This window comes from Desulfobaculum xiamenense (genome assembly GCF_011927665.1).
Lineage (GTDB): Bacteria > Desulfobacterota > Desulfovibrionia > Desulfovibrionales > Desulfovibrionaceae > Desulfobaculum > Desulfobaculum xiamenense.
In genome coordinates this window covers 402,587-460,257 of record NZ_JAATJA010000002.1, presented here as the reverse complement: position 1 = coordinate 460,257, position 57,671 = coordinate 402,587, and the positions used below count along the sequence as shown (strand labels likewise).

The following is a 57,671-nucleotide window of genomic DNA, read 5'->3' as shown; positions in this document are numbered from 1 at the left end:
TTGCGGGCCAGCTCCGCGATGTTGGAATTCGCCACCATGGACAGCGCCAGCACCACGGCCGGACGTCCGTTGTAAAGCACGGGAGCCTTGGGCGGATCGACGTATCCGCGCCGCACCTCGCACAGGTCGCCAAGGTACACGGTACCGCCGCCGGACACGGGAATGGGCACGCCCCGGATGTCGTCCAGCGTGTCGAAACTGCCCGTGGGCTGGATGATGATCTTCATGCCCGACGCGGCCACGCTGCCGCCGGGCAGGATGACGTTTCGCCGTTGCAATTCGGAGATGAGGACCGCAGGCTGCATGCCGATGCGGTTCAGCCGCACGGGGTCGAATTCCAGCCAGATGCGCTCGTCCTGAATGCCGTAGAGGTCAACCTTGGCCACCAGCGGCACGTTGACCAGTTGGTCGCGCATTTCGCGGGCCATCCAACGAAATTCGCGGGGGCTGAATCCGTCGCCGGTCAGGGCGAGGGTGATGACGGCCACCCGACCGAAATCGTCGTTGACCATCGGCCCCTGCGTGCCCTGCGGCAGACTCGGGGCGAGGTCGTCCATCTTGTTGCGCAAATCGGCCCAAATGGGGGCGAGGTCGAAATACGCGTCGCCCACCTCGGGCATGATGATGCCCATACCAGTCATGGACATGGACTCGATGTTTTCCACCTCGGGGATGGTCTTGATGGCTTCCTCGATGGGCTGCACGAGGAGCTTCTCCACGCGCTCGGGCGGCAGCCCCGGAAAACGCACCACGACCTGCGCCTTGCGGATGGTGATCTCCGGATCCTCCTGCCGGGCCTGATCGAAATACACGCCAACTCCCGCCAGCACGAGCACGACGAGCAGAAAGATGGTCATCCGCGACCGTTCGATGGTAAGGCGAACCACGGAACCCATGGCCTAGTTCTCCTTCTCCGGCTGCGTGCCGCGCGTGACGAAGTCGATCTCCTCGCGCGGGGTTTCCGGCACCCAGCGCCGGGCCTCCATGCCGTCCTTGAGGAAGCTCGCCCCGGCCACCACAACCTCCTCGCCCTGCGTCAGACCGGACGACACGGCGAGCAGATTGCCCTGCATACCCTGCACCTCCACCAGCCGCAGGCTCACCTTTCCGGCCTCGGCGTCGAAGATATAGATGGGCGCGCGCCCGCCGGTTCCGCCCTCGGAGGACAGACGCGGCAGATCGGTCATGGCCAGCGCGGACACGGGGACGAGAAACACGGGCTGCCCGCCCGCACCCTGCATGCGGAAGCTCACCGAAGCCGCCATGCCGACGAGAATGCCCGCCGAACGCGTCTCGCCCTCGTCGAGGGTCACATAGACGGGGAAGGCGTTCCCGGCCTCGGTCACCGCACCGATCTCGGAAATGGTTCCCTTCAGCCCCACGCCCGGCAGCGTCGGGAAGGACACGGTGGCCTCGCCGCCCACGTGCAGTTCACGCACAACACCCTCGGGCACCAGCGCCCTGCCCTTCAGACCGGACAGGCCCACCAGTTCGAAAACGACATCGCCGGGATTGACCTCGGCGTAGCGCTCGACACTACGCGCGGAGATGCGGCCGGAAAACGGCGCGACGATGCTCGTGCGCCGCCGATCCTCGCGGGCATTTTCAAGCTGCGTGCGGGCGAGATCCAGCGAACTCTCGGCCCCGATGCGCGCGTCGCGCACCTTGTCGAGTTCCGCCTTGGGCACGATGCCCTGCCCGTAGAGGGTCTGGAGCCTGCGATACTGCTCCGTGGCCTGCAACAGTGACGACTGGGCCGAGCGCACCTGCGCGCTGGCTGAACGCACGGCATTGTCGAAGGGCACGGGATCAAGGGCGGCAAGCACCTTCCCGGCCTCGACAGAATCGCCGATCTCGGCATTCACCTCGGCCACGGTCCCCTTCATGGGAAAGGCGAGACGGGTGGATTCACCGGCTTCGACCACGGCGGAAAACGTGCGCGACACATTCCACCCCTGCCCAGCAACGACCTGCGTCTTCACGGCAGGAATGCGCGACACGGCAGGCGCTGGCGGCTCGGAACAGCCAGCGAGAAGCAGGCTGACAAAAACGGCCGCAAACATGCGCACCATCATGGAATACTTCGTCTTTTTCAACACTGACATCATCATTGTCGAACAATCTCCTCTTGTACGCTAGACACAACGACGCTCGAATTCAACAGCCCGTTCCCATTTCAGCGTTACAAAACAAGCAGAGTATACAAATTCTGCGTCACATCAACTCAGGCGGATCACTGCTCATTATCGATCAAAAAAATCAATCTGAATCATCTTTGGTGACAAATCAATTCATGGAACCTGCAGATCACAACAACCATAACGCCCAAAACAAGGAGCCTGCCCCCAATGTCCCCAAAATAAACATCGGAAAACATGTATCCCAAACAGACCGGCATACTTGATTTATTGGACAGTATTTTAGTAAGCAGAAGCGCTTAACGCCCACTAATCCCCCCACGAGGCCGATAATGCGCATTCATCATCTCGCACTCGCCATTCTCCTTGTCGGGTTCTCTTACGGCTGCCAACCGAAAGGCCCCGACGTACAGCCGCACATTGCCAACACGCCACGCGTCGCGACTGCCCCCACAACACCGATTCGAAAACTTCAAGTCGACACGCTCCCGCTGACAGCGCAACGAGAATGGCAAGACCGTGTCAACCGTCTGGAGCGACTCGTTGCCATGCTAAAAATCGGGAACAAACCGGAAGTCAGCAGCTTTCAGGTTGAGCCTGGCGTAATCGACGGCATCAATCATGCGACACCCGTAATCCGGATTCGATTCGACAGCGCTGTCTTTTTCGCATTCGACTCTGACAAACCACGCAAGGATTGCGAAGGAATACTGGAGCTCATGTCGGAGATGATGAAGCGTGACATGCCAGACACTCAACTCCTGCTCCTTGGGCATACCGACAGCAGGGGGACACAAGGATACAACATGGCGCTTTCACTGCGCAGGGCAACGAACGTCATGAAGGCCCTCCTCACGCGAGGGGTCCGCACCCGTCAAATGTCCACGGTAGCAATTGGCGAAATGCAACCCGTCGCGTCAAACAAGACCACCGAGGGACGCGCTAGGAATCGGCGAGTCGAATTTCTCCTCTCCTCAAGCTTGCAGGCCAACCTTAACGTCGTCAGCGAGGTGGACTTCTGTGCCACCTGCATCGAAGAGCAAGATCATGGCTCAGTCACCATACGCGAGAAATCTACGTCCATCGCGGAGGACGAATCTCGAAAAGGGATAAACGACCTCCAAGTAATGCAGCTCACGGATGAGCACAGGATCGCACCCCTAGAGGGAACACTGGAAACAGCTAAACACAAAAGCGTCCAAACATATCTTACCAACCATAAAAGCATCGAAGTATATTAATCAGGAGAATACGCATGAGCGAAATCGAAAGCGATTCCGAAATGAATGAAATCCGCACACACTTCGATCAGTGCATCGCATGGAACATTCCAGATACTAGCGAAGCCGAAGCAGAGGTCAAACAGGCAGCCCAGAGGGAAGCTCTTCGTAGCGAAATACTGTGCGACAACCAAGGAATGACGAGAAGCATGGAAGCTGTATGCACTGGCTTCGCACTTGATGCTCTACGCTCGTTCCAGCGAGCATATAGTGATTTCATATCATCAATTACTCCACATATGAGCAAAATCGAAGAATACTGCAATCTCGAAAACAAATATCGCGATGTGGATGAGCTCGTTGATCAAAAAAAAAGAGATGAGGATAGCGTACTAAACAACACTGCCGGGTATAGTGGAGCGAAACAGGAAGCCCAGGACGCCGAAAAGCGCTACAAAAGCCTGCGCCAGGCCGAAGGCAACCGCCAGCCAACCGTACGATCGCTTTGGATGTATGGAATACTCCTGCTCGTGGTTGCCTCCGGCGAAATCATGATCAACTACCGCTTCCTCGTCGATTTCATGAATATTCCCGCTTTCGCCTTCGCGGCCAGCGCCGCCGTGGGTGGGGTTGTAGCATGGGCATCTCACGAACATGGCAAGACGCTCAAGCAATACAACTACTACTTCGGCAGCCACCGCACTGGAGAGCAGAAGCGAACTCTTGGATGGCAATTCATTGTTGCGTCCGTATTTCTCGTCATAGCTTTCGTCTCCATCTACTTCGTTCGCTATATCGCCGTTGCAAACATGATGGCCGTACGACTCGCGGCAACGGGCACCAATATCCTTGGAGGTCAGGCTACAGGTTTAGGCATGGCTCCATATGCTTCAGCGTTGACAAGCCTTGGCTTCAATGCCGCAGTATGGGGAATCAGCGTTTGGGTCGCCACACTCTTCCATGACAAAAACCCAGAGTATGAAGACGCCGCCCGATACAAGATCAAAGCAGATCACGCGCTAAACAGAATTACAAAAACAAGAGACTCCAATGTAAAGGCGCACGAGGCAAGCCGAAGCGTTGAAAGAGAGCGTGTCCGAAACGAGATGAAGGCAATCAAAGAAGACCTGGGAACCCATTTGGATCTCTATCTTCGCATTCAGGAAAGAAAAGGCAAGGTCACAAACGACATCGCCAACGAGACGAATCGCCTCCTTATCGTATACAAACGCCACCTTGCTGATTTCGCAAATAAGAACCAGGCCACATTCTACGACGACAGCAACCACCCTATGACCAGAGTCGAATTCGAAAGACTGACCCCCCGCCTCAACGGGGACCAGGTGACACAACTGATCCGCTGGTAGGAGACATGACTATGTGGAAACTCATCACGCATCTGTCGCTGATCATGTTCTTGCTCATGGGCGCACCAATCAACGCGCATGCCTTGCTCGGCTCTGGGATTCCAGACCTTGGAGCGTTCAAAGGGCAAAACAGCGTGCGCCAAACGTTGGTCTACATAGATACAACTATGATGATAGACGGAGACGTCACGTGGGCAAAGCGCATCGACTCCAAACTTGCTGGCTCACTCATGCCCGGAGAAAAGCTCGTCATTCTCGGCCTAGATCCCTCGAAGTGCATGGTCGAGGAAGTCTGGACAGGATACTGGCCCGATTATCCCCCTGACGAAATTACACGGCTGAAGGAAGGGCGCGGTCTGATGAACACACTCTTCTCCGAAGACCCGCTTGAGCAGTTGCCAGAACAACAACAGTTCTTCCGCAACCAGGTCGGCGCCGCGCTAGGCAAAATCTACGAGCAAGGCAAGACCGAGGCACTGCGGGACAAGCACAAGAGCGTCATGAGCTCCCTCGCAGCGGACGAAGACCGCATGTATGAGCCGGGCATGGCCACACGAGTCATCCTCTACTCAGGAATGGGCGACCCGGAAGCCAGTTCTGCCCTTTCCCTCGATCTTGGGAATGCCGTCTTTTATGTTTTTGGCGTCAAGGATCAAGTCAGAAACAAGGCAACATGGGAAGAACTGTTCCTGCACGACAATGGCCTCCTCGTTGCTTTTGGCAGCGATCTTGAAATCGCCTCTGGTGCCCCTGTATTCGTTAAGCGCTACGATCTCGAATTCGCAACGACCAAAAACGAATTCATGGGAGAAATGGTACTCATGGCTACACCTGATGGAAAACTTCAGGACAGCTATGCAACCCTGCGCAGCGTGGAGGAGCCCAGGATGTCCGTGCTGAAAGGAATTTGTAAAATCAATGGCAGCACCATCAAGATTCACGCTAAAACCGCAAGCGGCCTAGCGACAAAGGAAGCCGATGAGTTGTTCGAACTTGCCGGTCCGATTCATGGAAACCTCACAGGACGCATCGGCCACCCTGGATACAAGATACAGAACACAAACCAATTTGCCGTATTCAAACTTACTGCAGTTGCAAAATAAAGGCATACCCGTTCAATGAAAAAAATTATATTAACAATTGCCTTGTCATTGCTTATCGCTTCCGGCTGCAACAGAACGCAAATGGGGCAAAGCGTTGGCGCATTGGTTGGTGGTACGGCAGGATACCTACTGGGCGGTGACAACGCGGGAAAGGCCATTGGAACCGTGATCGGCGCCGGCGCAGGGTATCTGGTCGGATCGTGGCTCGGCGAACTCCTTTCGGACGAAGAAAAGGAAGACATGGGCCGCAAGTTGAATCAGGATATGCAGTCAGCCGACGCCGACGCAAAAGGGGATACCGATTGGCAGAGCGAAAAGACCCCGGACAGAAAGGCCAATCTCTCATACACCCAGGAAAGCCCCCTCAGGGATCACAAGACACCAGAATCCGCCATTGATCAGAATGAACTCGCGGCCAAGGCGGACTGCATGTGTCGAGAGGTGGAAATCACTATTGAAGAGGGCACAGAAAAGATCGGGAGCCAACGCCAACTTTGGTGCCGCACGCCTGCAGGCGACTACGAACCAGTAGGAGAACCATACGGGGCATTGACCGCGGGCAATTAACGACCGACCAGAACAACAAATCTTTCCTCTCCCCCGCAATGACACGCAACAGAACATGGGGAATGGTGGGTGCGATCATTGAAACTTCATGCGTTCATGCCACGATCTCAAGACTGAACATGTCAAGACACGAAGCAACGCCCCAAAACGCAAAAAGGGCTTCAAGCATCTGCTTGAAGCCCTTGTACTGTCGTTGCGGGGTTGAGCGGGGAAGAATCGAACGCCCAACGTCTTACATGCCATTCAAGGCACGTGATTCGTTTGCTTTAGAATTATCAAGGGAAATATACAACAGGCTCAAAGCCCTACTCATACAAAACAGTCACAGCCGAAGACACTCTCTTCGCCTTCTCCACAGCGCTCTCAACGTCGTCTGCAAGGGCCAAGGCGACGCCAAGGCGACGGACTCCAGCGCATTCGCCTTTTCCAAAAATCAGAATCTTCGTATCTGCCTCACGAAGCGCGACATCAACGCCTTCAAAAGCGGGCTTTTCCGATGTGCCATGAGACAGGATCACACTCGACGCAGCGGCTCCGTATTGACGAATGCCCGGAATCGGCAGGCCCAAAATGGCGCGTACATGCAGGGCGAATTCGCTTAAATCCTGAGAGATGACCGTCACCAAGCCTGTGTCGTGAGGGCGAGGGGAAACTTCACTGAAGAGGACATCATCACCTTTGACGAAAAGTTCAACCCCAAAAATGCCGCGCCCACCCAAGGCATCAGTGATCTTGCGCGCATATTCCTGTGCTTTCGCAAGGGCCGCCGCGCTCATGGGTTGCGGCTGCCAGGATTCGCGGTAATCCCCATTTTCCTGCCGATGCCCAATCGGCTGGCAGAACGTTGTTCCATCAATGTGGCGCACGGTTAACAGGGTAATTTCATAGTCGAAAGGCACAAACTTTTCGATGATGATACGCCCTTCACCAGTGCGACCGCCAGACTGAGAATACTCCCACGCCTTTTGGATGTCGGCCTCACTCTTCACAACGGATTGCCCTTTTCCAGAAGAGCTCATGACGGGCTTGATCACGCAGGGGATACCGATTTCAGCCACGGCAGCCCGGCATTCTTCTGCTGTATCTGCGAAGCGGTACGGCGAGGTGGGCAGGCCAACCGTCTCCGCAGCAAGACGCCGAATGCCTTCACGATCCATTGTCAGCTTCGTCGCATTGGCAGTAGGGACGACATTGAATCCCTCCTTTTCAAGCTCGACCAACGTGGACGTCGCGATAGCCTCGATCTCGGGCACAATATAGTCTGGCTTCTCTTGTGTGATAACCCGGCGAAGCGCATCGCCATCCAACATGGACATGGTATACGAGCGATGCGCCACCTGCATGGCGGGGGTGTCGTCGTAGCGATCAACAACGACGACCTCAATGCCAAGACGCTGCGCCTCAATCACAACTTCCTTGCCAAGCTCGCCACCGCCAAGAAGCATCATTTTCTTTGCAGATGCCGTTTTGGCTGTTCCTAATATTGTCATATCAAGTCCCCTTGGATGAATTGAGATCATGCCCTACACGGGGAATCCCCATGCCAAACTTCTCCCAAAATTGAAAGGGTTTCTCTTTCGATTTCAGGCTGAAAAAAGCAGGACCGCGCTATCGAGCCACGAAGCGTCATGTTCAAGATGGACAGTGTATCGCAAAACCTCGCCGTGCACATCCGCCATCCACCTGATTTCATACGCATATTTTTCCATATGCAACGAAAAAAGGCTTAGAAGGAAAACCTTCTAAGCCTTTATGATCTTTTGTGGTGGAGCTGGGGAGAATCGAACTCCCGACCTCTTGAATGCCATTCAAGCGCTCTCCCAACTGAGCTACAGCCCCACGGCGAGTTGTGATTTGCCTTATCCAGGCCGACTTGTCAAAGGGAAAATTCACTTTGACGCACTTTTTTTCGGCCGAGGCCGCATTTTCCGGAATGGCCCGGCCTGCGGGGGTGCGCGGGGGAGTGGCTGGCGCGCGAAACCGCATCGCATCCGGCGGGCTTTCGCATCGGAAAATCACATGCGCCCCCTGCCACGCCGTGCCCGGCTCAGCACGGGGACGCCCCGCCCCCACACACGCTCTCGCGCTCTTTGCCACGCCCCATCCTCCCCTATTCGGGGTTCCAAGGGAGCCGCGCTCCCTTGGCCGCCGGAGGCCACGGCTTGCATGCCGCCACGTACGATACGCCCCGGCCCGCGCGCCCCTCACCATCACCCCGCGCTACCTGCACGCCGCGCCCCACCATCACCCCTCATCCCGCCGCCTCTCTACACTCCCGAGCCACCCCGCAGCCCTCTTTCCAACTTCCGCCACGCCATCCCCCAACGCCCCGCCCCTTCCCGATGCGCAAGACGTTGATTCCACGCACGTCTTGCCCTACATAGGGAGGCATGCGGACGATTCTCAAACGACTTGCCACCAAGCTCCTATGGGTGGGCATCGTGTTTCTGGGCATCACGGCGGTCAGCTTTGTGGTGATTCATCTCGCCCCCGGCTCGCCCACCGACCTCCAGACCACGCTCAATCCCGAGGCCTCGGCCGACGCGCGGGCGCGGCTCGAAGCGCTCTACGGGCTGGACCGCCCCCTGCACGAGCAGTACGTCTCGTGGCTGTCGCGGCTGGCGCGCTTCGACTTCGGCCAGTCCATGAGCGGCGACCACCGCCCGGTGTGGGACAAAATCCGCGAACGCCTGCCTCTGACCTTCGGCATGAACGTGGCATCGCTCATCCTCACGCTGTGCATCGCCATCCCCATCGGGGTGGCCTCGGCGTGGCGGCAGGGCGGGTGGTTCGACAGGGCAAGCACGGTGCTCGTGTTCATCGGCTTCGCCATGCCGGGCTTCTGGCTGGCGCTTTTGCTCATGTACCTGCTCGGCATCTACTGGCCCATTCTGCCCATATCCGGCCTTACGTCCATGAATCACGCGAGCCTGACATTCTGGGGCCAAATGTGGGACATCGCCCGCCACCTGACCCTGCCCATATTCATCTACACCTTCGGTAGCCTCGCGGGCATGTCGCGCTTCATGCGTTCAAGCATGCTCGAAGTGCTCCGGCAGGACTACATCCTCACCGCGCAGGCCAAGGGCCTACCCATCCGCACGGTGATCTTCAAACACGCACTGCGAAACGCGCTGTTGCCGGTCATCACCATCCTCGGCCTGTCCGTGCCCGCACTCATCGGCGGCAGTGTCATCATCGAATCCATCTTCGCCCTGCCCGGCCTCGGCCAGCTCTTCTATCAGGGCGTCATGGCGCGGGACTATCCGCTGATCATGGGCAACCTCGTTCTGGGCGCGCTCCTGACCCTCGCCGGAAACCTGCTGGCCGACGTGGCCTACGGGCTGGCCGACCCACGCATCCGCGCCGGGAGGAACGGCCGATGAACATCGCAGCCCTTGCCACCGCCCGCTTCTGGAACCGCTACGGCCTGCTCGTGGCCGGGCTCGTCATCGTCGGCGGCATGTCCATCGCCGCCATCCTCGCGCCGTGGCTCGCCCCGCACGATCCCACGATGCTCGACATGTCGCACATCCTCGAAGCGCCAAGCGCCGCGCATCCGCTGGGCACGGACGCCCTCGGGCGCGACGTGCTCTCGCGCATGCTGCACGGCGCGCGCGTCTCGCTGTGGGTGGGCTTCGTGGCCGTGGGTCTGTCCGTCATCATCGGGCTGGCGCTCGGGCTGGCGGCGGGCTACTTCGGCGGCATCGTGGACGAGATCATCATGCGCGCCGTGGACGTGATGCTGTGCTTCCCGTCCTTCTTCCTCATCCTCGCGGTCATCGCCTTTCTGGAACCGAGTCTCGTCAACATCATGGTCGTCATCGGCCTAACCTCGTGGATGGGCGTGGCGCGGCTGGTGCGCGCCGAAACGCTGGCCCTGCGCGAACGGGACTTCGTGCTCGCTGCGCGCGTGGCTGGAGCTGGTCCTGTGCGCATCATCACCCTGCACATCCTGCCCAACGCCATCGCCCCGGTGCTGGTCTCGGCCACCCTCGGCGTGGCCGGAGCCATCCTCGTGGAGTCCTCGCTGTCCTTCCTCGGCCTCGGCGTGCAGCCGCCCATGCCGAGCTGGGGCAACATCCTCATGGAAGGCAAGGACGTGCTGACCATCGCGCCGTGGATGTCGTTCTTCCCCGGTCTGGCCATCCTGTTCACGGTGCTCGGCTACAATCTGCTCGGCGAATCCCTGCGCGACATTCTCGACCCTCGCCTGCGCCGCTGACCCGCCAAGGGAACGCGCCGCCCCACCCTTGCGAAGCGACACCCCACGTCGTATACTTCCCGCAGGACTGGCGAACCATCGGCCATTCCAGCCGTGGCGCGCGGTCCTTCAGGAGGTCGTCGTGTTCAGACCGCCCATGCCGCCCGTTCCATCCGTCTCCGTCTCCCGCAACGGAGAACGTCTCACGCTCGTCGAGCGTCCGATCGGTCTCATCGCACTCTCGGCATTCTTCGGCATCACCTTCATCTTCGGCCTGTTGCGCCTCGACATGCTTGCGGACTCGCGCCTGCACACAGGGCTTGCCGTCACCGGCGCGGCCTGCGTGTTCTGCCTGTTGCGCGGGCTCACCGAAACCACCGTCACCTGTGACAGGGCCAACGGCCGCCTCACCATCACCCGCCGCATCCTGCCCACGGACATCGGACGTCAGGCCAGTTGCCGCCTCTCCGCCATTCGCCGCGTCATCCACAAGGACAACGTCACCCGCCACGAAATCCTCGTGGACGTGGACGGCGACACACGCCCGCTCATGGACTTCCGCTCCGCCCTCACCATTCCGACGCCGCCCGTGGCCGACAGGCTCGCCGCATTCCTGCGCGTTCCCCTGCGTCGCGAAGGCATGGGCAGCACCTCCGACGCCTGATCTCCGCACTTCCGACGCCGAAGACCTTCCTCTCGCCCTCCAGTTGGTATACAGTAGCCGCGCACACCCAAACGGAGGGCACCCCATGCACGTCGAGCGCATCACCCGCGGTGTCGCGGGAACCATGATTCTGCTGTCTCTGGGACTTTCGGTCGTCCACTCGAACTGGTGGCTCCTGTTCACGGCCTTCGTGGGCGCGAACCTGCTCCAGTCCGCCTTCACCGACACCTGCCCGCTCATGGCCGTCCTGCGCAGACTCGGGGTGGATGACAAATGATGGCGCATCACCGGGCACGGCGCATCCTGCGCGTCACGCAGAGCATCTTCGTCGGCATGCTTCTCGGCAGCCTCGTCCTGTCCACCTTCCACAGCCGCTGGTGGCTCGCCCTTACGGCCACAAGCGCCCTCTACCTCCTGCACGCCGCAGCGACCGGAATCCCGGCATTCGTCCCCGTGCCCCGTCAGCAGCGAAAATAGCGCGAAGCCCTTTCATTCCGGCATGTTCTGCGTTTCCTCGCCGAAGCGTCCATGCTATGCTTCGCGCAAAGAGTCATCACGGCAGCCCGCCACAAATCCACCGCAGGGAGGGGTCATGTCCATCGCCCTTCGCTCCGCCGCGCTGGTCGCGGCACTCGTCCTCGCCATGCCCATCTGCGCCTGTCGGGACGACATCCCCCCGGGCAGTTCGCCACGCTCCACCGCGTCCGACGCGCCCTCGGCCAACGCCACGGCGCACCTGCGCACCATTCCCGAAATCTACGAAGCCGTGGGCACCGTCCGCCCTCGCACGGAAACGCGCATCGACGCGCAGGTCACCGGCACCATCCTCCGGGTCGAGGCCTCAGCGGGCGACAGCGTCTCGCGCGGGGACGTCCTCGCCGTGCTGGACGACCGCGAATACGCGGCCCGCGAGGAGCAGAGCCGGCAGGCGCTGGCCTCGGCCAACGCGGCGCGCGAGCAGGCCCGGCAGGGCATAAACGAGGCCCGCGCCGCCTTCACCCGCGCCGAGGCGCAGTACCGCCGCTCGCGCCAGCTCTTCGACGAGAAGGCCATTTCCTCGCGCGAGCTTGAAATCGCCGAGGCCGAATACCTCCAGACCGAGGCCCGCCTCGGCCAGAGCCGCGACGGCCTGCGCGCCGCCGAGGCCAACGTGCAAAGCGCCGCCAAACGGCTGGAGGAAGCACGCATCTCACAGGGCTACACCATCGTCCGCGCTCCGGAGGATGCGGAAGTGGCCCGCCGCCTCGCCGAACCGGGAGACCTCGCCGTGCCCGGCAAGCCGCTGTTCATCCTGCAAAGCGCGGGACGCGCTCCGGGGGCGCTGCGCCTTGAGGCCCACGTGCGCGAAGGCCTCGTCGCCGACGTCCGGCCGGGGCGCGAACTGCATGTGGTCATCTCGGCGGTGGACGCAGAGCTCACCGGAACCGTGGAGGAAGTGGTCCCGACGGCCGATCCGCGCACACGAACCTTTCTGGTCAAGGTCGGCCTGCCCGCAACGCCCGGCGTGTACCCCGGCATGTTCGGACGCCTGCTCATCCCGTCCGGCTCGCGCCACGCCGTGCTCATCCCGCCCGAGGCCGTTGTCCGCGTGGGGCAGCTTGAGTCAGTACGCGTCCTCGACGGCGACGCATGGCGCAGCGTGTACGTGAAGACCGGCGCGCTGTACGACGGCATGATCGAGGCGCTCTCCGGCCTGTCGGACGGCGACGTGGTGGCCCTGCCCGGAGGCGGCAATGTGCGCTGAACCGACGGGCGGCTCGCCCCATCCAGCGTCGTCGCACGAGACTGCGCCACGCTCCCCGCGCGGCGTCATCGGCGCGGTGGTGGACACCTTCCTCGAAACGCGGCTGTCCGTGCTGCTGGTCATTGCGGCCCTCGGGCTCGGCATCGCGGCCATTCTCCTCACCCCGCGCGAGGAGGAACCGCAGATCGTCGTGCCCATGGCCGATGTATTCGTGCAGGTGCCGGGTGCCGGGGCCGACGAGGTTGAAAAGCTCGTCACCACGCCATTGGAGCGTCTGCTGTGGCAGATCGACGGCGTGGAGCACGTGTATTCCGTGTCCCGGCGGGACTCGGCCATGGCCACGGTGCGCTTCTTCGTGGGTGAGGACCGGGAGAAGGCGCTCATCCGCCTGCACAACGCCATCCTCATGCATCAGGACCTCGTCCCGTCCATCGTGACGGGCTGGCTGGTGCGCCCGGTGGAGATCGACGACGTCCCCATCGTCACCCTGACCCTGCACTCGGACCGCCTCGACGATCACGCCCTGCGCCGCATCGGCGAGGAGGTCTTCGCGCGGCTGGCCGAGGTCGAGAACGTCTCACGAGTCAGCGTCACCGGCGGACGCCCCCGCGAAATCCGCGTGGAGTTAGACCCGCAGCGCATGGCGGGCCTCGGCATCGCGCCCAAGGCCATACGCGCCGCCCTCACCGCCGCCGACACCTCGGCCACAGCCGGAACGCTGGACAGCGCCAACACAGCCATCACCCTGCGGACCAACGCCTTCCTGACCTCCGCCCGAGAGGCTGGCGAAGTGGTGGTGGGCGTGTTCGACTCGCGCCCCGTATACCTGCGCGACATCGCCACCATCGCGGACGGCCCGGCCGAACCCGTCTCCCGCGTGCGCTTCGGGCTGTCGGCGCGGGCGGAGGTGGAGCGAACCATCCCCGCATCCGAGGCGGGGCGTGAATTTCCCGCCGTCACCGTGGCCGTATCCAAGAAAAAAGGCACCAACGCCGTCACCGTGGCCCGCGACGTCCACGCCAAGATGGACGAGCTGGTCCGCGACGTGCTGCCCCACGGCGTGCGCGTGGAAACCACGCGCGACTACGGCCGCACCGCGCAGGACAAGGTGGACAACCTGCTCTCCTCGCTGGGGCTGGCCATTCTGACCGTGGTGGCGCTGTTGACCGTGGCCCTCGGGCGACGCGAGGCCGCCGTGGTGGCGCTGGCCGTGCCGGTGAGCTTCGCGCTGGCGCTCTTCGTGAACCACGTGTTCGGGTACACCATCAACCGGGTCACGCTCTTCGCGCTCATCCTGTCCCTCGGCCTCGTGGTGGACGATCCCATCACCAACGTGGACAACATCCGCCGCCACATCCGCCTCGGGCATCTGCCCCCGCGCGAGGCCACGCTGGCCGCCGTGGCCGAGGTGCTGCCGCCGGTCATCATGTCTACGCTGGCCATCATCGTCTCCTTCACGCCCATGTTCTTCATCACAGGCATGATGGGTCCGTACATGGCCCCCATGGCGGCCAACGTCCCGCTCACGGTGACCTTTTCCACCGTAGCCGCGCTGACCGTGGTGCCGTGGCTGTCCTTCCTGCTGCTGCGGGGCATGGCCGGTGCGGACGCGAGTTCGGCGAGCGGGGCAACAGCCTCGCCAGACGAAGGCGCGTCGCCGCGCGTGCGGCGCATCTACGCCGCCGTGGTCACGCCGCTGCTCGATTCCCCACGGCGGCGCATGGCCCTGTGGTGCGCCATCGCCGCCCTGCTCGTCATATCCTGCGCACTGGCGGCGTTTCGCTTCGTGCCGCTCAAGATGCTCCCCTTCGACAACCGCAACGAATTCCAGATCGTCATCGACATGCCGGAGGGTACGCCGCTGGAGGCCACGGACCGCGCCATCTCCCGGTTCACGGACGTCCTGCGCCGCGTCAACGAGGTGGAGAGCTTCGTCACCTACGCGGGCACGGCCTCGCCCATGGACTTCAACGGCATGGTCCGTCACTACTTCGTACGCAGCGCGCCGAACCTCGCCGACATCCGCGTGAACCTCGCCGAGCGCGAACGCCGCGCCGAGCAGAGCCACGCCATCGTCCTGCGCCTGCGCCCGGAGCTGGAGGCCGTGGCCCGCGAACTTGGCGCGGACATCAAGATCGTGGAAGTGCCGCCCGGCCCGCCCGTGCTCTCGACGCTGGTGGCGGAAATCTACGGCAGCCCGGAAAAGACCAACGCCCAACTCCTCGCCGGAGCGCGCCACGTGGCGAACCTCATGCGCGATGAGCCGGGCGTGAGCGACGTGGACACCACGGGCGAGACGCCGCGCACGCAGCTCAACTTCCGCCTCGACAGGGAAAAGGCCGCCCTGCACGGCGTCAGCGCACAGGACGTGGCCTGCGCGCTGCACATGGCCGTCTCCGGCGACGCACCGGCCACCGTGCACCTGCCAAGCGAACGCCAGCCCCTGCCCGTGGTGCTTCGCCTGCCGCAAAACCGTCGCGCCTCGGCGGCGGGCCTGCTTCAACTGCCCGTGGCTGCGGCGGAAGCGCCGAACGGCGTGGTGGAGCTGGCGGAGCTTGGACACTTCGTTACCGAACCCGAGGACCAGCCCATCCACCACAAGAACCTGCGGCGCGTGGCCTACGTCTATGGCGAAATGGCCGGGCGCTCGCCCGTGGACGCGGTCATCGACCTCCAGCGCACCCTGCGCGGCTCGCCCCTGCCACCCGGCCTTTCGGCGGAGTGGGCGGGCGAGGGCGAATGGGAGATCACCCTCAGCGTCTTCCGCGATCTCGGGCTGGCCTTCGCGGCGGCGCTAGGCGGCATCTTCGTGCTCCTCGTCGCGCAGACGCGCTCCTTCGCCCTGCCGGGGCTGATCATGAGCGCCATTCCGCTCACCATCATCGGCATCATGCCGGGATTCTGGCTGCTAAACGTCCTCTTCGCGCGCGACGTGGGCGACTTGCCAAACCCCATCTTCTTCACGGCCACGTCCATGATCGGCATGATCGCACTCGGTGGCATCGTCATCCGCAACTCGCTGGTGCTCATCGAATTCATCCGCGACGCGCAAAAGCAGGGCCTGCCGCTTCGCGAAGCCATCGTGGCCAGCGCGGCGGTGCGACTGCGCCCCATCGTGCTCACGGCGGCCACCACGGCGCTCGGCGCATGGCCCATAACGCTGGACCCCATCTTCTCGGGGTTGGCGTGGGCGCTCATCACCGGGCTGTTCGCGTCCACGGCGTTCACCCTCGTCGTGGTGCCGGTGGCCTACTACGCACTGTTCCGGGAACCCGACGATGCCTGACGCCACCCTATCCGGCGGACATGTCCGTCATTGCCTTCCACAGCAAGGTAGGCTACGTAACGCGCGACACTGCACGGCAGTGGATGCGCGCGGCGCATCCGCGCCACAGGCCGCGCCCACGCGGACGCGCGCCCCTTCCGAAGAGACCATCGCACCGAATGCATGACCTGGAGGCCACGGGCTGCCAGCGTACGAAAGGAGGACATTTTGCGGATACTCATCGTCGGTTCCGGGGGGCGCGAGCACGCGCTGGCCTGGAAGCTCTCGCAGAGCCCCTTGGTGGACAAGCTGTACATCGCCCCCGGCAACGGCGGCACGGCGGCCCTTGGCGAGAACATTCCCATCCATGACGACGACCTCCCGGGGCTGACCACCTTCGCCAAGGACAACGCCATCGACATGGTCGTCATCGGTCCCGAGCTTCCGCTGGTCCTCGGCCTCAAGGAAGCCCTCGCCCACTCCGGCATCCCCTGCTTCGGCCCCAACGCCTTCGCGGCGCAGCTCGAAGGCTCCAAGGCCTTCGCCAAGACCGTCATGCGCGAATCCGGCGTGCCCACGGCACCATTTCGCGTGTTTGACGACGCCAAGGACGCCCGCCTGCACATCGCCGAGCGCTCCATGCCCTGCGTGGTCAAGGCCGACGGCCTCGCTGCGGGCAAGGGCGTGGTGGTCTGTTCCTCGCGCGAGGAAGCCCTCGAAGCCATCGACGAGATGATGGTCAAGCAGGTCTTCGGCAAGGCTGGCGAACGCGTGGTCATCGAGGACGCCCTGCGTGGCGAGGAAGCCTCGTTCCTCGCGTTCTGCGACGGCAAGACCATCGTCTGCATGCCCTCCTCGCAGGATCACAAGGCCGTGGGCGAAGGCGACACCGGCCCCAACACCGGCGGCATGGGCGCATACTCCCCCGCCCCCATTCTTCCCCCCGAGGACTACGAGATGATGACCGATCTGGTCATCCGTCCCATCGTCCGGCACATGGCCGCCAAGGACAATCCCTTCGTGGGTGTGCTCTATGCGGGCATCATGTTCACGGAGAACGGCCCGCAGGTTCTCGAATACAACGTCCGCTTCGGCGACCCCGAGTGCCAGCCGCTGCTGACCCGCCTCGATTCCGACCTCGCCGAGATCATGACTGCCTGCATCGAGGGCCGCCTGCACGAGATCGACATCCGCTGGAAGGCCGAAACCGCCATCTGCGTGGTCATGGCCGCCGACGGCTATCCCCGCAGCTACCCCAAGGGCATGGAAATTTCCGGCTTCGCCGAGGCCGAAACCGTCGAGGGAGTGACCGTGTTCCAGGCGGGAACCCGTCCCGAAGACGGCCGCATCCTGGCCAGCGGTGGCCGCGTGCTGGGCGTGACTGCCCTCGGGGCCGACCTCGCGCAGGCGCAGAAGCGCGCCTACGAGGGCATCGAGAAAATCCACTTCGACAAGAGCTACTTCCGCCGCGACATCGGCGACAAGGGCTTGAGGAGGATGAAGTAGATGAGCCGCGTCGCAATCTTCATGGGCAGCATTTCCGACGAGGAAAAGGTGCGCCCCTGCGCGGACGTCCTGTCCGATCTCGGCATCGACTACACCTTCACCGTGACCTCCGCCCACCGCACCCCGGAGCGCACCGCGCGCCTCGTGGACGAGCTGGAAGCCAAGGGCTGTCAGGTCTTCATCTGCGCGGCGGGCATGGCCGCGCATCTCGCCGGTGCCGTGGCCGCCAAGACCACCCGCCCCGTCATCGGCATTCCGATCAGCGCCTCGGCCCTCGGCGGCATGGACGCGCTGTTGTCCACGGTGCAGATGCCTCCGGGGTTCCCCGTGGCCACCGTGGCGCTGGACAAGGCCGGAGCGCGCAACGCCGCATGGATGGCCGCGCAGATTCTCGCCCTGTCCGACGCGGAACTGGCGGAAAAGCTCCGCGCCGCGCGCGAGGACTTCAAGGCGTCCGTGGAACGCGCCGCCGAGAAGCTGAACGCCTAGCCCCTCCGCCACAGCACAAAACGACAAACGGCGCGCTTCCCTGCGAAGCGCGCCGTTTTCTCATTCTCCTGCCGGGATGGCCATCCCGGCGAAAGTCTAGTCGTTCTCGGGCCGCAGCAGCAGCTGATGCGCCCTGCCGAAGCACAGCTTGCGCGCCAGCCACACCACGACCACCGCGGAAATGGCCGTGGACGCCACAAGCATGAGCATGACCACGATCTGATAGCGACAGGCCAAGGACGGATCCGCCCCGGCGATGATCTGGCCGGTCATCATGCCCGGAATGGACACCAGCCCCACGCCCATCATGGAATTGATGGACGGAATCATGCCCGCGCGAATGGCCTCGCGCACGATGTCGTCGCTGGCCTCGCGATAGTCCGCACCAAGGGTCAGCTTCATCTCCACCTCCGCCCGGCGACGGCGAAGGCCGGAGAACAGGCGCTCAAGGGCGATGGCCAGCGCGTTCATGGAATTTCCGGCGATCATGCCGCCAAGCGGCAGGAAATACTGCGGCTCCCACCATGGCTTCGCGCCGATGATCACCCCGGTCACGCTGGTAGCCACCAGCATGTAGCTGGCAATCATGGCCCCGAACACCGGCAGGCCAAAGGCCACGTCGCGCTCGGGCACGCGGCCGTGCACGATGTGCGCGGCGGCGGCCACCATGGCCGCGAACACCGCCACCACGGGCAGGCCCATTTCGAGGGCGAAGATATACTTGAGGGCGTAGCCCATGAGAAAAAGCTGCGCAAAGGTGCGCACCGTGCCCACGGCGAGGCTGCGCGTCAGTTCCAGCCGAAAGGCCATGGACACCAGCCCGGCCAACAACACGAAGACGAGTGTCAGGGCCAGTTGCCCAGGTCCGATAACGATAGGGGTCGCGACGCTCATGCCGACACCTCCAGACGTCCCGCCGCAAGATGAAGCCGCATGGGAGACACACGCGAAAAGCGCATCTCCACGTGGCTGACCATGACCACGGTGACGCCGTCATCGGCGCACAGGTCCTCGGCGGCGCGCTCCACCACCTCGCGGCTCTCGGCGTCCAGCGCGCTGGTCGGTTCGTCCATGAGCAGCACCCTCGGCGCGGGAAGCAGCGTACGGATGAGGCACAGCCGCTGGCGCTGGCCCACGGACAGGGCGCTCGCCCGCGAGGACAGCGTCACCCCGTCGAGCAGCAGCCGCGCAAGCCACGCTTCCAGAGTGTCGTCACCGGGGCGAACCAGATCGGCGTTGACCCTGAAGGTATACGGCAGCAGCAGGTTATCGCGCACGGTCCCGGAGACGAGTGTCGGCTCCTGCCCCACCGTGGCCACCTCGCGCCGCAGCCGAGGCGGATCGTACTCGGCAAGCGGACGCCCCCGGTAGAGAATGCGCCCTGAATCCGGCTCCAACAGGCGGTTCATGAGCCGCAGGAGCGTCGATTTTCCCGCGCCGGACGGCCCGCCCACGAGCGCGAACGCCCCCTCGGGGATGGTCAGCCGCGCCTGCGCGAGGCACGGGCCGTTTCCGGGATGCGAAAACGAGACATCTTCGAAAGTGAATGCAGAAGTGGTGGACATGACGCAAGGCTATACGCCTTTGCATGCGAAGCGCAACGTCCATGGCGTCACCGGAGGCACACTGCATGGAATCTGGCCCAACCATCTTCCGCCACGCCCTGCCAGCCAACACCGCATCGCGCAATTCACGGCCATACAGTCGACACAGGCACGCACGCGCGCCGATGCCGCACAAAACGAAAAGCCCGCCAATTGGCGGGCTTTCGAAATCTCTCAACGGGTCGGCAGCGACTACTTCTGGCCGCGGCGCTCCCAGAGGCGCATGTCGGCCATCTTCTTGCGGCGCTCGCGAGCGAGGCTCTTGCACACAAGAGAGGTCTTCTTGGTGTAGCCGTACTTTTCCTTGTAATCGGCGGGGGTCATGCCGTGGGTGGAAAGATGGCGCTTGGTCAGCACCTTGAAGCTCTTTCCGCACTCGAGGCAGACGATGGACTTTTCGCGAATGGCCTTCTTGGGGTCGATGTCGGGCCGCTCGCACTCGATGTCCTCGGTGGCATGGTGAATGTTGGCAATACCCTTCGCCAGCTTATCAACCATGGAGAGGATTTCTTCCTCGGTCATATTCCGGACGCTAGCCTGCGCCTTCACTATCTCAAGAGCTTCTTTCAAATATTCGTCCATTTTCATATCCTCCAAAGTGAACTGGTGGAGTCTCTATAACATCGCAACTGCGAAATCAATGCTTTTTTTTAAAGCAACATGCAACACATGAGAACGCTCCATGCTACTTCGTGCATCGCATTCCAGCTTGCAGAATGTGAAAAAATTGTCACAGACACTTGTGCGATGCTGCCACAGCGCTTCTGCATCCCGCCCGGACAAAACAAAACGCGGGGAGATGACAGGACGGCATCCTACGGCCCACTTGCATCGGCAGGCCATCCGCCACACTCTTTCCCCGCGCCAGAGGTGCCCAGAGGCACCGCATGTTCAGCCACTACGCGCGCCGGATCGAAATCCGGACGCACCCGTTACATGAGCCCGATTCTTTTGTAAAGTCGCCGCACATCCAGATGCTCGCGCACGATGTCGGCCAGCCTGTCCAGTGCTGGCTCCATATCCCGGACCGTCACGATGCGCCCAAGCGCTGCATGCCCGGCCCGCACGCGCAACCCGTCCACGAACTCGCGGCGGAAGGCGTCCGCATCGAACAGTCCATGCAGATAGCTGCCCCAGACCATACCGTCGGCGCGGGAATAGCCTATGGCCTCGCCGTCGGCCCGCAGCACGCAGGGCACCCCTCCGCCCCCGTCCACGCACGCGGTGCGGCCATGATGTATTTCGTATCCGCGAAGCCCCGCACCGGACGGCGCAAAGCGCGCTTCGACCACGGCGAGCGTCTTGACGGGCGAGAGCTCCGTGACCACGGGCAACAGCCCCAAAGCCTCCACGCTCTCCCCGCGCGACTCCACTCCGTGCGGGTCGCCGATGACGCGTCCGAGCATCTGGAAGCCACCGCAGATGCCCACCACCTGCGTCGCACCCCGGCCAGCAAGGGCCGCAGTGGCATCGGCCAGCCCACTTTCGCGCAGCCAGCGCATGTCGGCCACCACGTTCTTGCTTCCCGGCACGATGAGCACATGCGGGCACCCAAGGTCTTCAACACGACGCACCACGCGCAGATGCACATCCGGCTCGTCGCGCAATGCATCAAGGTCCGTAAAATTGGAAATGTGCGGCAGGTCCACACACGCGATGTCCACCACCTGCTCCGCGCTGCGCGGCGCATCCACCGCCCCCTTGAAGGACACAGAGTCCTCCTCGGGCAGGCCGAGCCGCGTCACGTAGGGCACCACGCCGTAGAACGACCGCCCCGTGCGGCGGGTGGTGGCGTCCAGCGCCTCGGCCAAGAGACTCTCATCACCACGGAACATGTTCACTACGAATCCGGCCACGCGGGCGCGCTCCCACTCCTCAAGCAATTCCATGGTCCCGACGAATGAGGCGAACACGCCGCCCCGGTCGATGTCACCCGCCAGCAGCACTGATGCCTCGGCGTAACGGGCCATGGCCATATTCACGATGTCGTGCCGCCGCAGATTGATTTCCGCCGGACTGCCCGCCCCTTCGAGGACCATTACCTCATGTTCGGCGGCGAGGCTGTCGTACGCGCCCCGCGCGGCCTCGGCGGCACGCGGCCTATAGTCGATGTACGAACCGAACTCCATGTGGGCCACAGGACGGCCAAGAACGATGACCTGCGACCCCGTGTCGCTCGACGGCTTGAGCAGCACCGGATTCATGCGCACGTCCGGATCGAGGCGGCAGGCCTGCGCCTGCGTGACCTGCGCCCGGCCCATCTCGCCGCCGTCGCGGGTGACGAAGGAATTGAGCGACATGTTCTGTGCCTTGAACGGCGCGACATCATAGCCGTCCTGCAACAGGATGCGACACAGCGCCGTGGCGAGCACGCTCTTGCCCGCATTCGAACTGGTGCCCTGCACCATCACAGCCGGAGTGCGTCGCGCACGCACCATACGCTGCGGCACGGGCCGGTCGAGCGCCTGCGCCAGAGCCGCCACGAGGCGGGCGTTCTCGCCCTCGGGCCTTACGGCAACGCGGAACCACCGGCCATCCAGACCCTCGAAGTTGTGACACACGCGGATGGCAATGCGCGATTCGAACAGCCGACCCGCAAGGGACAGCGCGTCAAGCCCCGGCGCGTCCACCCGGCAGAGCAGAAAATTCGCCTCGCCCGGCAGCACCGTCAAGCCGCCCACCTCGCCAAGCGCGGCAAGAAGCCCCTCGCGCAGGCGCTTCGTTTCAGCCACGGTGCGCCGCGCGTAGTCCTCGTCCGCCAACGCCCGCAGCCCCACGGCCTGCGCCAGCCCGTTCACGGACCAGTCCGGAAGACGACGGCGCACCAGCGCGGCCATGTCCGCAGCGGCGTAGCCAAGACCGAGGCGCAGCCCCGGTATGGCGTGAAACTTGGTCAGGGAATGCAGAACAAGGACATTGGCGGGACGCGACGCGGCAAGCCTATCCAGCCCGTCCACGAAGTCGGCGAAGGCCTCGTCCACCACGAAGGCCGCCTGCGGATGGCGCAGGGCCAATTCGCGCAGGGCCTGCGGGTCCACGGTACGCCCTGCGGGATTGCCCGGCTGACCGATGAACACGGCGCTATGCGCAGGCAGTTCCGTCAGCGCCCGTGAAACTGCGGCAAGATCGGGCACGAAGCCGTCGGCCTCGCGCAGGACGAGAGGCACCACCGGGCAGTCCACCACCTCGCAGGCCTGACGGTACCCGGCGTAGGCGGGCACAGGGATGAGTGCGGCCTCGGGCCGCCACGCGGCGAAAAAGGCGTGCAGGATTTCCGTGGAGCCGTTCCCAACCAGCACCTCATCCTCGGCGATGCCAAAGCGCTCCGCCGCCACCCGCACAAGCGATTCGCAACGCGGCTCGGGATAGTGGGCCAGCCCGGAAAGGCGCATCGAGACCTCCTCGCGCAGCCACGAAGGCGGTCCCAACGGATTGATGTTGGCGGAAAAATCAATGATGTCGGCAGGCTCGCATCCGGCCCGTCGGGCCATGTCCCAGATGTTGCCGCCGTGAGTGTCGGTGTGCATGAAGGCTCCCGGCCCGCCGCCGCGACGCCGCGCGGACAGGGACCCCGTTGGTGTAATCGCCCAGTCGCTGTGGCCGGGGCGTATCGTTCGCTCACAGATGCAAGACGTAGGCTCCGCCGGCCAAGGGGCCGCTGGCCCCTTGGAACCCCGATTTGCGATAGGCCGTCTGCCTTTGGCGGACCCTGCGGCTTAGCGCGACGAAGCCCTAGTGAGGATTGTCAAGGGGGTCACCCCCTTGCCCGGGTCCGGGCAGAGCCCGGCCGCCGGAGGCCACGCCCCGCGTAGCGGCCTCCCGCATGACCGGGGCATATCGTTCATTGCCACATGCAAGCCGTAGGCTCCGCCGGCCTAGGGGCCGCTGGCCCCTAGGAACCCCGATTTGCGATAACCGTGGGTGCCCTTGGCGGACCGTACGGCTTAGCGCGACGAAGCCCTAATGAGGATTGTCAAGGGGGGCACCCCCTTGACCGGGTCCAGACAGAGCCCGGCCGCCGGAGGCCACGCCCCGCGCAGCGGTCTCCCGCGTGGCCGGGGCATATCGTTCATTGCCACATGCAAGCCGTAGGCTCCGCCGGCCAAGGGGCCGCTGGCCCCTTGGAACCCCGATTTGCGATAACCGTGGGTGCCCTTGGCGGACCGTACGGCTTAGCGCGACGAAGCCCTAGTGAGGATTGTCAAGGGGGTCACCCCCTTGACCGGGTCCGGGCAGAGCCCGCCCTGTCTACACCCAAATACCCCGCTAGGCCAAGCCTAGCCTGCGTGCCGCTCTGAACGCGCCAGCGCCGACGGAGCCACAAGGGCCAAGCGCACAGCATCGGTCGGGCAGGCATCCATGCACCGCATGCACTTGGAGCACAGCATGGGGTCCACGGCTCCGGCCTCGGGATCAAGACCAGCCGGGCAAACCCGCGCGCACCGCATGCACCCACGGCACGCATCGGCACGCACAACGGGAACCAGCGTCCGGTTGGGCGCGGCCAGCAACCCGCGCAGCGTCCCCACTGGGCAGGCGCACTTCCAGCCCTTTCGGAACAGGAGCGCCAAAAGAATCGGCCCCACAAGCAAGACAAGGTCCGCACGCAGGACGTGGTGCGTCACGGCCTCGATAAGCCCACGTGACACGACACCCACCGGGCAGACCACGCTGAAGGCTGGCCAGCCAAAGAAGGCGACTCCTGCCGCCAGCCCGAGAAGAAGCGCCACGCCGTCGCCACGGTCCGCACCCACGCGTGCAGAGACGCGTTCGCCAAGGGCGCGCCACCAGCGGCCCACGCCGCGCGAAATCCCACCCGGCAGCAGTCGCACGGCCAGCCGTCGCACCTGCATCCCCAGAAACGAGGCTGGACACGCCCACGCGCAATACGCCCGGCCGAGCAGTACCAGCAGCACGCACATGACGAGAAATCCCGGCACCAGCCCCCACGGCACGCTATGCGAGGCGAGCGCCGTCTCGACGAAGCCCACGGGGCATACCAGCCGCAATGTGCCGATGCCGAGGTACGCACACCCGGCAAAGGGCACGCCAACGAAGGCCGCAGCGCCTATCGCGAGAAATACGGCGGCATGAACGATGCCGCGCCAACGGGCAACGGACGTCATAACCGCACCTCCGGTTCGAGGGACATGATATGCTCCGGGCAGTAATGCACGCACAGGCCGCAGCCCACGCAACGCGTGGCGTCTATGTAAGGCTTGAGGGGCGAGGTGCGTAGCTTGAGCCGGGTGGGAATGTCCTGCTCGCGGGTGAAGGGTTCGCCGTCGGGATTGGGGAACAGCACGGCTCCCGGCACAGGACAGCGGATGAAACAGACCATGCAGTTGACGCACCGATTCGGTTCGAGATCGGCATGCCCGGGCTTCTCGTCGGCCAACTGGCGCAGCGGGTCCAGCGCGCCTGTGGGGCAGGCCTCGGCGCAGGCCTTGCAGCCCGTGGCCCACGCCTCGCAGCCGCCAAAACGCGGCGCAATCTCGGGGGTGGACATGTTACGCACATCCAGCGTGAGGTCCACGAGGGACAGACAACGCGTGGGACAGACCTCAACGCACACCCCGCAACGCATGCAGCGCGAGGTAAACGCCTCCGGCGATAGAGCGCGCGGGGGGCGCACATAGGCGGCGTCGACTGACAGGACGGACAGACCGCCCACAAGGCCGACCATGGCCCCAGCCTCCAGACCGTAACGCAGGAACGCTCTTCGGGTCACTTTCATATCTCGATTCCTTGGAAAACTTGTCGCCACGCGGCAATGCGGCGGCCGGAGCTCCCTCGGGAACTCCGGCCGCATGACGTCATATCTGCTTTGGTGTCCTCACCGTTCGACGACGAGGCACGAACGCGGTTCTAGCGTTCCATCTTATCGGGGTCCATGCCATAGGGCGCGAAATCACGCTTGAAGACATCAAGATCGTGGCGACGCTCCCCGTAGCCGAAGGCATCGTCAAGGTTCAGCCACACGGGATGGGACGCGTGGATATTCTTGATGGACCACTCCGTGAAGTGGTGTGCCCACATATCACCCTTGGTGAAGGGGCACACGGCGACACAGTTGGTGCAGCTCATGCCGTTCTCATCCCAGAAGCCGAGGCACTTCTTGTAGTCGTTGTACCACTTCTTCACGCCGCCGTTGTTGCACTCGTTACGAGGCTCCCATGTCTGCTCACCCTCGGTGATGCACTTGGACGGACACTCGCGCGCGCACTTCTTGCAGTGGTTGCAGAACTCCTCCACGCCGAAACGGATGGGCTTGTCCGGAACCAACGGCATGTTGGTAAATACCTTGCACAGGCGCACGCAGGGACCGAACTCGGGCGTGATGAGCGCCCCCATGCGTCCGGCCTCGCCCAGTCCGGCCTCGATGGCCAGCGGCACGGAAAGCGCCGTGTCGTTCTTGCAGGGAATGGCGATGTAGCCCATGCAGCGGATGTACTCGGCCACGGCCACGGATGCCCAGCCCATGCGCGAGTAGCCCAGCGCGTCGCCGATGCCCGCAGCGGGTCCGGGCGAGGACTGGATGACGGTGCGCGGCATTTCCACGGCCATGACCACCGCGTACTGCACGCTCTCCGGGATCACCAGCTCCTCGGGAGTTTCCGTGGGGCGCTCCACATCCCGGAACACAATGCGCTGCGTCTGGGGTTCGTCGGGGCTGTAGACGTTGCGCTGGGTGCTCTCGTAGACCCAGCGCCGGTTCAGCTTGCACACACCCACGAGATTCGCCCCGCCGAGTCGCGCGGCCACCTTGACCTGCCGCGTGAAGTCCTCCGGCGGCAATTCCGTACGCGGAAAGGACGCGAGATCGGCGGAGGTGATGTTGTTATCCCATGCCAGCGGTCCGCGATTCTCGTTGCCCTCGCCGTGGTTGCCGGTCAGGCGGTTGCCGGTCTGCATGGCGGCTTCTAGCGCGTTGACGGCTCGTGCATCGTCGAAGGAGCCGACCACGATGTCCGTGCCACCCTTGCCCTGCTGGAGATTCTTCACAAAATTCCGGCCGTAGACGGCCCAATGCGATTCGCCGAGATCGCGCGAATAGGCGTTGAAGGCAATGTTGGCGCTGGAGAAGCGCCGATGCACCGTCTCGTCCACGAGAATGGGATTGTCCACCGTGGTCACGAGGTTTCTGCGAAACTCCACGGACTTGCGCTCGTCGGCCTCGGCCTTGGCAATGGCCTCGCCCAGCATGGCTGGCACTGCGGCCACGGCACCTATGCCGCCAAGCGCGGCCTTGGCGAACTGGCGACGGTTCATGCCCGCCCCACTCGCCTTCACTCCATCATTCTCTCTGCTCTTCACGATACTTCCCTCGTCATCTTGCGGCGCGATGCAACACGCCGTTTGGTGCTTCAATGTGTCTATCCCGTCAGAACGGCTCCGCCCCTAACGCCGTACGTTGCGGCGCTTGCGCCACACCCACAGAAGCGGCCCCGTGGCCGCCCACAGCGCGGCGAGGATGCCGAAACGCTGAGCCGCCAGTGGCTCGTATTCCCCGGCGCTTCCCGTGACGAGGCTCAGGCAAACGGCCAGCACGACCAGCCAGCACGACCAGATGAGAATTCCGGAAATATCGTCCCGGCCCATTTCGATTCGCATCGCAACACTCCTTGCGTTGAACCACAGCGCGTCATGGCGGCAATGGCGACACCACACGAACAATGAAAAGCATGCCGCCTGCACGACGCTCCCGTGCAGTGTCCCTGATGAGGATATGTCCGCAACAACCATGCCTACGCAACAACACGCTGAAATGATATGACTTTACACATTTTCACATCACCTCGCAGAGGCCTTGCGGTGGGTCAGATCAGACACGCCCTCCCCTCGAAACGCGCAACCATGCGTCTCGCGGCGCATTCCTCCGCACGGGCTTTTACTCCCCGCATCGTGTCAGATTTGACCCGCTTCCGATTCAGCGATAGGACGAGTCATGCGAAAACACACGGCAGACGGGACCATCGATCCAGACATGCTGGACAGCCTGCGGCGGCAACGGCGGGAACTGGAGAGAGAGATACAACTCCTCGGACAGGTGCGCGAAGCGGTCGAGCTCGACGAGCACGGCATCATGACGCTCATGAACTCCATGATGGCCTGCCTGTACAGGGCACGCATGGAACCGCCCGTTCCGCGTGACGCACTGCGTGATCTCGTAAACCTGCCAAGCAGCATCACCTTCGTCAGCGACGGCACGGAGGAACTGCTGGAATACGCGCCGGAATACTTTCTCGGCCGCCCGCTCTCGTCACTGGCGGAACGCCTGCACCCCGACGACATCGACCCCGTCGACAAGGCCATGCAGGAGGCACTGGGCAAGGGCGAAACCTGCCGCCTGTCCTACCGCATCCGGACCTTCTCCGGCGAATACCGCTGGGTGTGGGAGCGCTGCGTGGGCAGCTACGACGCCGAAGGCAGGCTGCTCTACATTCAGGGACTCATGACGGACATCGGCGAGCAGCACCGGCAGGCCTACGAACTACGCCGCGACCTCACCGAGCGTCACGCCCCGGCGGGCGAGCGCTACCGCTTCGGCAGCATCATCGGCAAGAGCGCGGCCATGAAGAAGGTCTACGCAGACGTGCTCGAATCCGCCAAGGGCGATTCGCCCATCGTGCTCTACGGCGAATCGGGCACGGGCAAGGACCTCGTGGCGCGCACGGTGCACTCCCTAAGCGATCGCGCTGGCGGAGCCTTCGTGCCCGTGAACTGCGGCGCCATCCCGGACTATCTCTTCGAGAGCGAATTCTTCGGCTACCGACGGGGGGCCTTCACCGGAGCCATCCGCGACAAGAAGGGCCTCATGGACCTCGCCGACCGGGGCACCCTCTTCCTCGACGAAATCGGCGAAATCAGCCTGACCAATCAGGCCAAGCTGCTGCGCGCCGTGGAGGACGGAGGCTTCACGCCACTCGGCAGCACGGAATTCCGCCGTCCCGACGTGCGCATCGTGGCCGCCACCAACCGCGACCTCGCCGAGGAGGTCCGCCGGGGCACCTTCCGCGAGGACCTCTACTACCGCATTCACGTCATCCCCATCCGCATCCCCCCACTGCGCGAGCGCGGAGAGGACATTTTCCTGCTCGTCGACTTCTTCCGGGAGCAGTTGAGCGCAGACGCCCCCCGCAGCATCCCCTTGAGCGTGCTGGCCGCCATGGAGAAATACGACTGGCCCGGCAACATCCGCGAACTTCAGAACGTGCTGCGGCGCTACCTGACCACCGGCGAACTCGGCATCCCCACGGAACGCGACACGCCGCGTGATGTTGTCGGTGACGTGTCCGAGATGTCCGGACTCGATCTCGACTCGGCAGTCACCATGTTCGAACGGCGCTTCCTCGCCGCAGAGTTGGAAAAGACTCACTGGAACCGCACGGAGACGGCGCGCCGCCTCGGCATCAGCCGCAAGACGCTCTTCCGTCGCCTGCTCAAGTGCGGCCTGTCCTGACCATCGCCGACAACACAAAAAGCCCCCCGCCCGGATCACTCCGGACGGGGGGCTTTTTGTGTTGTGGTTACGCTCGATTGGTCAGTCGCTGTGGCCAGCCGTTTCGTTCACTGACAGGTGCAAGACGTAGGCTCCGCCGGCCAAGGGGCCGCGGACCCCTTGGAACCCCGATTTGCGATAGGCCGTCTCCCCTTGGCGGGCCGTACGGCTTAGCGCGACGAAGCCCTCGTGAGGATTGTCAAGGGGGTCACCCCCTTGACCGGGTCCGGGCAGAGCCCGGCCGCCGGAGGCCACGCCCGCGCAGCGGCTCATCGCCGCCGACAGCGCCGCGTAACGCTCAGCGCGCGGCGGACGGCTCGTCCACGAGGAATCGGCCGGTGACGGAGTCGGGGTTGGCGATGATGTCCTCGGGCGTGCCCTGCGCCACGATGCGCCCACCGTTCTCGCCGCCGCCGGGACCGAGGTCGATGACCCAGTCCGCCGCGCGCACGACGTCGGTATTGTGCTCGATGACCACCACGGATGCGCCACGATCCACGAGGCGTTGCAGCACGCCGATAAGCTTGCCCACCTCGTGCATATGCAGGCCGGTGGTCGGCTCGTCGAGGATGTAGAGTGTTCCGGGCAGGCTGCGCTTGCCGAGTTCTCGGGATATTTTGATGCGCTGGGCCTCGCCGCCGGAGAGCGTCGTGGCGGGCTGCCCCAGCCGCAGGTATTCGAGGCCCACCTCTTCGAGAATGGCCAGCCGCCGCTTGAGCACCGGGTAGTTCTCGAAGAAGGCCGAGGCCTGCCGGACGGTCATGTCCAGCACCTCGTGAATGTTCTTGCCCTTGTAGGTCACGTCGAGGGTCTCGCGGTTGTAGCGCATGCCCTTGCACACGTCGCACTTCACGAACACGTCGGGCAGAAAGTGCATTTCAACGCGCAGGGATCCGTCGCCCTGACAGGCCTCGCAGCGCCCACCCTTGACGTTGAAACTGAAGCGTCCGGGCTTGTAGCCGCGCGCGCGGGCCTCCTGCGTCTGGGCGAAGATGTTGCGTATCTCGTCGAATATCTTGGTGTAGGTGGCCGGATTGGAGCGCGGCGTGCGGCCGATGGGCGTCTGGTCGATGGAGATGATGCGCTCCACGGCCTCCATGCCCTCGATGCCCGCCAGACGACCGGGACTGTCCACCTTGGTGCCGCGCGCCAGCGCGAGATGCTTGTACAGCGAATCCACCACCAGCGAACTCTTGCCGGAGCCGGACACGCCGGTGACCACGGTCAGACAGCCAAGGGGGATGGACACGTCCAGCCCGCGCAGGTTGTTGGTGGTCACGTTGCGCATGGTGATGCTGCCATTGGCCATACGGCGGCTCTCGGGCTGCTCGATGCGCATGTCGCCACGCAGGTACTTGCCGGTGAGGCTGTCCGGACTGGTCAGCAGACCCTTCACGTCGCCCTGGTAGACGATCTCACCACCGAGCCAGCCGGAGCCGGGGCCAAGCTCGATGACGTGATCGGCATTGCGGATGGTGGTTTCGTCATGCTCGACGACGAGCACGGTGTTGCCGCGCTCCTGCAGACTGCGCAGGGTGCCGAGCAGACGGTCGTTGTCACGCGGATGCAGGCCGATACTCGGTTCGTCGAGGACGTAGGTCACGCCCACGAGACCGGAGCCGAGCTGCCCGGCAAGGCGGATGCGCTGGGCCTCGCCGCCGGACAAGGTGGCCATGTTGCGCCCGAGGCTCAGATAGTCCAGCCCCACGTTGACAAGGAAGGACAGGCGGTGGCGCAATTCCTTGAGCAGTGGCACGGCGATCATCTGCTGATGCCCCGCGAAGGACAGGCCGGAGAGCCACTCCAGCGCGGAGCCGATGGACATGCTCGTGAACTGGAAGATGTTCAGGTCTGCCACGCGCGCCGCCAGAGACTCGGGCCGCAGCCGCGCGCCGTCGCAGGCTGGACAGGGGCGGCTCTGCCGGAAGCGGGCCAGCTCGTCACGCCAGATGGGTCCGAACTGCATGCCCGTCTCCATGTGCGCCAGCGCGCCGGGCCAGCCGGTCTGCGCGTCGCCCTCGAAGAGCGCCTTGCGCGCCGCGTCGGAGAACTCGACCAGCGGCGTATCGAGGCCGAAGCCGTGGCGCTCGCCAAGGGTCTTCAGCTCGTCGGCGTAGCGGCTCAGCACGCGGGGGTTCTTCCACGGAATGATGGCCCCCTGCCGCAGGGACAGCCCCCGGTTGGGAGCCAGCAGGTCCGGCTCGAAATATTCCACGCTGCCGATGCCGGAGCACTGCGGACACGCGCCCTGCGGACTGTTGAAGGAAAAAAGCTGCGGAGAGAGCGGCGGCAGGCTGATGCGGCACTCCGGGCACACGGCCTCGGAGGAGTAGAGGATGGTCCGCCCGTCCTCGTCGCCACCGACGAGGACCACGGACAGCCGTCCGCTGCCGTACTTGAGGGCCAGCTCCACGGAGTCGGCCAGACGCTTGCGCATGTCGGCCTTGACCACGAGGCGGTCCACCACCAGATCGATGGTGTGCTTTTTCTTCTTGTCCAGCTCCGGCAGGGAATCGAGGGTGACCACCTCGCCGTTCAGGCGCACGCGCACAAAGCCCTCACCGCGCAGCTTGCGCAGGAGGTCCTGATGGGTGCCCTTTTTCTGCTCGGCCAGCGGGGCTAGGAGCAGGAACTTCGTGCCCTCGGCCATGGCGGCGATGTTCTCGACGATCTCGTCCACGGTCTGGGCCTGAATGGGCCGCCCGCAGGACGGGCAATACATGGTGCCCAGCCGCGCGAAGAACACGCGCAGGAAGTCGTAGACCTCCGTCACCGTGCCCACTGTGGAACGCGGATTGCGCGAGGTGGTCTGCTGCTCCAACGAGATGGCCGGGGTGAGGCCCTCGATGCGGTCCACGTCCGGCTTGTCCATCTGCGGCAGGAACTGGCGGGCGTAGGCGGAGAGAGACTCCACATAGCGCCGCTGGCCCTCGGCGTAGACGATGTCGAAGGACAGGGTGGACTTGCCCGAGCCGCTCGGGCCGCACACCACCACCAGTTGATCGCGGGGGATGTCCAGCGTCAGGTCCTTGAGGTTGTGCTGACGCGCGCCCGCTATATGAATGCAGTTGTTTCCGCTCATCGGATGTCCTGAAATCCTTGGCTGCGTTGCGCCCGACGCGACGCGCCGGGGCCGGGGCATGCCCGAGTCCTGAAGTGTAACCATCGCCCGCGCGTTGGCAAGGTCCGCCGCGTTCCGGCTAGGCCTCGATAACGCGCATCCCGCGCCAATGCCCACGCCGGAAGCGTCGTAGCGCGAAGAAGGCCAACAGGAGCACATAGCTCACCACGCAGAGCCATCCCGCGTACAGCCCGGCATGCAGCACTTCCAGCGCCACATACGAGGGAACGACCATCGCGCACATGGACGCCGCGCCGATGAGGCGCATGGTGTAGGCCGTGTCGCCCGCGCCCTTGAGCGCGCCGAGGTAGGTGATGGCCACCGCGTCGAACAGCGTATAGAAGGCCACGAACATGAGCAGAATCCGTCCGGTGTCGCGCACGGGGGCATACTGCGCCGCCGTGAATCCGTCGGGCCGGAAGAGGTCCGTAAGCGGACCGGGCAGCAGCAGATAGATCAGCGCCATGACGGCGGCCCAGCCCACGCACAGATGCATGGTGCTGGTGGCGGCGGCTTCGCCGTCGTCCGGGCACCCCGCGCCAACGGCCTGTCCCACCATGGATTGCACGGCGATGTGCAGGCCGATCATGGGCATGAAGCTGAACTGATTGAGGCTGAAGACCATGTTCGTCGCTGCAAGCTCCACATTGCCGATGCGGCCCACCAGCAGGATGAACACCGTGAAGCCGAACACGTCGAGGAAGAACTCCACGCCGCTCGGCAATCCGAAGCGCACCAGCCGCCGGAACAGGTCCGGCTGCACCCGCCACCCGGAACGCACGGCAAAGCTCTCCTCGTTCTTGCGGGTGAAGATGAGCACGGCGAACAGCGCGGCGGAAAAGCCCCACGCGATGGCCGTGGCATAGCCCGCACCACGGATGCCCATCTCGGGAATCGGTCCGAAGCCGTAGATGAACATGTAGTCCAACGGAATGTTGAGCAGCGCTCCGGCAAGGTTCACGACCATGACCGGCCGGGTGATGCCGCGCCCGGTGTAGAATCCGCCCAGCACCACATCGAGGATGCTGAAGGCCGAGGCGAAGCACAAGATGCGGTAGTAGTCCACCTCCATGGCCTGCACCACCGGCGCGTGGCCGGCAACGGTGAATATCCACTCGGCGGGCAGGGCCAGCGCACTCATGCACAGGCCAGCCACCAGAGCAAACCACAGGCCCTGCCACAGGGCGGGACCGACGCGCAGATTGCGCCCCGCACCGGTGTACTGGGCGACGAACACGTTCACATAGCTCGCAAGGCCCGCGAAAAAGGCACTGAACCCAAAGCTCACCACACCCGCGGAGAGCGAGGCGGCAAGCGTCTCCAGCGAATAGTGGGCGAGGAAGACGCGGTCGGTGAATTGGGTGATGGTGTTGGAAGCCATGCTCGCCACGAGCGGCAAGCCAATGGTCAATACGTCACGATAGCCGTTGCGCACGGCCCATCTCGAAATCATTGATGTCTCCGGAAATCGGCACGGACATGCCGGAAGAATGATGTGCGACTGTCCAGTATGCAGACTGCGGCCCGAATGTCAATGCCCGTGCGGGCACACAAGGGCATGTCGCAGTCCGTCGCAGCCCGCGCATACCCCCGGAATCCCGTGATGGATTCCCGCCGTCCCGCCGGAGTGCCGGATGCGGGAAATTTTTGTCCCGCTCAGATCACGCGCATACGCTTCCAGCGCCCCTGCGCGAAACGCCACCGCGCAAAGACCGACAGCAGAATCACGTTGAGCAGCACGCAACTCCACGCCGCGTACAGCCCGGCGTCAAAGACCTCCACAACGAAATAGGTGGGAATCACCAGCGTGGACAGGGAGCATGCGCCAATGAGCAGCATGACGAAGCGTGTGTCCCCCGCGCCCTTGAGCGCGCCCATGTAGCCGATGGCGAAGGCCTCGAACAGCGCCCACGCGGCCACGAAGCGCAGTAGCACCTCGCCGGTGTGACGAATCTGCGCGTACTGCTCCGGCGTGTAGGACGAGGGCCGGAACATGTCGAGCAGCGGTCCGGGGCAGAACACGAAGATGATCGAGACCACGACCGCCCAGCCGAAGCACAGGCGCACCGCGCTACCGGCGGCATAGGCCGCGTCGTCCGCCCGCCCCGCGCCAAGCGCCTGCCCCACCATGACCTCCGCGGCGACGTGCAGGCCGTACATGGGCAGGAAGCTAAAATGGTCGAGACTGAAGACCATGTTGGTGGTGGCCAGCGCGGCATTGCCCATCCGGCCCACCAGCAGGATGAAGAAGGTCACGCCGAACATGTCGAGAAAGACCTGCGTGCCGCTAGGCAGCCCGAAGCGCATGAGCCGCAGAAACAGTTCGCGGTCGAAGCGGAAGCCGGACAGCATGGCGAATTCGGCCTCGTTGGCCCGGCGCAGCACCAGAAGCGCGTACAGCGCGGCGGAAAGCGCCCAGCCGATGGCCGTGGCGTAGCCCGCGCCACGGATGCCCATCTCGGGAAACGGGCCGTAGCCATTAATAAGACAGTAGTCGAGGGGGATGTTGACCAGCGCCCCGGCGAGGCTGACCAGCATCACCGTGCGCGTGAGTCCGCGCCCGGAATAGAAGCACGCCAGGCTCACGCCGAAGATGTTCAGCCCGGAGGCCACGCTCAGAATGGAGAAATAGGCGCACTCCAGCTCGCGCACCTCGGGCGCATGCCCGGCCAGCGCGAAAATGGACGGCCCGACAAGCGACAGAAGCGCCATGCACGCCCCGGCCGCGAGGGAGAACCACACGGACTGCCAGACCACCGGGCCGACGTTTCGCGGCTGCCCGGACCCGACATACTGCGCCACGAAGACCGTGGCGTAGCTGGCCACGCCGGAAAAGAAGGCCATGAACACGAAGTTGACCACGCTGCCCGAAAGCGAAGCGGCCAGCGCGTCCAACGAATAATTGCCAAGGAACACTCGGTCCGTGAACTGCATCACCGTGGCCGAGGCCATGCTGGCCACCAGCGGCAACCCCACGCGAAACACGTCGCGATAGCCGCCCTTGGCCTGCCATCTCGAAAACATTTTCAACTCCCCCGGCCCGGCACAGGCCATGGCCGCCATTGCATAAGAACACCAGTGCCCATGCCTTGGCCCGAGGAATATAAATTGTCAACCGTGACGGGATGTTCCGGAATACACGCCGCCTCCCCAGATGATCCACCCCGGACGGCCCCACCCCGACTAGCCGAGCTGATGCGCGCGATGCCAGCGGCAGGCGGTCTCGACGATGGCGTCGATGTCCGTATGCCGAGGGACCCACCCAAGCTCGTTGCGGGCACGGGTGGCATCGGCCACGAGCATGGGCGGATCGCCGGCCCGGCGCGGGGCCATTTCCGCAGGGACAGGCTGACCGAGCACGCGCCCCACGGCGTCCACCACCTCGCGCACGCTGGCCCCATGGCCGGTGCCGAGGTTGAGCATGCGGCTCGCCCCACCCTCCATGAGCACCTCCAGCGCGCGGATATGCGCGTCGGCAAGGTCGGTCACATGGATATAGTCGCGCACGGCGGTGCCGTCGGGCGTTGGGTAGTCGTCGCCGAAAATGCGGATGGGACCGCGCAGCCCAAGGCCAGCCTGCACGGTGAGCGGGATGAGGTGCGTCTCAGGGTCGTGGTCCTCGCCGATCTCGCCGTCCGGGTCGGCCCCGGCGGCGTTGAAGTAGCGCAGGGCCATGTGGCTGATGCCGTGAGCGGTTTCGAAGTCCCGCAGCACCTGCTCGATCATGAGCTTGGTCCAGCCGTAGGGGTTGATGGGCTTCTGGGGCAAGTCTTCGGTCATGGGCATGCGCTCGGGCACGCCGTAAGTGGCGCAGGTGCTGGAGAAGATGATGCTGCGGCAGCCGTGGTCGCGCATGGCCTCCATGAGGTTCACCGTGCCCGCCACGTTGTTGCGGTAGTAGCGGCCGGGGTTTTCCACGGACTCGCCCACGTAGGTGTAGGCGGCAAAGTGGATGACCGCCGCAGGGGCGTAGGTGTCGAAGACGGCGTCGAGGGCCGCGCGGTCGAGAATGTCGCCGCGCTCCAGCGGGCCCCATTTCACGGCCCAGTCGTGGCCGTAGACCATATTGTCGAAGGTCACGGGGGTGTAGCCCGCCGCCTTGAGCAGCTTGCAGGTGTGGCTGCCGATGTATCCGGCTCCGCCGGTGACGAGGATGTTGGTCATGCCAGACGCCCTTGTGTACGAGTTGAGGTGCATTCGGCCGTGACGGGAACCCCGGCCCGAGCCGGAATCGTCGCACCCGATCAATCCGGCCATTTTAATCGCCTTTCCGGATTGTTGGCAAGCTCGCCATCCAAGACGATACCCCCCCGACATCCCCCCTACGCCACAACGCTCGACAAAACGACATCGGCCCGGACGCGCGTGGCGTGTCCGGGCCGATCGGCATCCCGCGCCCAAGGCAGCGGGAGAATGTGTCGCAAGCGAAACGCGTCAGGCGGCGCGGCGGCCTGCTCCGCCGGACTGGCCGATGGAACTGGCCGTGTCCGAGGTCTCGGCCACGCACGACACCTGCCCCTCATCCTGCTCGCCGCCCAAAAGGTCGTCGAGATCCAGTTCGAGAAGCAGGGAGCCGTCGCCTATCTCGGCCACGCTACGCACGCAGCGCGCCTCGGAGCCGGAAAGCAGGCCCGAGGTCTCGCCCATGGCCTCGCGCGGCAGACGCATGACGTCGGCCACGGAATCGACCACCAGCCCCACGGGCTGCACCCCGGCCTCCACGATGAGGATACGGGTCTTGGGACCGTAGGGAATGCGTTCAAGGCCGAGGCGCATGCGCAGGTCCATGACAGAGACGAGGCTGCCGCGCAGATTGGTGACGCCAAGCACATGCTTCGGGGAGCGGGGTACAGCTGTGATGGACTGCATGCGCACAATCTCGCGCACGCGCACGACCTCGACGCCGTAGCGTTCGCGGCCGAGATGGAAGGTCACCAGCTGCACCAATCCGTTTCCGTCGACATGTCTATCCATTGATCACCTCTGCGCCGCTGGGGGCGCTGCCCCCCACGGGTTCCCAAACGTTTCGCGTATAGGTGCACCGGGCGTCTCCCGGCGCGTAGAAGTCTTCCGTCACATCGATCAGCGTGTATCCGTGCCCCTCGTAGAAGGCACGGGTGGGCGTGTAAAGCGGCTGGGACGACGTCTCGATGCGAAGCACCGTACCGCCTCCATGACGCACCAGCTCCTCCACGGCAAGCAGAATCCGCGTACCCACGCCGTAGCCGCGCAGTCGATCCTGCATGGCGATCCAGTACAGATCGTACAGCGTGGGATCGTCATCCGTCGGCCCGTAGCAGGCGTATCCGAGGGTTTGTCCCCCTGCGTCCGCGAAGAGAAACTCATACCCGGTCGAGGGACCGAATTCAAGCCGCTCCCGCACCAGCGACGCGGCAATCTCTATTTCTTCCTCGGTGAAGAATCCGCTGGACGTCACGATGGACGTCACGGTCTCCACGTCCGCTTCACACACCGTGCGGCGGAATTCGAAATCCAGTCCTTTCTTCATTTCCTACGTACCGATCGCCCCGCGTCGTGCCAAACCAGAGCGGCTTCGAGAATCCTGCGCACCGCATCGGCGTAGGGAATCCCGGCCCGTTCGAGGGCCGCGGCGAATCCCGCATCCGGAGACAGGCAGGGGTTTGCGTTGATGTCTATGATGTTGACCTCGCCGTGCGCGCCGGTACGGAAATCCACCCGCGCGTAGCCGGACAGGCCAAAGGCCTTCCAGCACGCAAGGGCCGTGCTCGTCAGATCGCGACACAGGGCCGCGTCCGCCGCGCAGGAATCGAAGTCCCGGCGCACGAGGTCGTATTCCGGCGCCTCTTCGTCCCACTTCGCACGGTAGCCGATGACCCGCTCGCTGCCCGTCCCGCCGCCGAAGCGCATGCGCGCCGGCGGCAGGGCCTGCGGCCCGTTCGGGGAATCGAGCATGGCCACGCAGTATTCGTGCCCATCGAGAAAGCGCTCGGCGAAGCACTCCCCGCCCATGCGCCCGCGCAAACGGAGCATGGCGTCCATCAGCGCGGCGGCGCTTCGCACCTCCACGACGCAATCGCCCTCAAGGCCGATGGAGGCATGCTCCCACACGGACTTGATGATGAAGGTGCCGCGCGCCTCGCGCTCGCCGGAATCCAACTGGGGCAGGGTCCGCCACGGCGGCGTGGGCAGCCCGGCGGAACGCATGTGCGCCTTGGCCATGAGCTTGTTGGAACTGACGGCCATGGCCGTACTGTCCGCACCCGTGAACGGCAGACCAAGGTCTTCGAGCAGCGCCGGGGCGAAGTGGATGAATCTCCCCTTGCCGTCCGCACCCTCGGCGAGATTGAACACGATGTCCGGCCGCAGGGCGCGAAGCGTCGCCGCGGCGTCGGGCAGATCAAGGGAAAAGGGCACGGTGTAGACACCATGCCCCAGCTCCCTCAGGGTTTCCGAAACGGCCCGCACCTGGACCATGGTGTCGAGTTCCTCGGCACCACAGCCCGGCAGCGGACGATTGTAGAGGACCGCGACGATCACTGGACCTCTCCGGCCGCGGGAATGCGACCGGTCCGCGCCTCGCCGTCGAGGCCGCAGCGCTCGCACGCCCCGGCCACGATGGCCCGGATGAGCGTGTCATACTCGATGCCCCCGAGCCTGCAGATGATCGGCAGGTCCGAGTCGATGGGGTGCAGGCCCGGCAGCGGGTTGGCCTCGATGAAGCGCGGCTGTCCGTTCTCGTCCAGACGCACATCCACGCGGCCCGCGTCGCGGCAGTCGAGGGCGCGCCACGCGTCCACGGCCAGTTCGGCGGCGGCCTGCGCCTGCGCATCCGTTGCGAGGTGGTAGGTCACGCGGTCCAGATATTCCTGCTTGGTGTCGTAGCAGTACACGGCATCGCTGCCGCCCTTGCCGCCCACCAGCACTTCCATGACGCCAATGCTCTTCGCCTTGGCGCCGGAGCCGACGATGCCCACGGTGAACTCGCGACCGGGCAGGTAGCGCTCCACCAGCACGGGCTGGGAATGCGCTGCCAGAAGCCGTTCGCACACCTCTGCCAACTGCGCGGCGTCATGCACGAGGGAGGAGCCGGTCACGCCCTTGCTCGTGCCTTCGGCAACGGGTTTGGCGAAAACCGGGAACGGCAACGCGAAGCCATCGAGGTCCGCCATGGTGGCGATGACCGCGAACTCCGGCGTGGGCACGCCCGCGTCGCGCACCACGCGCTTGGTAGTGGGCTTGTGCAGGCACACGGCCAGCGCCAGCGGGTCCGAGAAGGTACACGCAATGCCACGCGCCTCAAGCAGCGCCGGAATCACGGCCTCGCGGCCGTATCCGTGCATGCCCTCGGCGATGTTGAAGACGAGATCCCAGCTACGTCCGGCGGCCAGCGCCTCGATAAGCGCGTCCAGACCGCCCACGCGTTCCACCTCGTGGCCCGCGCGGGTCAGCGCCCCTGCGATGCCGTCGATGGTCACGGGGCTGTCGAACTCGGCCGTCTCGGCCTTGGAGTATCCGCGAGCGAGGTAGTCGCTGCGCAGATCGTAGGTGATACCAATCCTCACGCCATACTCCTAGCGCCGGTCCGCGTCGGTATCGGCGGACGGCAGGGGATCGAGGGTACGGAACTCGCGGCCCTCATAGTTCTTGAAAATGAGCTCGTCCCCGTCGCGTCCCTGGAAGTACTCGGGAAGCACAGGGGTCTTGCCGCCGCCACCAGGCAGGTCCACCACGAAGTGCGGGATGGCGTATCCGGAGGTGAAGCCGCGAAGCCCGCGCATGATCTCGATGCCGCGCGAGAGCGGCGTGCGGAAGTGGGCGGTGCCCTCCACCTGATCGCACTGGTACAGGTAATAGGGACGCACGCGGTTCTTCAGCAGGCCGCGCATAAGCGCGAGCATGGTCTCGGTGTTGTCGTTCACGCCGGAGAGCAGCACGGTCTGGCTGCCCAGCGGGATGCCCGCATCGGCCAGACGCGCGCAGGCCTGACCGGCCTCGGGCGTCAGCTCACCGGGGTGCGTGCAGTGAATGCTCACGAACAGCGGGTGGTAACGCTTGAGCATGCGCACCAGCGCCGGAGTGATGCGCTGAGGCAGGACCATGGGCGTCTTGGTGCCCAGGCGCAGCATCTCCACATGCGGAATGGCACGCAGGCGCGAGAGGATGTATTCGAGCGCGCTGTCGGGCAACAGGAACGGATCGCCGCCGGAAACGAGAACGTCGCGCACCTGCGGGGTGCGACGCACGTAGTCGATGGCCTGGTCCCACACGCGGGTGCGCAGGGCGCGGGTTTCCTTACGGCCCACAAGGCGCGAGCGCGTGCAGTAGCGGCAGTAGGTGGAACAGATGTCGGTGGCGATGAAAAGCACGCGGTCCGGATAGCGATGCACGATGCCCGGAACGGGGCTATCGTGGTCCTCGGCCAGCGGATCGCCGCATTCGCCGTAGCTGCGATCAAGCTCGGCAGCCGCGGGAATGACACAGCGCCGAAGCGCTTCGGAGCAGTCGAGCCCGGTGAGCAGGCTCGCGTAGTACGGCGTAACGGCCACGGGAAGACGCAGGCCCTGCATGGCAATGGCTTCGGCCTCAAGGGCGTTCACGCCGAGCATACGGCGGAAGTCCTCGACGGTGGAAAGCCTGTTGCGCACCTGCCAGCGCCAATCGTTCCACGTGGCGTCGTCAACGCCGGGGAAATGTGCGTCACGGAAGGCCCGTGCGGTCTTGTTGATGACCGGGACCTCGACCTTGACCATGGCCTTGCGCCGCGCAGCTCTGGCATCGGATTCGATGGTGCCGCGCGCGTCGCTCACTCTGGCCATTCCCGCCTCTCGCAAGGGAGGCTGATCTTCTTGCTCGATGATCGTTTTCATTTCTCTCTGTTCCCACTCGGACGGCCCAACCGGTTCCTTTCCGGCGACCGCCCGGGGCAAGGGCAACGGTTACTGGGGATTCGCCTCCACCGCGGGAGGCTGCAATTCGTCAAAATACGGGGCATCGTCGTTCTGGACGGGGGTTTCCGGCTCGAACTCCACACGCGTGACGTCGAGCACCTGCGTTCCGTCCTCCTCGACACGCACATTGCCGCCGACCAACACATACGCGTCGACGTAGCGGCTCATGTCGCGTCCCTCCAGGACGAAGACCATGTCGTCATCCGTGCCGAGCACGAGACCGGTCTCCGCCTCGAAGACAATACCCCTGAAAACCTCTTCGGCCTGCGCAACGGTAGCGCCAAGGGCCAGCACGACGAATGCCGCAAGGCTCATGACCAGCCGTCCGGTTCGTCCCAACGTCATCCTCATACTTGCTCCTCGGTTTCCCGTTCGGGAGGGGCCACCGTCCCTACCAGGACAGCGGAAAGCCTCCGCCAAGATCGAAATTCGTTTCGTAGCCACAGTCTGTTTCGTTGCCCAGGATCTCGAAATGCAGCACTTCGAGGGCCTTGCGTCCCTTGTCCTCCACCGGGTCTCCGGTCACCCGCAGCCGGTAGTGGCAGAGCTTGAAAAGCTCATCCTTCACGCGAGGTCCCTTGAGAACGAACTCCGACTCGTCCGAGCCGTAGAGGACCACCTCCACGAGGCGGCCTGCGTGGTCCCAGTCGCTGGGCAGGACGATACCCGTGACTTCCAGCGATTTGGGCGCATCCGATCGCCGCATGTCTCATTCCTCCGGAAAAACTGTTCGTGCGCTTCCGCGGCGGCCATGCGCCGTCGTGGTGCCGGAGGGAAAGCAAGGCTCGGGCCAACATGCAAACCACCGGGGATACATGACTTTATTTTTCTACGCCCGCAAAAAGCGGAACACGGAGGTCCGCCATCATGACACCCCCACCGCACGGACAAACGCCGATACTCGGCACCACCCTACCACCCTCCACCCGGGGATGCACGCCCGGCGGCCATTTTTGAGGATTCGGAACCACGCGTTCCCCATTGCGGGAGGGGGAACAAAAGGTTCCGAACAGCCCGAGAAGCCGCCCCACACAAAGATTCCGGTTGCAAGGTTCCAAGGGCGCACGTACAGTCCGCAGCAGTTCCCTTCACCCCATGGAGATGACCATGAAGCGCATCCTTGTGGCTACCAACGACCGCAAGACTCCGGCTACCGTCTCGGAGTGCTTCGATTCCGCACCGGATCTGGACACAGCCAGAGACCGGGACTCCATGCTGCACGCGTTGGACAGGAAGGCCTACGACACCCTGTTCGTGGACATCGACTTCCTGTCCCTGCCCGGACCGGACGGCAACGGCTTCGCCGCCGCCCTCTCGCGCCTGTGGGAGAAAAACACGCACCTCGAAGTGGTCATCCTCGTCACGCCGGACCGCATCCGCGAGGCCGTGCGCGCCGTGAAAGCCGGGGCCGACAACTACCTCACCTACCCGGTGGACCGCGTGGAGGCCAAATATGTGGTGGAGAGCCTCTACGAGGCGCTGAAGCTGCAAACAGAGGTGGACTATTTCCGCGCGCAGGTTGGCGTTGGCGCGCACACGCAGATGGTGGGCACGCGAACGCCCGCCATGCGCGAGGCCTTCGAGAAGGTCCGGCTGGTGGCCCCCACCATCTCCACGGTGCTCCTCACCGGCGAGACCGGCACAGGCAAGGGCGTCATCGCCCGCCTCATCCATGCGCTCAGCAACCGCAGGCAGGGGCCCTTCGTCAGCGTCCACTGCGGCGCGATCCCCGACACGCTCATCGAAAGCGAACTCTTCGGCCACGAGAAGGGCGCCTTCACCAGCGCGGTGAAGCGCAAGCTCGGCCGCTTCGAAATCGCCGCCGGGGGCACCATCTTCCTCGACGAGGTCGGCACCATCACGCCCTCCGCGCAGATCAAGCTACTACAGGTCCTGCAGGACAGGGTCTTCCAGCGCGTGGGCGGCGATGTGGACATCCCCATGGACGCCCGCATCATCGCCGCCACCAACATCGACCTCGAAGAGCTGTGCGAGAAGGGCGGGTTCCGCAAGGACCTCTTCTACCGCCTGAACGTGTTCCCGGTGAACATCCCGCCCCTGCGGGACCGCCGAGAGGACATCCCCATGCTCGCCGAGTTCTTCCTCGAAAAGCTCAACCACATGCACATCAAGGACGTGCGCGGCATCCATCCCTCCGTGCTCAACGCCTTCGCCGCCTATGCCTGGCCGGGCAATGTGCGCGAGCTGGAAAACCTCATCGAGCGCGCATTCATCCTCGAAACCTCGCGCATGCTCACGCCCGAGAGCTTCCCCTCGGAGCTTGCGGCCAACGCCACTCCGGCGGCCAGCATGCCCCTCGACCTCTCGCTGCCGCTGGCCGAATTCCGCGAGCGCGCCAAGGAAAACGCGGAACGCCACTACCTGAAGGAACTCCTCGCCCTGCATCGCGGACGCATCAACCGCACGGCCGAGGCCGCAGGCATCAGCACCCGCCAGTTGCGAAAGCTCCTCACCCGCTACGGCATCCACAAGGAAGAATTCAAATAGCTCGGAGCCTGCGCACAAGCGGAATCCAAAGTTCCCATCCCATTCCCATACTTTTCGCAACACACCGTCATCATTAAACAAGGCTACATGGCCCGAAGATTGCTTTCCGTGCGCAACACACTCGTCCGCCGCACGGAGGTCGCATGGGTCTTCTCCGACTGCTTCTGGCCCTGTCCGTCTTCGAACACCACTCCGGCATCGCCGGTTACGACTTCCTCAAGGGAAGCTCGGCCGTGCAGTGCTTCTTCATCCTCTCGGGCTTCTACATGGCCCTCATCCTCAACGGCCGCTATGCCACGCGGCCGCTCGGCGTGTTCTACGCCAACCGCTTCCTGCGGCTCATGCCCGCCTATCTCGTCACCTGTCTCCTGTCGCTCGTCGCCCTCGCGCTCTTCGACGCGCACCCCTTCATGGACGCGGACTACCTCGCCTCCGTCGGCGACTGGCCCCTGCCCGAGCGCCTCGCCCTCGCCCTGTCCTCCCTCTTCGTCATCGGACAGGACCTCCTCTTCGTCACCGGCGTTGACGCGCTGGGGCACTTCCACTTCGCCGCAGGCGACCCCGCGGCCGTGAAGGCCTACACCTTCAGTCTCGTGCCGCAGGCGTGGTCCCTATCCGTGGAAATGCTCTTCTACCTCGCCGCCCCCTTCCTCGTGCGCGGCGGGGTGCGCCGCTGCTCTGCCATCCTCGCGGCGGGACTCGCCCTTCGCCTCTCCCTCTACGCGCTCGGTCCGGCGGCGGACGCCTTCGCCTACCGCTTCATGCCCGCGCACCTGCCGCTGTTCATGGCCGGGGCGCTGGCCCATCACGCCTACACGCTCATCAAGGACCGCCCATGGGCGTGTCGCGTCGGCGCATGGCTCCTGCCCTTCACCATCGCGGGCATGCTGCTGCACGGCGTCGCTCCTGCGCCGTGGCGCTTCCCGGCGCTGGCCGTCCTTGTCGCCTCCGCCACGCCCTTCATCTTTGCCCTCACGCGTGACAGCCGCACCGACCGCCTGCTCGGAGACCTGTCCTATCCCCTGTACCTCGTGCATTTCCTCTGCATCGCCCTGTGGGAGGCCGCCCCGTGTGAGCTTTCCTCCGCTGCGCTGGTCCTCGGCACCGCCGTCGCTACGCTGGGCCTGTACGCGCTGGTGGACCGCCCCATCGACCGCTGGCGACACCGCGCCACACAGGCCCTGCCGCCCGCGCCACCGGACATCCCCCTGCCCCCTTTCGGCCCGGAGCAAACGCTGGTCCCCGCCCCACTGCACACGCAAACGGGAACTCCGGGTTCCTAATCCGCCATGACGGACCGCGCAATTCCGCCCCGCATTGCCAACATCAGAAACCGCCCTCTCTCGCGGGACTTTTTCCGTCGTCCTCATGCGCCAAACGCCCACTTTCGCACCCCACCGCGCCCCAAAAGCGGAACAGGAAGTTCCATCTAAAGCCACACTGTCAGGGCAACATCCCGCAATCATAAGTAAAACATCTTTGGCCCAGCGGTTGCTTACGGGTTCCACCCCGGCTCGCCCCGGCATGAGCCGAATTTCACGTTCCCGCAAAAGAAACGCACACAATATGTTTACAACCGCACGCAACATAGGCAAAAACGCATTTCCGGCCATCGTTCGCGACATGGCTTTGCTCACGGCCGGAGCGACCGTGACGGCCTTCGCCTGCAAGGCCATGGCAATCCCGCAGGGACTCATTTTCGGAGGGTTTTCCGGAGCGGGTCTCCTGCTGCACGAGGCCACAGGCTGGCTCTCGCCCGGACGCTGGCTCCTCGCGCTAAACGCGCCGTTCTTTCTCGTGGCATGGCGGGTGCTTGGACGACGGTTCCTCCTGTACAGCCTGTACGGGATGTTCTGCCTAGGCATCCTCATCGACGCCATCCCTACGCGGATGGATTTTTCGAACGCCACCATCGGCGCGCTTGCAACGGGGCTGGTGATGGGCGTAGGAACCGGACTGGCCCTGCTCTCACGCGGATCGCAGGGGGGCATGGACATCGTGGGACGCTGCCTGAACCGCTGGTTCGGCATCCCCATCGGTCGGATATATCTCGGCTTCGACTTTGCTCTGTTCTCCGCGGGAGCAATCATGCTCGGGCCAGCGCCAGCAGCCAGATCACTTGCCGTGACGGCCGCAATGGCCTTCAGCGTGGAGATGGTCCTCAAGTTTTTCGGCGGGTGGATGGCCCACGCCCCCGCAAGCGTTTCCGCCGCCACCGCCCCCATGCGGGAAGCGGCCTGAACACCACATCAACCGGCCGGCCGCCGAACCCGGCCCACTGGAGTGAGACATGCCAAAGGCGCGCATGCAGCAGATGACCATTGAGGGCTTTGTGGACCCCAGCAACTGGAACGAGGACGAAGAGGTCGTCGCCGTTTCCATCGTCGCCGACGACTCGAAGGAATATGTCGTCGAGAACTCCGGCAAGGGGTGTCAGCTGCTCGAGTATGTGGACGAGTATGTCAAGGCAACCGGCACCGTTTCCAAACGCGAAGGCCAGCACTTCATCACCGTCCAGCGCTTCGACGTCATCGACGCACCGGAAATCGACGAATGGGAAGAGGAAGAGGACTGGTAGCTTTTTTTAGCGGGCCACAGGCCCGGAGGGCAGTACATGACGCACGAAGAAAAGGAATACTTCCGCCGTACGCTCACGCTCATGCTTGATGGCATCAGCAATAACGGCAAGGCCACCATTGCCGAACTTTCCGCCGAAGGCGACAAGCTTGCCGACTCCACGGACTGGGCCTCGTCCGAGACCCTGCGTTCCATGGCCTGCCGATTGAGGGATCGTGAACACAAGATGATCCGTAAGATCCACGAGGCGCTCCAGCGCATCGAGGAAGACACCTACGGCATCTGCGAGGAATGCGGCGAGCCGATATCCACGGCCCGCCTGCGCGCCCGCCCCGTCACCACCCTCTGCGTGGAGTGCAAGAGCCTCCAGGAAGAAGGCGAATCCCGCGGCTCCTGAACCGCATCGCCAGCAAGCGACGAAATATGAAAGCGCCCTCCCGCACTACGCGGGAGGGCGCTTTTTCGTATGCGCCATAACTTCGTCGGACGACGCGCCGCTACGCGCAAGCGAGGCCTCCGGCGGCCGGGGCTTTGCCCCGGACCCCAGTCAAGGAAATGATTTCCTTGACAATCCTCACTAGGGCTTCGTCGCTCAAAGCCGCACGGCTCGCCAAGGGCACCCACGTCCATCGCATGTCGGGGTTCCAAGGGGCCAGCGGCCCCTTGGCCGGCGGAGCCTACGGCTTGCATGTGGCCGAGAACGATACGGTGGGCCACAGCGCAGCACGGCTACGTGGGCCGTGGCATCCAGCGGACCTAACGCCTTGCCCCCGTCAACGAACGATACGGCCAGCCACAGCGCCATCGCACGGCGGGCACAACGCAAGCACGTCGTCGCCCCAGGCTGCGGACGGACGGGTGTTGAATTCCATGGTCTCGCCGGTCTTAGGATGGGCAAAGCGCAGGTGGCAGGCGTGCAGGCGAAGCTGTCCGGGACCGGTGCCGGTGCCGTAAAGCCTGTCGCCGACGATGGGTCTGCCAAGGCCGAAGGAATGGGAGGAGTGAACGCGAAGCTGGTGCGTGCGTCCGGTGTGCGGGGTGAATTCCACAAGGGTGCGCCCCCGCACCTCGCCGAGCCTGCGCCAATCGGTGACGCTGGCCTTGCCATGCACGGGGTCGTAGATCTGGCGCGGGCGATCGAAGATATCGAGACGGATGGGCAGGTCGATGACGCCGCAGTCATCGTCGAGGACGCCATCAAGCAGAGCGAAGTAGCGCTTGGAGACCTGCCGCTGGCGAAACTGCTCGAAAAGGTCGCTGTTGGCGCGGGCGGTCAGGGCGAGGACGAGCAGCCCGGAGGTATCCATGTCCAGCCGATGGACCGAGGGGTACTTGCGACACTCGGGAAACATGGCCTGAATGCGCGTGACCACGCAGTCCTGATTCTCGGGACCGCGCCCGGGCACGGACAACAGGCCGCTCGGCTTGTCCACGACCACGATCTTGGCGTCGGCGTAGAGGATGGGGAGTTCCAGCGATGCGTTCATGAAAGTCCTTCGCCCTGCGCGGCGTCCAGCCCGCAGAGCATGAATCCGAGGATGGGGCGGCACTTCCCGTCGCAGGCGGGATAGCACAGCCCGTGCGTCCGGGTTCCGGAGCGGTTCTCGCGCCCCCAGTAGAATTCCACCAGCCCAAGGGGCCGCAGCCCGTGGCGCACGGCGTGATTGAGGAGCTTCGGCGCGCAGCAGTCGCCAACGCCGGTGGGCATGCCGCCACCGCCGAGAAAGACCTCGGCCATGGGACGCTCGTCGCCATGGAAATTGCGCAAGCGGTAGAGATCATGAAAGTCGCGCATAAGGTGCTGCGACATGGCCTTGCGCCTGCGAGACAACTCGGCGCGGCGCGGGTCCGAGGTGGGAAGAGCGGCCATTTCGCGGCCCAAGGCCTTGATGGCCCGCTCGACGGGATCGCCGATGCGATGGAAGGCATCCACATCGAGCACGGGCGGCACCCAGCCATCCACGCGCCACAGGCCGTTGTACTGGCCAGAAAAGGCGCGCAGCACATGGCGGCGGCCCTCGGCGTCCTCACAAACCATGACCCCGAACATCTGCCCACGCGCCTCGCCCCACAGATGCGAGAGGGCCAAACGCGGATCGGCATGCGCCTCGTCCATGTCGAAGTCCATGCGCCCGGACACGTCCAACACACGCGCCAGCTCGCGCGCGGCGACAAGGGCGTCGCCCACGGGCAAGGCGTGCTCGCGGCCACAGTGGGCGCAGAAGCCAGAGCAGGCCACGTCGCGAGTGGAAATGGCGTCGAGGGGGGTGGGCGTCATGGCGCGGAACATAGCGGCATTGGCAGATGATGAAAAGCCCCGGTGCAAGCGACCGAAAGGACGGGACATCGCCCGACGCGCCGTGCCCCGGAAACGCAAAAGGCGGCCCGCCGTCGCTTCCGACTGCGGACCGCCTCCAAATCACTAAGGGAAAAGCCCCTACTCCACGGTGACGGACTTGGCGAGATTTCGCGGCTGGTCCACGTCCTTGCCCAGATAGTCGGCAACCTCGTAGGCGAAGAGCTGAAGGCAGGGCAGCACGAGGAACGAGTTGAGCGGTCCCCACACCTCGGGGATGACCCACGCGTCGTCCACGGGCAGTTCCAGTCCGGGATGGGTGATGGCCACGATGCGGCCGTCGCGGGCCTGCACCTCTTCGAGGTTGGACTTCACCTTGGGAAAGAGGTCGTCATGCAGGGCGAGGGCGAAAGTCGGGAACTCGGGATCGATGAGCGCGATGGGACCATGCTTCATCTCGCCACTGGCGTAGCCCTCGGCATGAATGTAGCTGATCTCCTTGAGCTTGAGCGCGCCTTCGAGGGCCAGCGGGAACTGCACCCCGCGTCCGAGGTACATGAAGCTGCGCGCGGAAGAATACTTGCGGGAGAGGCTCTGGGCCACCTCGCGCATGCGCGGCAGCTCGGCCTCCAGCACGCTGGGCAGCCCCACCAGTCCACGCACGGCGCTGGCCTGCGCGTCTGCGGGCAGGGTGCCCTTCTGACGGCCCCAGTGCAGGGCCAAAAGCAGAAGCAGCGTCAACTGGCTGCACATGGCCTTGGTGGAGGCCACGCTGATCTCGGGACCGGCCTGCGTGTAGATGACGTGGTCCGCCTCGCGGGAGACCGTGGAGCCGACCACGTTGCACAAGCCGATGACCGTCGCGCCCATCTCGCGGGCGCGGCGCATGCCTGCAAGGGTGTCTGCCGTCTCGCCGGACTGGCTGATGGCGAGCACCACGTCGTCCTTGTCGAGAATGAGGTCGCGATAGCGGAACTCCGAGGCGATCTCCACGCGCACGGGGATGCGCGCCCACGACTCGATGAGTCCCATGCCCCACAGACCTGCATGATAGGACGTGCCGCAGGCCACGATGTGCAGACGCTTTGGCGCGGCGAGGCCGTCAAGCTCGGGCAGACGCACGCCGTGAACGGCGTCGGCGCGTCCGGCGATGCAGTCGGCCACCACGCGGGGTTGCTCGAAGATTTCCTTGAGCATGAAATGCTTGTAGCCGCCCTTCTGCGCGGCCTGAACGTCCCACGTGATGTGGTTGAGTTCCTTCTCAATGGGCGCGAGGGTCTTGGCGTCGAAGACCTGCCAGCCCGAAGGATCGAGCTTCACCATCTCGCCGTCCTCAAGGAACACAACCTCGCGGGTGTAGGGCAGGAAGGCCGGGATGTCGGACGCCACGAAATTCTCGCCCACGCCACGGCCGAAGACCAGCGGGCTGGACTGGCGGGCGGCGTAGATGGTGTTCGGCTCGTCGATGCTGAGCAGGGCCACGGCGTATGCGCCCTCCACGCGGGCCAGCGCCCACGAGAGCGCCTCCATCAGCGTCTGCGTATGCTTGCGCCCCTCGGCCACGAGGTTGACCAGCACCTCGGTGTCGGTCTCGGAGGAGAAGGTGTAGCCGAGACCGGCCAGCCAACTCTTCTGCTCCTGATAGTTCTCGATGATGCCGTTGTGGATGAGGGCGAGACGGCCGGAGTTGTCGCGATGGGGATGGGCGTTGCGCTCCACGGGCACGCCGTGGGTGGCCCAGCGGGTATGGCCGATGCCAGTGGTGGCCATGTGGTGGCTGCTCCCGGCGATCTTGTTCTCCAGCGAGGAGAGCTTGCCCTCGGCACGCAGGATGTGCATTTCCCTGTTCTCGATAAAGGCGACACCCGCGGAGTCGTACCCACGATACTCAAGCCGCCTGAGACCCTCGACGAGGACGGGCACCGCCGGTCTGTGCCCCGCGTATCCGATGATTCCACACATTTCGAAATATCCTTGTTCGCGTCTTATGATGGTGGCCGAAGGGACGTTCGGCTCCACGGTATTATCAATAGAGTACGACGGATGAAATGAACCGCCGGAACCTGCGCCTAGCGGCCCACCCTGGTCCAGAATGCGGGCCAGTCGGCAAGCAGCCTGCGCAGGGCCTTGCCCCGGTGGCTGCGGGCGTTCTTTTCCTCACGGGTGAGTTCCGCGGAATGGCGGCCGGATTCGAGGTCCACGAAGAGCGGATCGTAGCCGAAACCATTGTCGCCACGGGGTGCCTCGGCGATGTGGCCTTCCCACGCGCCGTCGGCCACGAGTTCCTCGCCGCCGGGGGCGCAGGCGAGCATCACACAGCGGAAGCGCGCGGTGCGGCGCTCGGCAGGAACGCCATCGAGCGCGCCCAGAAGCTTGGCGTTGTTGCGGGCGTCGGTGGCACCCTCGCCGCTGTAGCGGGCGGAATAGACACCGGGCGCGCCGCCGATGGCGTCCACTTCGAGGCCGGAATCGTCGGCCACGGCCACCAGCCCGGTGGCCTGCGCCACGGCCTGCGCCTTGATGCGGGCGTTTTCCTCGAAGGTGGTTCCGGTCTCCTCGATCTCGCCGATCTCGGGAAATGCGTCCAAACCGAGAACTTCGAGTTCGAAGCCCTCGAGCATCTGCGAAAGTTCGGCAATCTTGCCCTTGTTGCGGGTTGCCAAAACGACTGCGGCCAAAGCGCCCTCCTTGGGACTGTCCGGTGCTCGTGTCAAACGGTCATCGCGCACACGGTCGCGACCGTCCTTCCTTACTCCGGGTCGGGCCGCTCGTCCAGTTCGGACGCATCCACGGCCGCCACCGGCACGAGATGCATGGTGACCGTTGTCCCCTGCCCGGGACGACTTTCAAGGGTGAGCCGACCGCCAAGGTCGTCCACGATCTTCCGGCTCATGGCCAGCCCAAGGCCGGACCCTTTGTCCTTGGTGCTGAAGAACGGATTGAAAATCTGGTTCTGGATGTTTTCCGGGATGCCGGGACCGTCGTCGGCGACAACGATCTCCACCCAGCGCCCAGTCATGCCCGTGGCAAGGCGCACGGTCCCACCGCCCTCCATGGCCTCCATGGAATTCTTGACCATGTTGATGAGGCACTGCTTGATAAGTTCCGGCACGCCACGCGCGCGGGCCACGCCAAGATCGAGGTTCATCTCGACACGCACCCCGTGGTGCTCGCAGCCGGAGCGCATGAGCTGCACCGTCTCCTCGACCACGGCATTGACCTCCACCGCCGCGGAGCGTCCATCCGTGGGACGGGCGAAATTGAGCATGCTCCGGAGGATGGTCTCCAGCCGCCGCGACTCCTTGAGGATAATGCCCACCTTCTCGCGCTCGCTCTCGGTCAGCCCCGGTGAGCGCAGAAGCGAGTTGGCAAAGCCGCCGATGGCGAAGAGGGGATTTCGTATCTCGTGGGCGACGTAGGTCGAAAGCTCTCCGATGGCAGCCATCTTCTGGGCCTGCTGGAGTTGCTGCTCGGTGTGCGTGCGGTCCGTGATGTCACGGCGCATCTCCACCACGTGGGTCAGCCGCCCCTTGGGCGAGAAGACCGGATAGGTGTAGATGCGGTGATAGAAGACCCGCCCATCCCCGTCCACGCTGGTGTGCAGGGCCTCGGCCTTGCGCCCGGTGCGCAGTGTCTGGCTGAAGGGGCACTCGCCCTCGTCGCGGCGGCAGAAGCCGTCACCCTCCAGTTCGAGGCAGTGATGCCCAACAAGCTCGTCCTTGGACCGCGCATGCCGCTCGCAGACCTGCGCGTTCATGTCCACAATGCGCCCCTGCGCATCGAGGAGCAAAATGTCCTCTTCCACGCCGTTGATGATGGTCATAAGCATCTCGCGGGCGTGGGAGCGGCGCACCGTGCGTCCGGTGACGGGGACGACGCCGCTTAGAAGCTCCCACAGTAGCGACGCCGACGGACGCCCAAGCACCGGCACGTCCACAGGAACTCCAGCCAGCATGTCGCCTTCGGCCTCGACCTCGGAGCACAGGTCGAAGACGAGGTTCACCTGCGGGCAGGCCCGGAACATCTCCACGGCATCGGGAAAGATCGCCACGCCAAGTTCGTCCAGACGGATGCGCAGGCCATCGGCGACATCACGCGAAAGCACGGCCGCCAAGGCCACACGCCCCTCTCCGCCGCCCGCCGTCTCACGGGCGAGCAGATCGACGAGCAGCGCGAACGGCTCGCCCGTGCCAGCGAGGGCGATGTGGTATCCGATTCCGTCATCCCGGGAAAAGCAGGTTCTCATTGCGTCTTCCTATTCGATGCCGCGCCTTTTCGGCATGTTGCAGGCCGGATGGGTCGGGACGGGGATCATCCTCTGCTTGTACCCGGCTTGTAAGCCAACTTCAAGTAGGGTAACGACCCCCGGCGGAGACGCTCGCATGCCGCAGCGCCGCCCATCCCACCAAGAGGTCATCCATGAATCCCGTACGCATCTATTCCGTCAGCCTCGGCTGCCCCAAGAACAGGGTCGATACCGAGCGCATGCTTGCCTGCTTCGAGCCGGCCTTCATCCCCGTGGACTCGCCCGAGGAGGCCGACGTGGTCCTCGTCAACACCTGCGGCTTCATCGCGCCCGCAGTGCAGGAATCCGTCGAGACCATCATCGGGCTTGCCGAGGAAATCGCCGATCTCGAACCGCGTCCGGTCCTCGCCGTGACCGGCTGCCTCGTCAGCCGTTACCGCGACGAACTGATTCCGGAGATTCCCGAGGTTGACCTCTGGCTCAAGACCCTCGAAGCGGACCGCTGGCCCGAGGCCATCGCCGAGGCGCTGGGTCGCGAGCCGCACATCCCAGAGCCCTTCGAGCGCGCGCTTTCCACCGGGCCGAGCTTCGCCTACCTGAAGGTCAGCGAGGGCTGCAACCACGCCTGTTCCTTCTGCACCATCCCCAATCTGCGCGGCAGGCTGGTCAGCCGCCCGCTGGACGTCATCGAACGCGAGGCCCGCGAACTGGTGGCCGCAGGCGTGCCCGAGCTGGTCCTCGTGGCGCAGGACCTCACGGCCTACGGCATGGACCGGGGCGAGAAGGACGGACTGGTGCCGCTGCTCGAACGCCTGCTCCCCATCGACGGCCTGCGCTGGCTGCGCCCGATGTATCTCTATCCCGGCGGCCTCACCGACGGACTTCTGGACTTCATGCGCCAGGCCGGATCGCCGCTTGTCCCCTATTTCGACATCCCGCTCCAGCACGCCCATCCGGACATTCTGAAGAGCATGGGCCGCCCCTTCGCGCGCGACCCGCGCATCGCGCTGGAGCGCGTTCGCTCGCGCTTCCCGGAGGCGGCGCTTCGCACCTCGATCATCGTCGGCTACCCCGGAGAGACGGACGCGCACTTCGACGCGCTGGTCGATTTCGTGCGCGAGGCCCGCTTCACGCATCTGGGCGTGTTCGGCTTCTGCGACGAGGAAGGCACCCGCGCCCACGAGCTTGCGGACAAGGTGCCCGCCGAGGTCATCGAGGAGCGGCGCGCCCGGCTCATGGAAGTGCAGCGCGAGATCAGCGCGGAACTACTCGCCGAGCACGCGGGCACCGTGCAGGACGTGCTGGTGGATGCGGTGCATCCGGAGTGGCCCGGCCTGCATGTGGGGCGCACATGGTTCCAGGCCCCCGAGGTGGACGGCGTGACCTACGTCTCCGGCCCCGGAGTGGCACCGGGCGCCATGGTCCGCGCCAACATCGAGGAAGCGCAGGACTACGATCTGGTGGCGCTGGCCTGACGAGTCCTGCGGGGAACCCCGCGCACGACGTCCGACGGAAAACGCCTGCACGGCGGGGTTCACACGATTTTTCCAAAAACATCAGCACACGCGCACGCGGCAAATCAATCCTGTTTCGGCAGCGGACAAAGCGACGGACACGCATTTTTGCATGAAACAGCATTGCCGTGTGGACGCACTGCGATGGATCACCTATACATTCAAGACGACGATCCGACACGGACCTTTCCTCCGGCATGGGCAAACCGCCCACGAGCGGAGAACGCCGAAGCCGCAAAAATATTTGGCTTGCAAGGCGGACGTGGGTCTGATACGTAGCCCGGATTATTGTTGTTGGAGGTAACACATGGTAGCAACGACCGAAGAAATGGAAAACATCCTGTCTGCCGACGAAGTCAGCTTTGAGGATGCTCTGGAAAACTACCTTCCCAGCGCCAATTCCGGCGATCTGGATGAGGGCAGCATCGTCCCCGGCGAAGTTGTCAAGGTTGGCGAGGAGCATGTCCTCGTTGACGTGAACTTCAAGTCCGAGGGACAGATCCCGGTTTCCGAGTTCCTCAGCGCTGACGGCAAAGTCACCGTCTCCGTGGGCGACAAGGTGGACGTCTACGTTGTTCGCAAGAACGAGTCCGAAGGCACCATCATCCTCTCCCGGGAGAAGGCCAAGCGCATGCAGCTCTTCGATTCCATCGAAGAGATCCAGGAGAAGGACAACACCATCAAGGGCCGCATCGTGCGCCGCATCAAGGGCGGTTACACGGTCGACCTCGGTGGCATCGAAGCCTTCCTCCCCGGCTCCCACGTCGATCTGCGCCCCGTGCCCGACATGGACGCGCTGGTGGATCAGGAATACGATTTCCGCATTCTCAAGATCAATCGCCGCCGCTCGAACGTCATCGTGTCCCGCCGTGTTCTCCTCGAGGAGGAGCGCGAGTCCAAGCGCCAGGAGCTTCTTGGCACCCTGGACGAGGGTCAGGTGGTCAAGGGCAAGGTCAAGAACATCACCGAGTACGGCGTGTTCGTGGACCTCGGCGGTCTCGACGGTCTGCTGCATATCACCGATATGTCCTGGCGCCGCATCAAGCATCCCAAGGAGATGGTCTCCCTTGGTGACGAGCTTGAGCTGAAGGTCCTCAACTTCGACAAGGACAACCACAAGGTTTCCCTTGGCATGAAGCAGCTCGTTCCCGATCCGTGGGAGAGCATCGACGCCAAGTACCCCGAAGGCAAGCGTTTCAGCGGCCGCATCACCAATCTGGTGGACTACGGCGCGTTCGTGGAGCTGGAAGAGGGCGTCGAGGGCCTGGTGCACATCTCCGAGATGTCTTGGACCCGCAAGCTGCGCCACCCCTCCCAGATGGTCCACACCGGCGACGAAGTCGAAGTGGTCATCCTGGGTGTCGATCCCGACAAGAAGCGCATCTCTCTTGGCATGAAGCAGGTCAGCCCCAATCCTTGGGATCTCGTGGCCGAGAAGTACCCCGAGGGCACCATCCTTGAGGGCACCATCAAGAACATCACCGAGTTCGGTATGTTCATCGGCATCGAGGACGGCATCGACGGCCTGATTCACGTGTCCGACATCTCCTGGACCAAGAAGATCCGTCACCCCAACGAGCTGTACAAGGTCGGCGACACCGTTCAGGCCAAGGTCCTGACCGTCGACAAGGAAGCCGAGAAGTTTACCCTCGGCGTCAAGCAGCTCACCGAGGATCCGTGGCTCATGGTCCCCGATCGCTACCCCATCGGCACCATTGTCGAGGGCGTGGTGACCAACATCACCGACTTCGGTCTCTTCGTCGAGGTCGAGGAAGGCATCGAGGGTCTCGTCCACGTGTCCGAAATCAGCCGCAAGAAGGTCAAGTCTCCCTCCGAGCTGTTCAAGGAAGGCGTGTCCATCCAGGCCAAGGTCATCCACGTCTCCGCTGACGAGCGTCGCCTCGGCCTGTCCATCAAGCAGCTGAAGGTCGAAGAGGATCGCAAGGCTCCCAAGGAGTTCCGCGCCTCTACCGGCGAAGCCGCAGGCACCAACCTTGGTGATCTGCTGAGGGCTGAAATCGAGGATGCAGAAAGGAAGTAGCTTCTCTCAGAAGCATCCCTTCATCTTCGGACTTACGCTGATCGTCGCGGCCGTGATCCTCTTTGCGGGGGTCACGGCCGCTTTTCGCATCGGCTTCTCCGACGACGGGTTCTCCTCCGATACCCGCCTCGGCCTCGTCCGCATCGAAGGGATGATTACCGACTCCGAGGAAACCACGGACTGGATTCGGACCCTGCGTGAGGACGAATCCATCCGCGGCGTGCTGTTGCGCATCAATTCCCCCGGCGGCGCTGTCGCGCCCTCGCAGGAGATCGCACGCGCCGTGGAGCGCCTCGCACAGGCAAAGCCCGTGGTCGTGTCCATGAGCACCGTCGCCGCCTCCGGTGGCTACTACGCCGCCGCCCCGGCCGACCTCATCGTCGCCAACCCGTCCACACTCACCGGGTCCATCGGCGTCATCATGGAACTCTCTAACCTCCAGGAACTCATGGATAAGATCGGCGTGAAGCGTCAAAGCCTCACCAGCGGCGCCCTCAAGGGTGCCGGATCGCCCTTCCGTCCCATGACCCAGAAGGAACGCGAGTACCTCATGGGCATCGTCAACGACATGCACGAACAGTTCGTCGAGGCCGTGGCCAAAGGCCGCGAAATGGACATCGACGCCGTACGCGCCATAGCCGACGGCCGCGCCCTCACCGGGCGTCAGGCGCTGGAACTCGGCCTCGTGGACACGCTCGGCGGTATGGAAGAGGCCATCGAAGAACTCAAGAAGCTCTGCGAGATCACCGAAAAGGTCCCCCTCGTCGAGGCCCCCGAAAAGAAATCCGGCTGGCTGCGCGACATCCTCACCTCGTCCATCAATATCAACATCACCTCCGAAGGCCTGAACCCCGGCCTCGTTATCCACTAGGCCCGTCTCATAACGACCTGCGAAAAACGGCCCGATTCGTCACACGACGAACCGGGCCGTTTTCGCATGCCGTCACACCCGGCACGCCGAACATATCCCTCTACAAATCTACATTTGAGCTCGTGACCGCTCATTTCAAATCCATACGGCACAGTATACACCTACTGCAAAGTCAAAACCATATATTGATGCGC

The 57,671-nt window shown here is 64.1% G+C and carries 49 protein-coding genes and 1 tRNA gene (1 of these 50 cut by a window edge); 22 read left to right on the top strand and 28 right to left on the bottom strand.

Going from position 1 to position 57,671, the window contains the following annotated elements; all coding sequences use genetic code 11:
- Together GGQ74_RS09970 and GGQ74_RS09965 are read right to left on the bottom strand one after the other, a co-directional pair.
- A protein-coding gene (locus GGQ74_RS09970; RefSeq protein ID WP_167941410.1) for an efflux RND transporter permease subunit crosses the window boundary here: on the bottom strand, positions 1-896 show its start. 2,149 nt of this gene lie to the left of the window's left edge; 896 of the gene's 3,045 nt are visible here — the first part of the coding sequence; the start codon lies at positions 894-896; its stop codon lies off the left edge, out of view.
- 3 nt (positions 897-899) lie between these two features.
- The gene (locus GGQ74_RS09965; protein ID WP_167941409.1) at positions 900-2,111 is read right to left on the bottom strand and encodes an efflux RND transporter periplasmic adaptor subunit; all 1,212 of its coding nucleotides are present in this window, start codon (positions 2,109-2,111) and stop codon (positions 900-902) included.
- Positions 2,112-2,470: 359 nt separating this feature from the next.
- Here GGQ74_RS09965 and GGQ74_RS09960 point away from each other — a divergent pair, with 359 nt between their 5' ends.
- From GGQ74_RS09960 to GGQ74_RS16175, 4 genes are read left to right on the top strand one after another with little or no spacing between them, the layout of a single operon-like run.
- The gene (locus GGQ74_RS09960; protein WP_167941408.1) at positions 2,471-3,379 is read left to right on the top strand and encodes an OmpA family protein; all 909 of its coding nucleotides are present in this window, start codon (positions 2,471-2,473) and stop codon (positions 3,377-3,379) included.
- A 14-nt stretch (positions 3,380-3,393) separates the two neighbouring features.
- A complete protein-coding gene (locus GGQ74_RS09955) occupies positions 3,394-4,725 on the top strand; it encodes a hypothetical protein (RefSeq protein ID WP_167941407.1) in 1,332 nt (443 codons plus the stop codon).
- Between the two features lie 11 nt (positions 4,726-4,736).
- Complete coding sequence (locus GGQ74_RS09950; RefSeq protein ID WP_167941406.1) at positions 4,737-5,828, top strand: hypothetical protein; 1,092 nt, start codon at positions 4,737-4,739, stop codon at positions 5,826-5,828.
- 15 nt (positions 5,829-5,843) lie between these two features.
- A complete protein-coding gene (locus GGQ74_RS16175) occupies positions 5,844-6,395 on the top strand; it encodes a glycine zipper 2TM domain-containing protein (RefSeq protein WP_209280147.1) in 552 nt (183 codons plus the stop codon).
- A 305-nt stretch (positions 6,396-6,700) separates the two neighbouring features.
- Here GGQ74_RS16175 and purT read toward each other — a convergent pair whose 3' ends face one another.
- Together purT and GGQ74_RS09935 are read right to left on the bottom strand one after the other, a co-directional pair.
- Complete coding sequence (purT, locus tag GGQ74_RS09940) at positions 6,701-7,885, bottom strand: formate-dependent phosphoribosylglycinamide formyltransferase (protein ID WP_167941405.1); 1,185 nt, start codon at positions 7,883-7,885, stop codon at positions 6,701-6,703.
- 273 nt (positions 7,886-8,158) lie between these two features.
- Positions 8,159-8,234, bottom strand: a tRNA-Ala gene (locus GGQ74_RS09935).
- Positions 8,235-8,785: 551 nt separating this feature from the next.
- Between GGQ74_RS09935 and GGQ74_RS09930 the strand changes: the two genes are divergently transcribed.
- From GGQ74_RS09930 to purE, 9 genes are all read left to right on the top strand, one after another.
- Complete coding sequence (locus GGQ74_RS09930; protein ID WP_167941404.1) at positions 8,786-9,781, top strand: ABC transporter permease; 996 nt, start codon at positions 8,786-8,788, stop codon at positions 9,779-9,781.
- Positions 9,778-10,620, top strand: coding sequence for an ABC transporter permease (locus tag GGQ74_RS09925; protein ID WP_167941403.1), 843 nt, complete (start codon positions 9,778-9,780; stop codon positions 10,618-10,620). Before GGQ74_RS09930 ends, GGQ74_RS09925 begins: the two co-directional genes overlap by 4 nt.
- A 121-nt stretch (positions 10,621-10,741) precedes the next feature.
- Complete coding sequence (locus GGQ74_RS09920; RefSeq protein ID WP_167941402.1) at positions 10,742-11,263, top strand: hypothetical protein; 522 nt, start codon at positions 10,742-10,744, stop codon at positions 11,261-11,263.
- Positions 11,264-11,348: 85 nt separating this feature from the next.
- Entirely contained in the window at positions 11,349-11,540 is a 192-nt protein-coding gene (locus GGQ74_RS09915; protein WP_167941401.1) for a YgaP family membrane protein, read from the top strand.
- Positions 11,537-11,740, top strand: a complete 204-nt coding sequence (locus GGQ74_RS09910) for a hypothetical protein (RefSeq protein ID WP_167941400.1) — start codon at positions 11,537-11,539, stop codon at positions 11,738-11,740. The genes GGQ74_RS09915 and GGQ74_RS09910 overlap by 4 nt, the downstream gene beginning before the upstream one ends.
- Positions 11,741-11,855: 115 nt before the next feature.
- Positions 11,856-13,007, top strand: a complete 1,152-nt coding sequence (locus GGQ74_RS09905; protein WP_167941399.1) for an efflux RND transporter periplasmic adaptor subunit — start codon at positions 11,856-11,858, stop codon at positions 13,005-13,007.
- Complete coding sequence (locus GGQ74_RS09900) at positions 12,997-16,293, top strand: efflux RND transporter permease subunit (RefSeq protein WP_167941398.1); 3,297 nt, start codon at positions 12,997-12,999, stop codon at positions 16,291-16,293. Before GGQ74_RS09905 ends, GGQ74_RS09900 begins: the two co-directional genes overlap by 11 nt.
- A gap of 207 nt (positions 16,294-16,500) precedes the next feature.
- The gene (purD, locus tag GGQ74_RS09895) at positions 16,501-17,778 is read left to right on the top strand and encodes a phosphoribosylamine--glycine ligase (protein WP_167941397.1); all 1,278 of its coding nucleotides are present in this window, start codon (positions 16,501-16,503) and stop codon (positions 17,776-17,778) included.
- Positions 17,779-18,267 carry a 5-(carboxyamino)imidazole ribonucleotide mutase gene (purE, locus tag GGQ74_RS09890; protein ID WP_167941396.1) on the top strand — a complete coding sequence of 163 codons (489 nt, stop codon included), beginning with the start codon at positions 17,779-17,781 and terminating at the stop codon, positions 18,265-18,267. It abuts the gene before it with no gap.
- Positions 18,268-18,363: 96 nt separating this feature from the next.
- Here the strand turns inward: purE and GGQ74_RS09885 are convergent, their stop codons facing one another.
- The 8 genes from GGQ74_RS09885 to GGQ74_RS09850 form a co-directional block, all read right to left on the bottom strand.
- Positions 18,364-19,161 carry an ABC transporter permease gene (locus tag GGQ74_RS09885; RefSeq protein WP_167941395.1) on the bottom strand — a complete coding sequence of 266 codons (798 nt, stop codon included), beginning with the start codon at positions 19,159-19,161 and terminating at the stop codon, positions 18,364-18,366.
- The gene (locus GGQ74_RS09880; RefSeq protein WP_167941394.1) at positions 19,158-19,832 is read right to left on the bottom strand and encodes an ABC transporter ATP-binding protein; all 675 of its coding nucleotides are present in this window, start codon (positions 19,830-19,832) and stop codon (positions 19,158-19,160) included. Before GGQ74_RS09880 ends, GGQ74_RS09885 begins: the two co-directional genes overlap by 4 nt.
- A 231-nt stretch (positions 19,833-20,063) precedes the next feature.
- A complete protein-coding gene (locus GGQ74_RS09875; protein ID WP_167941393.1) occupies positions 20,064-20,453 on the bottom strand; it encodes a Ros/MucR family transcriptional regulator in 390 nt (129 codons plus the stop codon).
- Positions 20,454-20,803: 350 nt separating this feature from the next.
- Complete coding sequence (locus tag GGQ74_RS09870; RefSeq protein ID WP_167941392.1) at positions 20,804-23,398, bottom strand: cobyric acid synthase; 2,595 nt, start codon at positions 23,396-23,398, stop codon at positions 20,804-20,806.
- A gap of 750 nt (positions 23,399-24,148) precedes the next feature.
- The gene (locus GGQ74_RS09865; RefSeq protein WP_167941966.1) at positions 24,149-24,997 is read right to left on the bottom strand and encodes a 4Fe-4S binding protein; all 849 of its coding nucleotides are present in this window, start codon (positions 24,995-24,997) and stop codon (positions 24,149-24,151) included.
- Complete coding sequence (locus GGQ74_RS09860; RefSeq protein WP_167941391.1) at positions 24,994-25,608, bottom strand: 4Fe-4S binding protein; 615 nt, start codon at positions 25,606-25,608, stop codon at positions 24,994-24,996. The genes GGQ74_RS09865 and GGQ74_RS09860 overlap by 4 nt, the downstream gene beginning before the upstream one ends.
- 131 nt (positions 25,609-25,739) lie before the next feature.
- Entirely contained in the window at positions 25,740-27,188 is a 1,449-nt protein-coding gene (locus tag GGQ74_RS09855) for a reductive dehalogenase (protein ID WP_167941390.1), read from the bottom strand.
- An 84-nt stretch (positions 27,189-27,272) separates the two neighbouring features.
- On the bottom strand, positions 27,273-27,485 hold the full coding sequence (locus GGQ74_RS09850) for a hypothetical protein (RefSeq protein WP_167941389.1): 213 nt from the start codon (positions 27,483-27,485) through the stop codon (positions 27,273-27,275).
- Between the two features lie 334 nt (positions 27,486-27,819).
- Here GGQ74_RS09850 and GGQ74_RS09845 point away from each other — a divergent pair, with 334 nt between their 5' ends.
- On the top strand, positions 27,820-29,334 hold the full coding sequence (locus GGQ74_RS09845) for a sigma-54 interaction domain-containing protein (RefSeq protein ID WP_167941388.1): 1,515 nt from the start codon (positions 27,820-27,822) through the stop codon (positions 29,332-29,334).
- Between the two features lie 337 nt (positions 29,335-29,671).
- Here GGQ74_RS09845 and uvrA read toward each other — a convergent pair whose 3' ends face one another.
- The 11 genes from uvrA to GGQ74_RS09790 form a co-directional block, all read right to left on the bottom strand.
- Positions 29,672-32,455 carry an excinuclease ABC subunit UvrA gene (gene uvrA, locus GGQ74_RS09840; RefSeq protein ID WP_209280146.1) on the bottom strand — a complete coding sequence of 928 codons (2,784 nt, stop codon included), beginning with the start codon at positions 32,453-32,455 and terminating at the stop codon, positions 29,672-29,674.
- Positions 32,456-32,573: 118 nt separating this feature from the next.
- A complete protein-coding gene (locus GGQ74_RS09835) occupies positions 32,574-33,947 on the bottom strand; it encodes an MATE family efflux transporter (protein WP_167941386.1) in 1,374 nt (457 codons plus the stop codon).
- Between the two features lie 203 nt (positions 33,948-34,150).
- Positions 34,151-35,518: an MATE family efflux transporter gene (locus GGQ74_RS09830; RefSeq protein WP_167941385.1), complete on the bottom strand. Its 1,368-nt coding sequence runs from the start codon at positions 35,516-35,518 to the stop codon at positions 34,151-34,153.
- A 159-nt stretch (positions 35,519-35,677) separates the two neighbouring features.
- Entirely contained in the window at positions 35,678-36,658 is a 981-nt protein-coding gene (gene galE / locus GGQ74_RS09825; RefSeq protein ID WP_167941384.1) for a UDP-glucose 4-epimerase GalE, read from the bottom strand.
- Positions 36,659-36,928: 270 nt separating this feature from the next.
- The gene (locus GGQ74_RS09820) at positions 36,929-37,468 is read right to left on the bottom strand and encodes a chemotaxis protein CheW (protein WP_167941383.1); all 540 of its coding nucleotides are present in this window, start codon (positions 37,466-37,468) and stop codon (positions 36,929-36,931) included.
- Positions 37,461-38,003 (bottom strand): GNAT family N-acetyltransferase, encoded by a 543-nt coding sequence (locus tag GGQ74_RS09815; RefSeq protein WP_167941382.1) that lies wholly within the window; start codon positions 38,001-38,003, stop codon positions 37,461-37,463. The genes GGQ74_RS09820 and GGQ74_RS09815 overlap by 8 nt, the downstream gene beginning before the upstream one ends.
- The gene (locus GGQ74_RS09810; protein WP_167941381.1) at positions 38,000-39,013 is read right to left on the bottom strand and encodes a D-alanine--D-alanine ligase family protein; all 1,014 of its coding nucleotides are present in this window, start codon (positions 39,011-39,013) and stop codon (positions 38,000-38,002) included. The genes GGQ74_RS09815 and GGQ74_RS09810 overlap by 4 nt, the downstream gene beginning before the upstream one ends.
- Positions 39,010-40,038 carry a D-alanine--D-alanine ligase family protein gene (locus tag GGQ74_RS09805; RefSeq protein WP_167941380.1) on the bottom strand — a complete coding sequence of 343 codons (1,029 nt, stop codon included), beginning with the start codon at positions 40,036-40,038 and terminating at the stop codon, positions 39,010-39,012. Before GGQ74_RS09805 ends, GGQ74_RS09810 begins: the two co-directional genes overlap by 4 nt.
- Positions 40,039-40,047: 9 nt before the next feature.
- Complete coding sequence (locus GGQ74_RS09800; protein ID WP_209280145.1) at positions 40,048-41,292, bottom strand: KamA family radical SAM protein; 1,245 nt, start codon at positions 41,290-41,292, stop codon at positions 40,048-40,050.
- Positions 41,293-41,412: 120 nt separating this feature from the next.
- Positions 41,413-41,775, bottom strand: a complete 363-nt coding sequence (locus tag GGQ74_RS09795) for a DUF5818 domain-containing protein (RefSeq protein ID WP_167941378.1) — start codon at positions 41,773-41,775, stop codon at positions 41,413-41,415.
- A gap of 40 nt (positions 41,776-41,815) precedes the next feature.
- On the bottom strand, positions 41,816-42,130 hold the full coding sequence (locus tag GGQ74_RS09790; RefSeq protein ID WP_167941377.1) for a hypothetical protein: 315 nt from the start codon (positions 42,128-42,130) through the stop codon (positions 41,816-41,818).
- A gap of 401 nt (positions 42,131-42,531) precedes the next feature.
- Between GGQ74_RS09790 and GGQ74_RS09785 the strand changes: the two genes are divergently transcribed.
- From GGQ74_RS09785 to dksA, 5 genes are all read left to right on the top strand, one after another.
- A complete protein-coding gene (locus GGQ74_RS09785; protein ID WP_167941376.1) occupies positions 42,532-43,932 on the top strand; it encodes a sigma-54-dependent transcriptional regulator in 1,401 nt (466 codons plus the stop codon).
- Between the two features lie 143 nt (positions 43,933-44,075).
- Positions 44,076-45,215: an acyltransferase family protein gene (locus GGQ74_RS09780; protein ID WP_167941375.1), complete on the top strand. Its 1,140-nt coding sequence runs from the start codon at positions 44,076-44,078 to the stop codon at positions 45,213-45,215.
- Positions 45,216-45,498: 283 nt separating this feature from the next.
- Positions 45,499-46,173 (top strand): YitT family protein, encoded by a 675-nt coding sequence (locus tag GGQ74_RS09775; RefSeq protein WP_167941374.1) that lies wholly within the window; start codon positions 45,499-45,501, stop codon positions 46,171-46,173.
- Between the two features lie 49 nt (positions 46,174-46,222).
- Positions 46,223-46,510: a hypothetical protein gene (locus tag GGQ74_RS09770; protein ID WP_167941373.1), complete on the top strand. Its 288-nt coding sequence runs from the start codon at positions 46,223-46,225 to the stop codon at positions 46,508-46,510.
- A 36-nt stretch (positions 46,511-46,546) separates the two neighbouring features.
- Entirely contained in the window at positions 46,547-46,906 is a 360-nt protein-coding gene (dksA, locus tag GGQ74_RS09765) for an RNA polymerase-binding protein DksA (protein ID WP_167941372.1), read from the top strand.
- A gap of 376 nt (positions 46,907-47,282) precedes the next feature.
- Here dksA and GGQ74_RS09760 read toward each other — a convergent pair whose 3' ends face one another.
- From GGQ74_RS09760 to GGQ74_RS09740, 5 genes are all read right to left on the bottom strand, one after another.
- Positions 47,283-47,996: an RluA family pseudouridine synthase gene (locus tag GGQ74_RS09760; RefSeq protein ID WP_167941371.1), complete on the bottom strand. Its 714-nt coding sequence runs from the start codon at positions 47,994-47,996 to the stop codon at positions 47,283-47,285.
- Positions 47,993-48,787, bottom strand: coding sequence for a hypothetical protein (locus tag GGQ74_RS09755; RefSeq protein ID WP_167941370.1), 795 nt, complete (start codon positions 48,785-48,787; stop codon positions 47,993-47,995). The genes GGQ74_RS09760 and GGQ74_RS09755 overlap by 4 nt, the downstream gene beginning before the upstream one ends.
- A gap of 159 nt (positions 48,788-48,946) precedes the next feature.
- Positions 48,947-50,767: a glutamine--fructose-6-phosphate transaminase (isomerizing) gene (gene glmS, locus GGQ74_RS09750; protein WP_167941369.1), complete on the bottom strand. Its 1,821-nt coding sequence runs from the start codon at positions 50,765-50,767 to the stop codon at positions 48,947-48,949.
- A 107-nt stretch (positions 50,768-50,874) separates the two neighbouring features.
- On the bottom strand, positions 50,875-51,483 hold the full coding sequence (locus tag GGQ74_RS09745) for an XTP/dITP diphosphatase (protein WP_167941368.1): 609 nt from the start codon (positions 51,481-51,483) through the stop codon (positions 50,875-50,877).
- Positions 51,484-51,554: 71 nt separating this feature from the next.
- Positions 51,555-53,051, bottom strand: a complete 1,497-nt coding sequence (locus GGQ74_RS09740; RefSeq protein WP_167941367.1) for a two-component system sensor histidine kinase NtrB — start codon at positions 53,049-53,051, stop codon at positions 51,555-51,557.
- 173 nt (positions 53,052-53,224) lie between these two features.
- On the opposite strand from GGQ74_RS09740, the gene rimO reads away from it, so the two are divergent.
- The 3 genes from rimO (at position 53,225) to sppA (ending at position 57,477) form a co-directional block, all read left to right on the top strand.
- Positions 53,225-54,526: a 30S ribosomal protein S12 methylthiotransferase RimO gene (gene rimO / locus GGQ74_RS09735; protein ID WP_167941366.1), complete on the top strand. Its 1,302-nt coding sequence runs from the start codon at positions 53,225-53,227 to the stop codon at positions 54,524-54,526.
- 346 nt (positions 54,527-54,872) lie between these two features.
- The gene (locus GGQ74_RS09730) at positions 54,873-56,606 is read left to right on the top strand and encodes a 30S ribosomal protein S1 (protein WP_167941365.1); all 1,734 of its coding nucleotides are present in this window, start codon (positions 54,873-54,875) and stop codon (positions 56,604-56,606) included.
- Positions 56,590-57,477, top strand: a complete 888-nt coding sequence (gene sppA / locus GGQ74_RS09725; protein WP_167941364.1) for a signal peptide peptidase SppA — start codon at positions 56,590-56,592, stop codon at positions 57,475-57,477. The genes GGQ74_RS09730 and sppA overlap by 17 nt, the downstream gene beginning before the upstream one ends.
- Positions 57,478-57,671 lie beyond the last annotated feature (194 nt).

Bases quoted from the DNA above. Each gene is read 5' to 3' on its own strand.
- GGQ74_RS09965 (WP_167941409.1), bottom strand. From the start codon at position 2,111: ATGATGATGTCAGTGTTGAAAAAGACGAAGTATTCCATGATGGTGCGC.
- GGQ74_RS09960 (WP_167941408.1), top strand. From the start codon at position 2,471: ATGCGCATTCATCATCTCGCACTCGCCATTCTCCTTGTCGGGTTCTCT.
- GGQ74_RS09955 (WP_167941407.1), top strand. From the start codon at position 3,394: ATGAGCGAAATCGAAAGCGATTCCGAAATGAATGAAATCCGCACACAC.
- GGQ74_RS09950 (WP_167941406.1), top strand. From the start codon at position 4,737: ATGTGGAAACTCATCACGCATCTGTCGCTGATCATGTTCTTGCTCATG.
- GGQ74_RS16175 (WP_209280147.1), top strand. From the start codon at position 5,844: ATGAAAAAAATTATATTAACAATTGCCTTGTCATTGCTTATCGCTTCC.
- purT (WP_167941405.1), bottom strand. From the start codon at position 7,885: ATGACAATATTAGGAACAGCCAAAACGGCATCTGCAAAGAAAATGATG.
- GGQ74_RS09930 (WP_167941404.1), top strand. From the start codon at position 8,786: ATGCGGACGATTCTCAAACGACTTGCCACCAAGCTCCTATGGGTGGGC.
- GGQ74_RS09925 (WP_167941403.1), top strand. From the start codon at position 9,778: ATGAACATCGCAGCCCTTGCCACCGCCCGCTTCTGGAACCGCTACGGC.
- GGQ74_RS09915 (WP_167941401.1), top strand. From the start codon at position 11,349: ATGCACGTCGAGCGCATCACCCGCGGTGTCGCGGGAACCATGATTCTG.
- GGQ74_RS09910 (WP_167941400.1), top strand. From the start codon at position 11,537: ATGATGGCGCATCACCGGGCACGGCGCATCCTGCGCGTCACGCAGAGC.
- GGQ74_RS09905 (WP_167941399.1), top strand. From the start codon at position 11,856: ATGTCCATCGCCCTTCGCTCCGCCGCGCTGGTCGCGGCACTCGTCCTC.
- GGQ74_RS09900 (WP_167941398.1), top strand. From the start codon at position 12,997: ATGTGCGCTGAACCGACGGGCGGCTCGCCCCATCCAGCGTCGTCGCAC.
- purE (WP_167941396.1), top strand. From the start codon at position 17,779: ATGAGCCGCGTCGCAATCTTCATGGGCAGCATTTCCGACGAGGAAAAG.
- GGQ74_RS09885 (WP_167941395.1), bottom strand. From the start codon at position 19,161: ATGAGCGTCGCGACCCCTATCGTTATCGGACCTGGGCAACTGGCCCTG.
- GGQ74_RS09880 (WP_167941394.1), bottom strand. From the start codon at position 19,832: ATGTCCACCACTTCTGCATTCACTTTCGAAGATGTCTCGTTTTCGCAT.
- GGQ74_RS09875 (WP_167941393.1), bottom strand. From the start codon at position 20,453: ATGGACGAATATTTGAAAGAAGCTCTTGAGATAGTGAAGGCGCAGGCT.
- GGQ74_RS09870 (WP_167941392.1), bottom strand. From the start codon at position 23,398: ATGCACACCGACACTCACGGCGGCAACATCTGGGACATGGCCCGACGG.
- GGQ74_RS09865 (WP_167941966.1), bottom strand. From the start codon at position 24,997: ATGACGTCCGTTGCCCGTTGGCGCGGCATCGTTCATGCCGCCGTATTT.
- GGQ74_RS09860 (WP_167941391.1), bottom strand. From the start codon at position 25,608: ATGAAAGTGACCCGAAGAGCGTTCCTGCGTTACGGTCTGGAGGCTGGG.
- GGQ74_RS09850 (WP_167941389.1), bottom strand. From the start codon at position 27,485: ATGCGAATCGAAATGGGCCGGGACGATATTTCCGGAATTCTCATCTGG.
- GGQ74_RS09845 (WP_167941388.1), top strand. From the start codon at position 27,820: ATGCGAAAACACACGGCAGACGGGACCATCGATCCAGACATGCTGGAC.
- uvrA (WP_209280146.1), bottom strand. From the start codon at position 32,455: ATGAGCGGAAACAACTGCATTCATATAGCGGGCGCGCGTCAGCACAAC.
- GGQ74_RS09835 (WP_167941386.1), bottom strand. From the start codon at position 33,947: ATGATTTCGAGATGGGCCGTGCGCAACGGCTATCGTGACGTATTGACC.
- GGQ74_RS09830 (WP_167941385.1), bottom strand. From the start codon at position 35,518: ATGTTTTCGAGATGGCAGGCCAAGGGCGGCTATCGCGACGTGTTTCGC.
- galE (WP_167941384.1), bottom strand. From the start codon at position 36,658: ATGACCAACATCCTCGTCACCGGCGGAGCCGGATACATCGGCAGCCAC.
- GGQ74_RS09820 (WP_167941383.1), bottom strand. From the start codon at position 37,468: ATGGATAGACATGTCGACGGAAACGGATTGGTGCAGCTGGTGACCTTC.
- GGQ74_RS09815 (WP_167941382.1), bottom strand. From the start codon at position 38,003: ATGAAGAAAGGACTGGATTTCGAATTCCGCCGCACGGTGTGTGAAGCG.
- GGQ74_RS09800 (WP_209280145.1), bottom strand. From the start codon at position 41,292: ATGGCCAGAGTGAGCGACGCGCGCGGCACCATCGAATCCGATGCCAGA.
- GGQ74_RS09795 (WP_167941378.1), bottom strand. From the start codon at position 41,775: ATGAGGATGACGTTGGGACGAACCGGACGGCTGGTCATGAGCCTTGCG.
- GGQ74_RS09790 (WP_167941377.1), bottom strand. From the start codon at position 42,130: ATGCGGCGATCGGATGCGCCCAAATCGCTGGAAGTCACGGGTATCGTC.
- GGQ74_RS09785 (WP_167941376.1), top strand. From the start codon at position 42,532: ATGAAGCGCATCCTTGTGGCTACCAACGACCGCAAGACTCCGGCTACC.
- GGQ74_RS09780 (WP_167941375.1), top strand. From the start codon at position 44,076: ATGGGTCTTCTCCGACTGCTTCTGGCCCTGTCCGTCTTCGAACACCAC.
- GGQ74_RS09775 (WP_167941374.1), top strand. From the start codon at position 45,499: ATGTTTACAACCGCACGCAACATAGGCAAAAACGCATTTCCGGCCATC.
- GGQ74_RS09770 (WP_167941373.1), top strand. From the start codon at position 46,223: ATGCCAAAGGCGCGCATGCAGCAGATGACCATTGAGGGCTTTGTGGAC.
- dksA (WP_167941372.1), top strand. From the start codon at position 46,547: ATGACGCACGAAGAAAAGGAATACTTCCGCCGTACGCTCACGCTCATG.
- GGQ74_RS09760 (WP_167941371.1), bottom strand. From the start codon at position 47,996: ATGAACGCATCGCTGGAACTCCCCATCCTCTACGCCGACGCCAAGATC.
- GGQ74_RS09755 (WP_167941370.1), bottom strand. From the start codon at position 48,787: ATGACGCCCACCCCCCTCGACGCCATTTCCACTCGCGACGTGGCCTGC.
- glmS (WP_167941369.1), bottom strand. From the start codon at position 50,767: ATGTGTGGAATCATCGGATACGCGGGGCACAGACCGGCGGTGCCCGTC.
- GGQ74_RS09740 (WP_167941367.1), bottom strand. From the start codon at position 53,051: ATGAGAACCTGCTTTTCCCGGGATGACGGAATCGGATACCACATCGCC.
- rimO (WP_167941366.1), top strand. From the start codon at position 53,225: ATGAATCCCGTACGCATCTATTCCGTCAGCCTCGGCTGCCCCAAGAAC.
- GGQ74_RS09730 (WP_167941365.1), top strand. From the start codon at position 54,873: ATGGTAGCAACGACCGAAGAAATGGAAAACATCCTGTCTGCCGACGAA.
- sppA (WP_167941364.1), top strand. From the start codon at position 56,590: ATGCAGAAAGGAAGTAGCTTCTCTCAGAAGCATCCCTTCATCTTCGGA.